This window comes from Comamonas sp. 23, assembly GCF_049601575.1.
Taxonomy (GTDB): domain Bacteria; phylum Pseudomonadota; class Gammaproteobacteria; order Burkholderiales; family Burkholderiaceae_C; genus Comamonas; species Comamonas squillarum.
Window position 1 is genome coordinate 3,700,789 of record NZ_CP187127.1, and the last position, 56,051, is coordinate 3,756,839.

The following is a 56,051-nucleotide window of genomic DNA, read 5'->3' on the forward strand; positions in this document are numbered from 1 at the left end:
GCATCGAGCCGCGCATCATCAATGGCGTGACCGCCGGGCTCGCCGCGCTGACCAGCCTGGGCGCCCCCTTGACCCACCGCGACCATGCGCAGGGCGTGGTGTTCATCACGGGCCACGCCAAGCCAGGCGGACAAGGCCCCGATTGGGCGCAACTGGCGCGCACGGCGCACGATGCACGCCTGACCCTGGTGATCTACATGGGTGTGGCCAGTGCCGAGGCGATCAGCCAGGGCCTGGGCAGCGGCTTGCCTGCCGATACGCCGGTGGCCATCGTGCAGCATGCCAGCCTGCCCCAGCAGCGCCATGCAATCACCGACCTGGCACATTTGCCCGCCACGATGGCCCGCGACAAGCTGGCCAGTCCCAGCATCATCGTCGTGGGCGATGTGGTGCAGTGCGTGGCACTGGCGGCCCAGGCAAGCCGTACCATCGGTCCAGCAGGCCACCGAGATTTCTCCGAGATTTGCGGATACGATAGCCATTCGAGCGTGGAAGACAGGGCATCCATAGCGTAAAGTAATTGATCTTTACATATGCACAGATTGTTTCTCCACGTCCCAACCATAAGACGAGGAGCACCTAGCATATGCAAAGACAACGTACCTGGCGCCTGTGCGCCGCGGCCCTGGCGATCACCGCACTGACCGCCTGCAAGACCGAATTGGGCCCGGGCGACGGTGGTGGCACCAACCCCAATCCCAAGCCCTATCCCACGCTCGACGGCAATGCACCGCAAAGCTTTTCCCTCAGCAGCATCGACGGCAAGGCCGCCAATACCACCGAGAGCTTTGATGCCGCCGTCGCCCAGGATGCCAACTTCATCGCTGTCGACCTGGTGATGAGCAAGGACGGCGAATTGGTCGCCCTGGCCTCGCCCGACATCACTGATATCACCGACGTCTCCAGCCGCAGCGTCTATGCCAACCGCAAGACCTTGCGCCTGATCGATGGGCAGTCGCGCCAAGGCTGGTTTGCCTCTGACTTCACCCTGGTGGAGCTGCAAAGCCTGCGCGCCAAACTGCCCGCATCCACCACGCCACCGGTCGGCGCCAACAATGGCCGGATCCTGTCTCTCAATGATGTGATCGCCTACGCCAAGCGCCAGCGCAAGACGGTCGGCCTCTATCTGCAGACCTTGAACCCCACCTACCACAGCCAGCTGGGCCTGGCGATGGAAGACAAGCTGCTGGCGGCCTTCACCGCCGCGGGCTACACTCAGGAAACGGCACCGGTGATCGTGCGCTCGTTGGAAGTCGCCCACCTCAAGACCTTGCGCGCCAAAACCCAGGTTCGGCTGGTGCAGATGATCAATGGCAATCCGGAGCTTGCAGCTGACGGCAGCATCCTTCTGTCAGCACCCAATGCACAGCCCTATGACTTCACGATGGCCGGCGTCTCGACCACCTATGCCCAGATGGTGACTGCCGACGGCCTGGCCCAGATCAAGACCTATGCCAACGGCATCTCGCCGTGGAAGCCTTACGTCATCTCCGCCCGCTACCTGGACAAGAATGGCGATGGCCAGCCCGATGACCTGAATAACGACGGAAAGTGGGACTACCGCGACCGCGAAATGATGCCGCCTACCAACCTGGTCACGCTGGCGCACGCGGCCAAGCTCTTTGTCCACCCCTGGGCCTACCGCAACGACGCCACCCTGCTGGCCAGCGACTTCAAGGGCAAGGTGGCGGCCGAGTACAAGCTGTTCTATGAAGTGGGCGTGGATGGCGTGTTCAGCGACAGCCCCAGCGACGCCAACAAGGCACGCTAAGCGGCGCAGCCGGCGCGGATCAAGACCTGACAGGACCTGATCCAGCCGATGCAGGCAGTCCCTCAGTGGCGCTGCCCACCAGGAAAGAGAAAAAGGCAAGGTTCAACCCTTGCCTTTTTCCATGGAACCGTTGCGTATCGCCCAGCAAAACCGGGCCCAACGCCTCGCAGCGATACGGGCCGAGGGGCCAGGCGTCAGCCGGTCTGGCGCGTTGTCTGCGCAAAACGGCGTGCCAGCTCCTTGCGCAGTTCCTTGCGCGTCAGCGCTGCGTCCCAGCGGCGCTTCTCATCATCGGTCTCCGGCTGCAACGGCGGCACGGGCACCGGCTTGCGCTGGTCGTCCACCGCCACCATCGTGAAAAAGCAGCTGTTGACATGGCGCACGCTGCGCTCACGGATGTTCTCGGCCACCACCTTGATGCCGATCTCCATCGACGAGGTTCCGGTGTAGTTGACGCTAGCGTAGAACGACACCAGCTCGCCCACATGGATGGGCTCCAAAAACATCACCTGGTCCACGCTCAAGGTCACCACATAGCGCCCCGCATAGCGGCTTGCGCAGGAGTAGGCCACGTTGTCGAGCTCGCGCAAAATGGCGCCGCCGTGCACATTGCCTGAGAAATTTGCCATGTCCGGAGACATCAGCACCGTCATCGTGAGTTGGTGGTGAGGTAAACGCATGGGGACGATTGTAGGCAGCGCAGCAGACAGCGGAATGCAGCGGTTGCAAACCCCTGAGCCCACTCGGAAATGCGGCGCACCCGGTCTGCCATCGCGATGCAAGCTGCATACCGGGCTGGACCTCGCGCATGCCAACGCCAGCCCAGCGCGCCGCACTCATCCGGCATAGGCATTGCGCGGTTGCTCAGAGCCATGCTTTACAAAGACCTTGTAGCAGCCAATGAGGACGTAATCGCCAGAGTAGAGCACCTTGCGGCGCATGCGCATGCCATTGACGAAGATGCCGTTCATGCTGTGGTGGTCCTCTACCGACAGCACGCCCGCGCGGTAGTAGAAGGCGCCGTGGTCGCGGCTGACCGCAGGGTTGTCCAGGCAGATGGCATTGCCAGCGCCTCGGCCAAAGGTCGTGTAACCGCTTTTCAGAATCAGCGAATGAAGCACCACCCTGTGCGTGATGAAAACAAGGACTTCGGGCAACATATTCCACCTCCTCCGTCCGACCGGATCACCGGTCGGCACCGCAATCCCAGCATGCAGCTAGAACAAATTATCAATCGATTTATAAGAATAGATTGATAATAAATTACAACCCAGATGGATAGCACGAAGCGCTAGGGAATATCCGGAGTTATCAATTTTCTCTATCGCCTGGCAAGACGTACTTTTTGCAGCCAAGAAGGCATGGCACGAGCAGCCAGCACGACACACCTGCTGACATAAAACGCGCCTTGATGGCTGGGATGCGGCCGCTGCGACCGGCTAGGTGGCGGCAGCACTCAGGCGTGAGTCGCCAGAACCGGTAGCGACGAAGATGAGGCGATGCTGCGCATGCTTGGCGCCGCCATGTCATTTGTCGATGGCAGCTTTGGCAAGCGCACCGGGCGCTGAACATCGAACACACACAGCAAAATGCGCCAGAGAATAGACATCAGTGCGTCTATCCATTTGGAGTGCGCTGTCCATCCCAGGGAGCTCCGCATGCCCCTAACTCGACCGCTGATGACGCATATGCCTGCTGATCGCCCTTCACCTCCCTCAGGCCGTTTTTCCTTTTTGATATGTCGAACACGCAGTGGAACGTCACCCCGCCACCGTAAAATCTTCAGGTTAAACGCGGCGCATCTCGTGGCGATCACAACCCATTCAGAAAAAGGGGCAGGATGACATGGCATTGATTAACTGTAACGAATGCGGCAAGTAGATTAGCGACCAGGCGTCTAGCTGTCCTCATTGCGGAGCGCCCGTGGCAGGCAATCCAGCAGCGCCATCAGTAGCAGCACCATCAGTAGCCGCCACATCCTTGGCTGCAGAGACGGTCAAAAATCCGTCGACGTTCAAGTACATCCTCTACGGAACATTCGTTGTCGTTGTCGCAATCAGTTGCATGAGTGGGGGCAAAACGAGCAATACCCCGCGTGAGTTCAACGCAAACGAAGCCATATTCTTGTGCCAACACGCGATAAAGCAGGTGTCCAGGGATCCAGAGAAAGCCGAGGTTCCATTGGTGTCCAACGTTGGCTCTGGTGATGAATATGTGTTTGTGTGGGGGCCGCAAACAAAGCTCACGCGCTTACGCAATGGACTTGGGCTTGAGGTTGGCGTACCAGCCGTATGCAAGGTCAGCCACACCAAAAAGAATATGACCTCCCTCTCAGTCGATGGCAAAACGATCTTCTGACGTGCAAATCTCCAAGTGAACCGCCTCCGGGCGGTTTTTTGTTGGTCGGGGCATCCCTGTTCATGGCCCGCACAGTTCAGCTGGCGCTCCATGTCTACCGGTTGAAGTGTTTGTGGCTGGTCGAAAACCCCAGCCCGCATCGGTGCTGCGCATGGCGCCTATCCTGCAGGCCTTTTAGCCCGCGCGCCGCCATAGCAGCTTCGCCCAGCCTTGGCCTTCCAGGCCTTCCTGAACGTCGGGGAAGATCCGTTTGTCCTGACCCACCCCGCCAGAGATGCCCTACTGAGCAGCTCACGGCTGGCACCTGGCCGAACGCAGCAAACAGAAGGGGCATTCCGTGGAATGCATTTCTATCGTCCTATTCCAAGTGAGCACGGGAGCCTGGAACAGGCCAAACTCGAACGCTTTATGGCCCAAAACTGCAACTTTCCAGCAGCGGAAGCAAGGCGCGAGCAGAAATTGAAAAACCCTTGCAGGTTATTCACTTGCAAGGGTTTCAATTTGGGGTGGCTGATGGGGCTCGAACCCACGACAACAGGAATCACAATCCTGGACTCTACCAACTGAGCTACAGCCACCGTGTTGGGGAAGACATGATTATAGCCAGAAATTTGGCCCCTCTCATGAAATCTCCGTTTTTATGAAATTTTTGTTTCCGCGGGGCGTGGCACCTTGATCTGTACCTTGAAACGCTCCTTGAGCATTTCGTAGTACGCCAGGGTCTCGGCATTGGCCTGGTAACGCTCAAACTCCTGCTTTTGGCGCAGGCGCAGCTCGGCAGAGTCTTCGCCGCGCGGTACGACCTTGTTTACGCGCACAACGGTGTAGCCATCGTTGCCCAGGTCCACACCGACCCAGGATGCGGCGTCGCCGATCTTGGCATGCATGGCGGCATTGAGGACGGCTGGCACCTGGCCCTTGGCATCCTGGCGCGACACGACGATGGGGGACGCCAGCTTGGCGCCCGCAGCATCGGCCTTCCAGGCTTCGAGCTTGGCTTGTGCATCCTGGCGCGCGAGCTCGGCAGACTTCTGGGCCACAAAGAGGTCATGGGCCTTGGCCTTGACTTCTTCAAACGGCAGGATGCGGGCATCGAAGTGCTCCACCACACGGCCCGAGGCCAGGGTGCTGGGGGCCACTTCAATGGCTTCGGTGTTGCGCTTGTTCTGCAACGCATCACTGGAGAACAGCGCTTCCAGGAAGGTCGGGTTGGCCAAGGCGCCGGTCGCGCCTGGCGCAGCCGTGCGGGTGACATGCTCGGCTTTCTGGATCTTCAGGCCCAGCTTTTCAGCCACGGGCTGCAGGCTGTCGGACTGCTCGAACACCATGTTGGAGAAGGTCTCGGCCACTTCGGCGTACTTGCGCTGCACCTGCTGGGCCAGCACTTCGGTCTCGATCTTGGCGCGCAGCTCTTCAAAGCTGGGCGTGCGAGGCGTCTTCACTTCACCCATCTTGATGATGTGGAAGCCGTACTCGGTGCTCACCAGGTCGCTGATATCACCCGACTTCAGCGCAAAGGCGGCGTCTTCAAACGGCTTGACCATATCGCCAGGCTTGACCCAGCCCAGATCGCCGCCGCTGTCACGCGAGCCGGTGTCTTGCGAGTTCTTCTTGGCCAGATCGGCAAACTGCGCAGGATTGGCCTTGGCCTGGGCGAGCAGCTCCTCGGCGCGTTGCTTGGCCTTGTCACGGTCCGCTGCCGACATCGAAGCGGGCGCATCAATCAGGATGTGGCTGATGCGGCGCTGCTCCTTGTCCATGAAGCGGCTCAGGTTCTCCTTGTAGTAGGTGCGCAGGTCGTCTTCGCTGGGCTTGATCATGCCCTTGACGGCTTCGGCGTTCAGCACCACGTACTCGATCGTGGACTGCTCCTTCTGACGGAACAGCTCCTGGTTGCTCTTGTAGAACGCTTCCACATCGGCATCCGTGGTCTTGACCTGGGACGCATAGTCCTTGGCGGCGAACTGGGCCAGCTGGATCTCACGCTGCTGGTAGAGCGCATCGACCGCCAGCTTGGTCTGCTCGTCGGTCGCAAAGGCCGTGTTGGACACACCGCCCAGCACCTGGCGCGCAGCGATATCGCGGCGCATGCCCGCTTCAAAGCCTTCGGGCGTCATGCCTTGCGCACCCACCAGCGCGCGGTAGGCATCCACGTCGAGCGAGCCATCGGGCTTTTTCAGCGCGGCGATCTGCGGAATCTCCTGCAGCGCGCGCACCAGCGAGGCATTGTCCACCGTCAGGTGCATTTTTTGCACCGCGGCATCGATCACCTGGTCACGCACCATGCGCTCCAAGGTCAGATAGCGGGCCTCGGGGCCATCCATCCACTTGGCGTCCATGTTGGGGTCTTGCTGGCGCATGCGGTCCGAGGCAACACGGTGTGCATTGTCCCAGTCCATCTGCGTAATGTCTTTGCCATTGACTTTGGCGACCACCGGGCTCTTTTCGGTGAAGTAGTTCTGGTTCACTCCCACCAAAACAAAAGACAGAATGATCAGCAAGAACAGCGGATACATCAGCACCTTGGAGTACTTGCGGATGGTTTCAAACATCGTCTAACTTTCCTGAGGACAAAAAAAAAGGCGAACCCTCATTCGCGCCTTTATTCGGTTTTCACTAGGTGGCGCGGGCTTGCTGCCTGGTCCGAAGCGCCTACCCATGGCTTGCAATGGATGATTTCTCATTGCAAATCAATCAGATACAGCCTCAACCAACGGAGACAACCCACCCCCTGTCAAATAGGGCGTGCAACATGCGTCTTGGCAACGCACGAACGTCGAAACAGCAAGTGTACAGCGAAAGAGTTTTTGATCCCTATGAGGGCCAGGGGCGCGTTAGGGAATACGGGATTTTTGACGGTTCAGAGGGCCGAAATGGCATCGATGCGGCCGCCCCCTCACTGCCGTGCCATCGTCAGGCGCAGGATGCCGGTTCATCAGCCACACCGCAGCCAGGCCAGCCATCCTAGGCGTTTGAGGGCAACACCAGCAACGCACCAGAACCACATTCCTTGGCTTGCTATCCATCCATATGAGATGCGAGACCTAGAAACTTCCGCGCGGCTCGGAGAAGCCTGGAGGGACCGCACCAATGCATCCGTTTTGCCCGAATGATGCCAATGGCATTATCGCCAACAAGGCAGCGATTGCCCCATGCATGTGGGCAGGCTTATTCCACCGCCCCTTTAACCCAAGTCGGCCAAGCCTTATCGGTGCCATGCATGCAGACCTGCACCGTTTCAAGGAATCGCACGGGTGGCAAATGGCGTTTTTGGGTCGGCTGAGGCGCCCTTTGCGTCCATTTCAGTTAGCGAATGGACAAAGAAAAAACCCCTTAGATCACTCTAAGGGGTTTATTTTCTTGGTTAATGTGGTGGGTGCTGACGGGGTCGAACCGCCGACCTACGCCTTGTAAGGGCGCCGCTCTACCAACTGAGCTAAGCACCCCACCTGATAACCGAAATTAGTTCAGCGCATCTTTCAATGCCTTGCCTGGACGGAACTTAGGCACCTTGGCTGCCTTGATCTTGATCGCAGCGCCGGTACGTGGGTTACGGCCGGTACGAGCAGCGCGCTTACCAACGGCAAAGGTACCAAAACCTACCAGAGAGACTGTACCACCTTTTTTCAAGGTCTTCTTCACTGCATCAATGGTGGACTCCAGCGCACGAGCGGCAGCAGCCTTGGAGATATCAGCATTGTTAGCAATGTGCTCAATGAGTTCAGTTTTATTCACAAGCAGCCTCTATTAATCAAGAGAGTTAAGGAAGTGTATGTTTCATCCCATTATGAGCAGTTTGTACGCCGTACAACTGTCACAGATTCAAAAACAACACCACTGGCACGAAATTTTCATCTCGACCCCAGCGCCTCTGGAATGAGATGAATTCTAGACGGAATTTCTGGGGGCTCAGGCAAAAAATCACTTTTTTTCGCTGACCAGCACCCGCTTTGCCTTGCAAAAGCCAAGCATCACGGGCCCTGTAGCCTGAATTCCTTGTACAGGCGAGATGCAGTCTACGCCCAAACCTGTGGCGCTCGACTAAGAATCAACCCTAGCCCGGATCTCGGGCAAGGCCTTTTGCAGGTAATAAATCATGGACCAGACCGTGAGCACGGCAGCGCCCCAGATCAGCCAGGTTCCCCAGACACCGGTATCGATGCCGGCCACCTTGCCGTCGTAGAGCAAAAAGGGAATGGCCACCATCTGCACGGTGGTCTTGAGCTTGCCCACCATGTGTACGGCCACGCTCTTGCTCGCGCCAATGCGGGCCATCCATTCGCGCAGCGCCGAGATGGCGATCTCGCGGCCAATGATGATCAGCGCGACAAAGACATCGGCGCGCTGCAGGTAGACCAGGATCAGCAGCGAGGCGCAGACCAGGAACTTGTCGGCGACGGGATCGAGGAAGGCGCCAAAGGAAGAGGTCTGGTTGAGCTTGCGCGCCAGAAAGCCATCGAGCCAATCGGTGAAGGCGAACACCACGAACATGACGGTGGCCCACAGGTTTTTGGTGGCCATATCAAGAGGCGAGTAGTACACGCCGATGATGAGCGGGATCGCGACGATGCGCGTCCAGGTCATGATGGTGGGGATCGTAAAGAACATGCGGCTATTGTGGCACGCAACGGTGCAAATTCAGTGAACCGCACTATTGCCTGTGTGACCGTTGCTGCACGGCCCGTGCCACCCCGTCAATGCAAGGCCTTGTAGATGTCCTCTGCCAAGGCAGCCGAGATGCCATCGACCGTCATCAGGTCATCGACCCCCGCCTCCTCGACCCCGCGCACACCACCAAAGCGCTGCAGCAGGCGCGCGCGCTTCTTGGGGCCCACGCCGGGGATGTCTTCGAGCCGGCTGCCGCCTACCCGCACCTTGGCGCGCGCCGCGCGCATGCCAGTGATGGCAAAGCGGTGCGCCTCGTCGCGGATCTGCGCCACCAGCATCAACGCGGCCGAGTCGCGGCCCAGGTAGACCTTGTCGCGCCCATCGCAGAACACCAGCTCTTCCAGCCCGACCTTGCGGCCCTCGCCTTTTTCGACACCGACGATGCGCGAGAGGTCCAGACCCAACTCGGTAAAGACCTCGCGTGCCACACCGACCTGGCCCTTGCCGCCATCGATCAGCACGATGTCTGGCAAGCGGGCCGCGCCCTTGCCCAGCTCGGCGCCACCGGCATCGCGCTGGGCCTCGGCCACCTTGCTGTAGCGGCGCGTGAGCACCTGGCGCATGGCGGCATAGTCGTCGCCGCCGGTGATGCCGTCGATCTTGTAGCGCCGGTACTCGCTGCTTTGCATCTTGTGGTGGTGGAACACCACGCAAGAGGCCTGGGTGTTCTCACCCGAGGTGTGCGAGATGTCAAAGCACTCGATGGTCAGCTGGTCGATATCGTCCTGGGGCAAATCCAGTGCCTCGACCAAAGCGCGCGTGCGCGCCTGCTGCGAGCCCTCTTCGGCCAGCAGGCGGGCCAGTTGCAGCTGGGCATTCTTTTGCGCCATCTCCAGCCAGACGCGGCGCTCCTCACGCGGCTGCGACACCGCCGCAATGCGCGTGCCGGTCTGCTGCGACAAGGCCTCCAGCAGCGCGGGCTCCAGCGCCACGCTGACCACCAGCACCGGGGGCGGCGCCACCTGCAGATAGTGCTGGGCCACAAAGGCCTCCAGCACGCGCTGCTCCACCGTTTTGGCGGGCCGCACCACGCCGGGCTGGGCACCACCGGGCTGGGCCCCACCGGGCTGGGCCTCATCAGGCTGGGCGCCCGCCTGGTCTGCGGCTACTTCGGCTTCTTCGGCCTCTTCCATGCTGGCAATGGCGGCGCTGTCTTCCACATGCACGGGGAAATACGCGCGGTCACCCAGATGCCGGCCACCGCGCACCATGGCCAGGTTGACGCAGGCCTTGCCGCCCTGCACCTGCACGGCAAGCATGTCCACATCGCGGTCGTCGATGGTCTCGATGCTCTGCTGGTGCAGCATGCTGGCCAGCGCCTTGATCTGGTTGCGGATGTCGGCCGCCTGCTCAAACTCCAGCTTGTCTGAGTGTGCCAACATGCGCGCCTCCAGCGTCTTGAGCAGCGTGTCGGTCTCGCCGCGCAGCATGGCTTCGGCATGGGCCACATCGGCGGCGTAGTCCTCGGGGCTGATGTGGTCCACGCAGGGGGCGCTGCAGCGCTTGATTTGGTAGAGCAGACAAGGCCGGGTGCGGTTGCTGAAAATGCTGTCCTCGCAGGTGCGCAGGCGAAACACCTTTTGCAGCAGCAAGATGGTTTCCTTGACCGCCCAGGCATTGGGGTAAGGGCCGAAATAGCGCTGGCGCTTGTCGGTCGCGCCCCGGTAATAGGCCACGCGCGGGTAGCACTGGCTGGGGGGCGTGCGCATGTCGCCATCGTGGATGGCCATGCCGGTGATCTTCAGGTACGGATAGCTCTTGTCATCCCGAAAAAGAATGTTGTATTTCGGGTGCTGGGTCTTGATGAGGTTGTTTTCCAGCAGCAGCGCTTCGGCTTCGGAGCGCACCACCGTGGTCTCCATGCGCACGATCTTGCCCACCATGTGGCCGATGCGGGTGCCGCCATGGTCCTTCTGGAAATAGCTCGAGACCCGGCGCTTGAGGTTGATGGCCTTGCCCACATACAGCAGCGCATCGCTGGCATCGAAATAGCGGTAGACGCCAGGCATGGCTGGCAAACCAGCGACCTGGGCAAGAAGTTCGGGAGAGTGCACGTGGGTGGGCATGGCGCTATTGTCTTATGCGTTCGCCCCGCCCGCAGCGAAACAGCCCATCACCCGTGCACGCTCACTGCACAATGCCGCGCTCACGCAGCGCCGCAATCTGCGCGCCGCTCAGGCCCAGGCCCTGCAGCACCGCATCGGTGTCATCGCCCAGGTGCGGCGCGCTGCTGCGGATCGTGCCCGGCGTAGCGGACAGCTTGGGCACAATGCCCGGCACCTCCAGCGTATGGCCGTCGCGCGTGGTTTGCGGCAGGATCATCTGGCGCGCGCGGTAGTGCGGGTCTTCGCTGATGTCCTTGGCGGTATAGACCTTGCCGGCTGGCACCCTGGCAGCAGCCAGCGCATCCATCACCTGCGCGATGGCGCGCGGCTGCGTCCAGGCGCTGATGGCGGCATCGATCTCTTCAATGCGCGCCACACGGCCCGCATTGCTGGCCAGGTCCGGTGCCTGGCCCAGGTCCGGCCGGCCAATGGTGTCCATCAGCCGTTTGAAGATGCTGTCGCCATTGCCGGCCACCAGCACCCAGCCATCCTGGCAGGCATAGGCGTTCGATGGCGCAATGCCGGGCAAGGCGCTGCCCGCCGCCTCGCGCACCGTGCCAAAGGCGCTGTATTCGGGGATCAGGCTTTCCATCACATTGAAGACCGCCTCGTGCAAGGCCACATCGATCACCTGGCCGCTGCCGCCATTCACCTTGCGGTGGTAGAGCGCCATCATCACGCCGATCACGCCATGCAGCGCCGCCAAGGTATCGCCGATCGACACCCCCACGCGCACCGGCACCCGCCCGGGCTCGGCCGTCAGGTGGCGCAAGCCACCCATGGCCTCGCCAATCACGCCAAAGCCGGGCAGATCGCGGTAGGGGCCGGTCTGCCCATAGCCAGAGATGCGTAGCATCACCAGGCCCGGGTTGATCGCATGCAGCTCCTCGGGCGACATGCCCCAGCCCTCCAGGGTGCCGGGGCGAAAGTTCTCCACCAGCACATCGGCCTCGGCAATCAGCTGGCGGGCAATGTCCTGCGCTTCCTTCTGGCGCAAATCCAGCGCCAGCGATTGCTTGTTGCGCGACTGCACCTGCCACCACACCGATGTGCCATCCTGCAGCAGCCGCCAGTTGCGCAGCGGGTCGCCCGCGCCGGTGGCCTCGATCTTCACGACCTCGGCACCAAACTCGCCCAAGGTCTTGCCGCAGAACGGCCCGGCAATCAGCTGGCCCATCTCGACCACCTTGACGCCTTGCAAAGCCATCGGCCCGGGGGTTGCAGTGTGGGGGTTCATGTCTGTCTCCATGCTTGATCAACTGAAGGCTATTGTGGCCCAGGAGGCAGCGCCAGTCAGTGAAGCCCGGGACTGCACTATCATCGCGCGGGTGATGACCCTCTCCCCTGCTTCCACCCCCACCGCCACATCCTCCACCGTATCCCCTGCCTCCACGCAGCGCAGCCCAGCGCCGCTGTGGGATATTTTTTGCCAGGTGATCGACAACTTTGGCGATATCGGCGTGTGCTGGCGCCTGGCCGCCGACCTGGCCCAGCGTGGCTGCCAGGTGCGGCTGTGGGTGGACGATGGCAGCGCCCTGGCCTGGATGGCGCCGCAGGGCGCGCCTGGCGTGACGGTGCAGCCCTGGCCCGATGCAGCGCCGGCCAGTGGCGTCGGTGATGTGGTGGTCGAGGCCTTTGGCTGCGAGATTCCGCCTGCCTTCCAGCAGGCGCTGGCCGCGCGTGCGCAATCCCCAACGCAGAAAGCCAGCGTCTGGATCAACCTGGAATACCTGTCTGCCGAAGACTATGTGGAGCGCTGCCACCGCCTGCCCTCGCGCCTGATGAGCGGCCCCGCGGCAGGCCTTACGCGCTGGTTCTTCTACCCCGGCTTCAGCACCGGCACCGGTGGCCTGCTGCGCGAAGCCGATCTGCCCGGGCGCCTGGCGGACTTTGACCGCAGCGCCTGGCGCGCCCGGCATGGCCTGCAAGATGGCGACCTGGTGTTTTCGCTGTTCTGCTATGAGCCCCCGGCCTTTTTGCCCGCCTTTGCCAGCGCTGGCACGGCCACGCAGTGGCTGGTCACCCCGGGCCGCGCGGCGGCGCTGGTGCAGCAGCGGCTGCCCCAGCCCCTGCCCAGCCAGGTTCAGCTGCTGCCGCCCTGCAGCCAGCCGGAATTCGACGAGATGCTCTGGTCCTGCGACCTCAACTTTGTGCGCGGCGAAGACTCACTGGTACGGGCGCTGTGGGCCGGCCAGCCTTTTGTCTGGCAGATCTACCCGCAGGATGACAACGCCCACCATGCCAAGCTGGAGGCTTTTCTGGACTGGCTGGACGCGCCGGGCAGCCTGCGCCAAGCCCATGCGGCCTGGAATGGCATCCCAGGGGCTGGCGGCAGCGTCCCTGCATGGCCCGCCATCACGCCAGCGCTGCTGGCGCAATGGGCCCATTGCGTGCAGGCAGCGCGCAACACTCTGCACAGGCAGCCCAGCCTTGCCGAGCAGCTGATGGCATTTGCGGGCGAAAAATGTTAGAATTGCAGTCTTTGCGCTTATCCGCGCACCCAGCGCCTGCAGGCAGCCGGGTTTGATGGATGCGCACAACGCCGCGGAACATGCTACGGCGCAGCACAGCCCGTCCAACGACACTTGCGCGCCGCCCGTAGTAGTTTGAGCGGCCCCAACACAGGCACTTACTGCTATGAAAATCGCTCAAGAAATCCGCGCTGGCAACGTGATCATGTTCGGCAAAGACCCGATGATCGTTCTGAAGACCGAATACGCACGTGGCGGCCGTGGCGCTGCAACCGTGCGCATGAAGCTCAAGAGCCTGATCGGCAACTTCGGCACGGAAAACGTGTTCAAGGCCGACGACAAGATCGACAACGTGATCCTGGAAAAGAAGGATTGCACGTACTCCTATTTCGCCGACCCCATGTACGTCTGGATGGACCCTGAGTTCAACCAGTACGAAGTGGAAGCCGAAAACATGGCTGACGCACTGAACTACCTGGAAGACGGCATGACCGCTGAAGTGGTGTTCTATGACGGCAAGGCCATCTCGGTCGAGCTGCCCACCACCATCGTGCGCGAAATCACCTGGACCGAGCCTGCTGTCAAGGGCGATACCTCCGGCAAGGTTCTCAAGCCTGCCAAGATCGCTACCGGTTTTGAAATCGCTGTGCCGCTGTTCGTGAGCCAGGAAGACAAGATCGAAATCGACACCCGCACTGCTGAATACCGCAAGCGCGTGTAATGACTGGGCCACAAGGCTCCAGCCAGAACAACCTCCATGCCCCGCGCTGGAGGTTTTTTTTTCGACCTCCGCGCCACCGCCTCACCGCGCTAACAGCAGCTGCCACAGGCCATCTGCCGCTGTGCGCATCCAGATACATATTTTTACCCATTAAAAATAGCCAAATATTTTTGCCCCGGTAAAATGACCTACTCATTAAGAGAACAACGAACAAGTGGCCATGACTACCGAGACATTGACCAGCCGGCTGACCATCTTCCAGGGTCACCAGCGCCTGCTGCAAGCCGACCGCCTGACGGTGCTGCGCTATCTGCAAAACCATGACGAACTCCACCCCGGCGGCAGCCTCACCCCCTTGTGGGTGTTTGATGACCTCTCCGGACTGCGCCTGGATCTGAACTGGCGCTCGGAGCTGGCCCCGGCAGCGCAGCCCGCTGCCCAGCTGGACGACGACGCAGCCCCAGCACCCGCAGCACCTGTTGAAGCAGCAGCCCACAGCCGCTCTGCACGTGCCGTTGGCCGCCCCAAGCTGGGCGTGGTCTCGCGCGAGGTAACCTTGCTGCCCCGCCATTGGGACTGGCTCAACCGCCAGCCCGGCGGCGCCTCAGCGGCCTTGCGCCGCCTGATCGATGACGCCCGCAATGCCCATGCGCAGCAGGATTCGCAGCGCGCAGCGACCGAGGCCACCTACCAGTTCATGCAGGCCATGGCGGGGGATCTGCCCGGCTTTGATGAGGCCTGCCGCGCGCTGTTTGCCCACAAGCAATCGGCGTTCTTGCTGCAGACCCAGGCCTGGCCCGATGATGTACAAGCTTATCTGCACCAGCTCAGCCGCCCCATCTGGCCGGTGTAAGCACCCTACCCGCAGCACCCTGACCCCACACCCTCCCATGTCTTCGTCCATACCCGCACCCCAGGCGGCGCCCTCCGCCCCGCCTGTTCGCCCCCTGTGGCAAGTCTTCATGGTGTTTCTGGGCCCCATGCTGCTGTCCAATATCCTGCAGTCCCTCTCGGGCACGCTCAACAGCATGTTCCTGGGCCAGATGATGGGGGTCAAGGCGCTCGCTGCTGTTGCGGCGTTCTTTCCCGTCATGTTTGTCTTTATCGCCTTTGTCATTGGTCTGGGGGCTGGTGCGTCGGTGCTCATCGGCCAGGCCTGGGGCGCCGGGCAACCTGACAAGGTACGCGCCATTGCCGGCACCACCTTGCTCGCCGGGCTGGCCATGGGCGCGGCCGTGGCGCTGTTTGGCGGCCTGTTTACCCAGCCCATCATGCGCATGCTGGGCACGCCGGCCGATATTCTGGAGCAGGCCACCATTTACTCGCGCATCGTGCTGCTGGGCATGCCAGGGCTGTTCATCTTTTTGCTGTTCACCTCACTGCTGCGCGGCGTGGGCGACACGCTCACGCCGATGTGGTCGCTGATCGTGTCCACCGGCATCGGCCTGGTCAGCACGCCGGCGCTGATTGCCGGCTGGGGTGGCCTGCCGCGCCTGGGCGTGGCCAGCGCCGGGGTATCGATGATTCTGGGCTTTAGCGTGGCCCTGGTCTGGCTGGCCATACAGCTGCGCCGCAAGCGCAGTGTGCTGGCCCCCAACCGCGCACTGCTGCGCGCCATGCGCCTGGACTGGACCTTGTTGCGCGCCGTGCTGCGTGTGGGTATCCCTACTGGCGTGCTGATGATCGCCACCTCGCTGGCCGGCCTCGTCGTGCTATCGCTGATCAATGGCTTTGGCTCGGATGCCACAGCCGCCTACGGCGCCGTCAACCAGATCAATGCCTTTGCCCAGTTCCCACTGATCTCTGTGGCCATCACTGCGTCCATCCTGGCGGCCCAATCGATTGGCGCCGGCCGCAGCGAGCGCCTGCCCGCCATTGCGCGTACTGCGATGCAGATCAACATGGCCATCGGTGGCGCCACGGCCTTGCTGGGCAGCATTTTTGCCCGGCCCTTGCTGTCCATCTTCATCACCGATCAAGAGGTGCTGCACGTGGCCGTGGAGCTGCTGCGCATTGTGCTGTGGAGTGGCCTGCTGTTTGGCGCCTTTGCCTCGCTGGCAGCACTGATGCGTGCCAGCGGCGATGTCCTGGTGCCCACGTTGATCACCATCGGCGTGATCGCCACCTTGGAGCTGCCACTGGCCTGGCTGTTCAGCCGCCACTTTGGTCTGGTGGGCATCTGGATGGCCTTCCCCGTCTCCTACGGCCTGACGTTGGCGCTGCAGACCTGGTACTACCAGGCGATCTGGAAGAAGCGCCCGATCCGCAAGATGGTGTGAAGCCCCTTGCAGGCGTGGCGCCCCAGGTGACAAGTCTGCCAAAAGCTGAAATCATGGCCCGTTGCATCCCGCCTGCCCGATACACCCTTTAGCCTGATATGCCCAATCCCCAGAACTACCGCGTGCCCGTCAAGGGCGCAGTCCATCTGGCCGACTACGACCCGGCCGCCACACCGTTTGCGCATGGCAGCATCAAGGCCCAGGAAAAAGACCTCAAGATGCTCAACAAGCAGCTGGCCCAGCTGATGCGGCCGCTGCAGGGCGAGAACAAGCGCTCGGTGCTGCTGGTGCTGCAGGGCATGGACACCAGCGGCAAGGATGGCACCGTGCGCGGCGTCTTCAAGACCACCGGCCCGCAGGGCCTGCGCATGGCCACCTTCAAAAGTCCGAGCAAGGAAGAGCTCTCGCACGACTACCTCTGGCGCTGCCATGCCGTGGCGCCGGCCAAAGGCGAGATCGGCATCTGGAACCGCAGCCACTACGAAGATGTGCTGGTGCCCCTGGTCAACGGCTGGATCACGCGCCAGGTCGCCAAGCAGCGCTATGCGCAGATCAACGACTTCGAGCGCCTGCTGGCCGAGAACGGCACCACCGTCCTCAAGTGCATGCTGCACATCAGCAAGGACGAGCAGCGCATCCGGCTGCAAGAGCGCATCGATGTGCCGGAAAAGCGCTGGAAGTTCAGCCTCGATGACCTGGCCGTGCGCAAGCAGTGGGATGCCTACCAGCAGGCCTATGAGGACCTGCTCGAAGCCACCTCCACCGCCCATGCGCCCTGGTATGTGGTGCCCGCCGACAACAAGCTGCACCGCAACCTGATGGTCAACACCTTGCTCAACCACTGCCTGCTGGATATGCAGCCACAGTACCCGGTGGACTATCCGGAGCTCGTTGGTCTGCAGGTGGAATAAGCACAAGCTCCCAACGCGCAACGACCAAACAAAAGGGGCCTGCTGCAACAGCAAGGCCCCTTGCTTTGTATGCGATCCAGTGTTTAAACCGGCACACCCACCAGGTCATGGCCCTGGCTGCGCACAATGCGCACCTTGATCAGCTCGCCGACCTTGTAGGTCTTGCTGAGCTTCTCGGGCGGCAGCAGGTGCACAACGCCATCGATCTCGGGCGCATCGGCGTAGGTGCGGGCAATACCGCCCTTCTTGCCCAGGCCGATGGCCTTGTCCACCAGCACCTGCATGGTCTGGCCCACACGGCGCTCCAGGCGCTTGGCGGAGACCTCTTCGGCCACTTCCATAAAGCGGGCGCGGCGCGCCTCGCGCACCTCAGCGGGCAGCATGCCGGGCAGCTCGTTGGCAGTCGCGCCCTCGACCGGGCTATAGGCAAAGCAGCCTGCGCGGTCAATCTCGGCCTCGCGGATAAAGTCCAGCAGGTGCTCGAACTCTTCCTCGGTCTCGCCAGGGAAGCCGGCAATAAAGGTCGAGCGGATCACCAGCTCAGGGCAGATCGCGCGCCATTCGCGGATGCGCTCCAGATTGCGCTCACCGCTGGCCGGGCGCTTCATGCGCTTGAGCACATCGGGGTGGCTGTGCTGCAGCGGCACATCCAGGTACGGCAGCACCAGGCCCTGGGCCATCAGCGGCAAAATCGCGTCCACCGTCGGGTAGGGGTACACATAGTGCAAGCGCACCCAGGCGCCATGCGGCTTGGCCAGCTCGCCCAGCGCTTCGACCAGCTCCAGCATGCGGGTCTTGACCGGCTTGCCGTCCCAAAAACCGGTGCGGTACTTCACATCCACGCCATAGGCGGAGGTGTCCTGGCTGATCACCAGCAGCTCCTTGACGCCACCGGCAAACAGCGCCTTGGCTTCCTTGAGCACATCACCAATCGGGCGGCTGACCAGGTCCCCGCGCATCGAGGGGATGATGCAGAAGGTGCAGCGGTGGTTGCAGCCTTCGGAGATCTTCAGGTAGGCATAGTGCTTGGGCGTGAGCTTGATGCCCGCCTCGCCAAAGCTGCCGGGCACCAGGTCAATGAAGGGATCATGCGGCTTGGGCAGGTTGGTGTGGACCGCATCCATCACCTCTTGCGTCGCGTGGGGGCCCGTGACCGCCAGCACGCTGGGGTGCATCTGCTTGACCAGGTTGCCGCCGCCGTCACCCATCTTGGCGCCCAGGCAACCGGTGACGATCACCTTGCCGTTCTCGGCCAGCGCCTCACCAATCGTGTCCAGGCTCTCGCGCACGGCATCGTCAATAAAGCCGCAGGTGTTGACGATCACCAGATCGGCACCTTCAAAGGTCTTGGAGGTCTGGTAGCCCTCGGCGCTCAACTGCGTCAGGATCAGCTCGCTGTCGGTCAGGGCTTTGGGGCAGCCCAAACTGACGAACCCCACCTTGGGGGTTCGGTTGGCGTCGAGCGTCGCAGTGGCAGCGTGGGTATCGGTATTCATTTTTCTTGCAGGGGAACCTGGCAACTAATCTGGGCGGTATTTTAAAGCAGGCGCCCTGACAGGCTCCGTCCCTGGGGTATAGACCCGCAGGCGGGAGCCTGGAGAACGTGCATTCAGGTGGGAGATAGGCGGAAAAGCGTGGGGAAGGCTGCAGCGCCAGCGCCGAAAACAACACAACCTGGCCACACCGGGCCAGCTTGTGTTGCGGAGACTGCCAAGGCCGCCAACGCCGCCTCAGGGCTGCTTAATGCGCAGCGCATGGGCTTCCGTCTCGGTTGGCAGCTCCCAGCGGTTCAGCAGCGACTGCAGCGCCTTGTTGGACAGGGTCGAGTCCCGGCGGCTGTTACGCCGCAGCAGCTCGGCACGTGGCTGCTCCAGGTAGACCAATTCCACTTCGGCACCGTAGGCAAACAGCAGATCAAGCGTGCGCGTTCGCATCTGCAGGCTCAGATGCGTGGCGCTCCAGACAAAAGGCGCCTTCTTGCGCAGCAGTTCCCGGGCCTTGTCATGGGCAAAGTGCGCAGCGGCGCCCTCGTTCTCGCCATGCTTCAGGTCCAGCGCTTCTCTTGCATCATCGAAAGACACCACCGGCAAGCCGCGCCGGTGCTGCGCCAGCCAGCTGTCCTTTCCCGACGCGGGCAGGCCACACATCACGGTCACGCGCGATCCAGGTTCCTGAAAAAGCGCATAGTCCGGGTGGACGTCATCGCCCCGGAAGTAGCTCAGCCTGGTGTGGGCATCCGCAAAGTGCCGAGGACTCCCGTAGCAGCCCTCTTCCCGCGCCAGTTCCCGAAAGAGTTCGATGTTGTCCAGCACCGCCTGCTGGTCCACACAGACACGACCGCGCATATCCGCTTCGGCCAAAGCGGCCAAGTGGACAAGATTCACCTGCCAGGACCCCTCTCGCACAATGCGCTCGGGCGTCTTGCCAGAACGAGACCCAGCCAACGCGAAAAATGGCACTTGGTGGACTGCAATCAGGCGGCAGACCGCTTCCCACAGGTCCAGTGGCGCACCCGCGTCCCAGAGCAGCACACGGGCCTCCACGGCACCCTTGCGGGAATGGCCAGGCTGGCCGATGGCCCCAGTCTGTGGGTCGATGACCGTGGTCCGGTATTTGGCCACATCATGCAGCAAGGCCGCGAGGAACAAGACCATGCGGTCATGCGGGCTCGCCTGCAGGTAGTCCGGCAGCGCCAGCAGCTCCTGCACCACCATTTGGGTGTGCGTCCAGACATCACCCTCGGCGTGAAATCGGGGGTCCTGCACCGTCGTTTTGGCCCGCTCCAGTACGGGGAAGGCCGCAAGACAGGCCTCAAAATCCGGGGCGGCGCCCGGCGCGGGCACCAGGCCCGCAATCGTTGACCAGTTCATACACAGTCCTTTCCGGGAGAGCTTCTTCCCAATACTCGGCGGGCACCATCCGGCCCAGCTGCCCGGTTGCTTCGCGCCAAAGCTTTCAATGCATCCAGCGAGCGAATGGTGTGCAGGGACAAGTCTTCCCAGCTCACCGAAGGCTGCGGCGCATAGAGGTCCACACCTGGCGCCAGGCCATTGGCAATCATTGGCCGCTGGCTGTGGTGTGAGCCACTGTCCAAAATTGTCTGGAGAAAGTCTTGCCGGACCAGCTTGTAGCGCGCCACCACCTGGCCGTCCGCTTCCACCTTCAGATACAGGCCTTCTGCGAGGTCCGAGTTATTCGTCTGTTGCCAGCACAGCTGGGGCGGTAGGCCCTCTCGTTGGACTGTGAGGTCAAACGACTGGCGCCAGGCGCGGCTCTTGGCCAGGGACGGCTGCACCAGCGCCCACAGCAAGGCGGGGTCTGTCGGCATCAGCCCCTCATACAGAACCGGCACGGACAGCACCGGTGAGCCCTGCAGCAAGGCATGGCGGCGCGGGGTCGATAGAAACTGACCCGTCTCCCGGTCCAACATGTCGAACTCATGAAAGTGGTGCGGCAACTGGTCGTAGAAAACCGAGTGCTTGGCATAGGTCCACTCGCCATAGACGACAAAGCGGTCCTCCAAGCGTTCGAGCAAGGCCGCTTCGTGGGCAGCGGCCCAGACTTTGAATAGATTGAACTGGCGCTCACTGCCGCCGCCCACCAGGTAGTGGCCTCGGGATTGCAGTAGCTGGTCGCCGGCGCCGCTAAAGGAAATGCCGGCGTTGGCGCCGTCGAGTTTTTCCTCGATGACGACGTGTTGGCCAGCCAGGGCTTTGAGGGGCACCTGGTCACTGGCATCGTCGCCCGCTTGCAAGCGCGATCCTTCCAGGTGAGGCGTGCGCGGGTATTTGAATATCGAAAGCGTGTGGGGATTCATGTTCGTTGCAGCGAGAAGCGTCTCGCTGTCCGGCAGGACAGGGAAAGCCAACGAACGTGAGGCGCAGGTCGACCGCTCTTACCCAAAAAAGGAAAGAGGTCGTCGCGCAGGGGAAGCGGGGGATTCAGCGCTCCCGCCGCCTCATGGCAGGCGTAGGGAGCTCGGAGCCAGTACCGCAGCCAGCTGTGGCGCAGACTTGCGCCGCACGAGGCTGCAAATGCAGTCGTCGGCGATTAGCGGGTGACGAACAGGCGGGACATGAAAGGCTCCGAAAAGGCAAAAATTGAAGGATTGGAAGTTATAGCATATGCAGTCGCTGCGTTCAAGAACGCAGCATCGACATCGCCCGTTTGCTCATGCCGCACGTGGCATGCACGCGTCAGACAGCGGGCGCGCAACATGGCTTGGCCCCTCCAGCTAGCGCCAAGCCATTCCCTGCATCAAGGCCGCTTGACGCCAAAAGCCGTCAGCATCTGCTCGGTCTGCTTTTGCATCTGCTCCTGCATCTGCTGGAAGAACTGCTGCGACTGCGCCTGGTAGTTGCTCGCATCGGGCATGCCTGGCACGCCGGGCATCGGCATACCCAGAAAATTGCGCCACATCTCGGGCGTCGCGCCCTTCATCTGGTCGGCAAAGCGGCCTTGCATCTCCGTGAACAGCTGCACATTGCGCTCCAGGTAGGAGCCCATAAAGCCCTGCATCGCATGGCCGTAAAAGCGGATGATGTTGACCAGCATGGCCTCGGTGAACATCGGCGCGCCGCCGGCTTCCTCATCCAGAATGATCTGCAGCAGAATGCTGCGCGTCAGGTCCTCGCCGGTCTTGGCGTCCTTCACAACGATGGGCTCGTTTTGCATGACCAGGGCCTTGACCTCGGCCAGGGTGATGTAGGCAGAGGTCTGGGTGTCGTACAGACGGCGGTTGGGGTATTTCTTGACGACGCGCTCGGACGCGGTGGCTGTTCCTGGGGTGTTTTCCGGCACGCGGATCTCCTGTGTCTCTCGCCAACGGCTGGCGTTATGGGAATACCGTCCATCCTAGTCTCTGGGACGGCGGTTTTTACCTCTAAGGCAATTTTTAGATTGTAGTGATGCCTGGGGCCTGTTGCGCTGCAGCACTTACCCTTAGGCCACTAGGCGGCCCGGCCTTTGAGCCAACTGGCAAAGGCCTGCAGCGCGGGCTGGGCAGGCAGGGGCTCGGTGGCCAGCGGGGTCATCCAGTAATAGGCGCGGCTGCCGGTCAAAGGCTGCTCACAGGCGACCACGAGCTCGCCCCGGGCGAGCTCATCCTCGATCAGCATTGGCGGGATCAGCGCCACGCCCATACCGGCCGCAGCAGCGACGGCCAGCATCGAGAACAGCTCATAGCGCGGGCCATCGAGCGCATGAGGCGCCTGCACGCCAGCGGCATCAAACCATTTGCGCCAGCCGTCCGGCCGGGTGCTTTGCTGCAGCAGCGGCAGCTGGGCCAGCACTTGGGGCGATACCGTCAGGTAGGCACGGCCGCGCCCGCGCTGGGTGGCGCCCTCGAGCAGGCGCGGGCTGCAGACCGGCACGATCAGCTCGTCCATCAGCCAAGCGGCCTGCGTGCCCGGCCACTGGCGCGCCTGCTCGGCCGTGCCGGCATAGATGGCGGCATCGACCTGGCGCTCGGCAAAGGCAAAGGGCCGGGTCTGCACATCGATATGCACCACAACGCCCGGGTGCTGCTGCAGGAACTGCGGCAGGCGCGGCAGCAGCCAGCGGGTGGCAAAGGTGGGCACGGCCGCAATGCTGATCGCGCCGCCCGCGCCCTGGTGGGCCATGATATCCAGCGTGCCGCGCTCGATGCCCTGCAACCACTGCGCCACCTGCTGGCTGTACTGGTGGCCTGCGGCCGTCAGCACCATGCCATGGCGCGAGCGCTTGAACAGCTGCACGCCCAGTTGCTCTTCAAGTGCAATGATCTGGCGCGAGACGGCGCTTTGCGTCAGCGCCAGCTCCTGGGCAGCGCGGGTGTAGCTCTCGTGGCGGGCAGCCGCCTCAAAGCAGGCCAGCGCCTGGGTCGAAGGAATCATTCGGCGCATATCTTGTCTCCTGTGTGACGCATGCAATCACTCCTTTTTTCTCTGCGACTGCACTGCGACGGCATGTGTATAAATGCGTAATGCGCATATCTGGATGATAAACAATCGTTTGCCCCTGCGCTGCGGCAGGCCTACCATGGCGGCTGTTTTGGCAGGCCGGCGCTTCTGCGCCCGGCCTGCCTTCCGATGAGCGAATACAGATCCAAGGAGCAAGACATGGCGCAATTCACCTGGGAAGACCCCTTCCACCTCGACGAGCAACTCACCGAAGACGAGCGCATGATCCGCGACGCAGCCCGCGCCTACTGCCGCGACAAGCTCGCACCGCGTGTGCAGGAGATGTTCCGCAAGGAATCGGTGGACACCAGCATCTTCCGTGAGATGGGCGAGCTGGGCCTGCTGGGCCCCACGATCCCCACCGAATACGGTGGCGCTGGCCTCAACTACGTGAGCTACGGCCTGGTGGCGCGCGAGATCGAGTACATCGACTCGGGCTACCGCTCGATGGCCTCGGTGCAGTCCTCCTTGGTGATGGTGCCGATCAACGAATTCGGCACCGAAGCGCAAAAGCAGAAGTACCTGCCCAAGCTGGCATCGGGCGAGTTCATCGGCTGCTTTGGCCTGACCGAGCCCGACCACGGCTCCGACCCTGGCAGCATGGCCACCCGCGCCTACAAGGTGGATGGCGGCTACAAGCTCAAGGGCAGCAAGATGTGGATCACCAACAGCCCCATCGCCGATGTGTTTGTGGTCTGGGCCAAGGAAGTCTCCGAAGGCGGCGCCGTCGGCCAGATCCGCGGCTTTGTGCTGGAAAAGGGCATGAAGGGCCTGTCGGCTCCCGCGATCCACGGCAAGGTGGGCCTGCGCGCTTCGATCACCGGCGAGATCGTCATGGACGATGTGTTTGTACCCGAAGAAAACGCCTTCCCCGAAGTGCGCGGCCTGAAGGGCCCCTTCACCTGCCTGAACAGCGCCCGCTTTGGCATTGCCTGGGGTGCGATGGGTGCGGCCGAGTTCTGCTGGCACACCGCCCGCCAGTACACGATGGACCGCAAGCAGTTTGGCCGCCCACTGGCCGCCAACCAGCTGATCCAGAAAAAGCTGGCCGACATGCAGACCGAAATCACGCTGGGCCTGCAAGCGGCGCTGCGCGTGGGTCGCATGAAGGACGAGCACCAGAACGTGATCGAGATCACCTCGCTGATCAAGCGCAACAACTGCGGCAAGTCGCTGGACATTGCCCGCCTGGCCCGCGACATGATGGGCGGCAACGGCATCAGCGACGAGTTCGGTGTGGCGCGCCACCTGGTGAACCTGGAAGTGGTCAACACCTACGAAGGCACGCACGATGTGCACGCGCTGATCCTGGGCCGCGCCCAGACCGGCATCGCTGCGTTCGCCAACTAAGCACCGCCTGAGCCCCATCGCATGCAGCAGCTGCTGCATGCCCACCCACAACCCACTTCACTGCAGGCGCTGCGTGGGTGGGTTGTGCTGTTTTGTGATCGCTTAACCACCCCCTTGCCGGATGCGAATGGCGCCGCCCTGAGGCCGCACGTACCATCGGCGAGTTTTGCAGAAATTTCTTGCTGCAGCGCCTGTTGCACATGCATGGGCAGGTATCAAATTTGGAGACACCATGACCGCAAGCATCGCGCCGCTGGACGGCATCAAAGTTCTGGATCTGTCGCGGGTGCTGGCCGGCCCCTGGTGCGCACAGATGCTGGGTGACCTGGGCGCCGAGGTGATCAAGGTCGAGCGCCCCGAGGCTGGCGACGACACGCGCCACTGGGGCCCTCCCTACCTGCACACCGATGACGGCGCCAAGACCGAGCAGGCCAGCTACTACACCTGCTGCAACCGCAACAAGCGCAGCATCACCATCGACATGGCCTCGCCCCAGGGCCAGGCGCTGATCATCGAGCTGGCCAAGGATGCCGACATCCTCGTCGAGAACTTCAAGGTGGGCGGCCTCAAGGGCTATGGCCTGGACTATGAAAGCCTGCGCAAGATCAACCCGCGCCTCATTTACTGCTCGGTCACCGGCTTTGGCCAGACCGGCCCCTACGCGCCCCGCGCCGGCTACGACCTGATGGTGCAGGCGATGAGCGGCATGATGAGCATCACCGGCCACCCCGATGGCGAGCCCGGTGGCGGCCCGCTCAAGGTGGGCGTTGCGGTCACTGATGTGTTCACCGGCATTTATTCCTGCTGCTCGATCCTGGCCGCGCTGCAGGCGCGCCACCAGACCGGCGAGGGCCAGCACATCGACATGGCCTTGCTGGATGTGGGCATGGCCGTGCTGGCCAACCAGGCGGTGGGCTATTTGAATGCAGACGATATTCCGCAGCGCGCAGGCAATATCCACCCCAGCGTCGGCCCCTACCAGGACTTTCCCAGCAAGGACGGCAATGTGCTGCTGGCCATTGGCAACGACGGCCAGTTCGCCCGCTTTTGCGCCGCGACCGGCAACGAGGCCTGGGCGCAGGACCCGCGCTTTACCCGCAACTCGGGCCGCATCATCCACCGCAAGGATTTGCAGGAGTTGATGTACCCGCTGATGAAGACCCGCACCACCGCCGAATGGATTGCGCTGCTCGAAGACAAGGCCGTCCCCTGCGGCCCCATCAACAACATCGCCCAGGCCTTTGAGGATGAGCAGGTGATTGCACGCGGCCTGCATGTGCAGATCCCGCGCGACGCTGGCGACCAGATCGGCAGCATCAGCACCGTCGCCAGCCCCATGCGGCTGACTGCTACGCCGCCGGTGGTGCGCCGCCCGCCCCCCGCGATGGGCCAGCATACCGACGAGATCCTGGCCGAGCTGGGCCGCTCGCCCGCGCAGATTGCGCAGCTGCACAGCGAAGGCGTGGTCTGAGGCGGGGCGCTATCGCCATGTACCCAGGGCCGCTGTTGCGGCCCTTTTGGTTATTGGCGTAGCGCTCAGTCAAACAGCCCCAGGCTGCTGCCATCGCCCAGCGCTGCGCCCTCCCACTCCAGCAGTTGCAGCTTGGTGCGCGTGCCGCCATTGGCCGAGAAGCCGCCGCCCGCGCCTTGCGCCGCCAGGATGCGGTGGCAGGGCACCACCGGCGCAAAAGGGTTGGCGCCCAATGCCTGGCCCACGGCACGCGCCAAGCCCTTGCCACCCAGGTCCTGCGCCAGGTCGCCATAGCTGCGCGTCTGGCCCGGCTCAATGGCCAGTGCCAGCTGGTAGACCGCCCGCGAAAAATCCGGCACGCCATGCCAGTCCAGCACCACATCATCGAGCAGCGGCAGGCCGCTGCGCGCAGACCAGCGGTTCAGGGTCAGCAGGCTGCGCAAATCACCCAGCACCGGGGCGGGTGCATCGGGCCAGGGCGCACTGTCATCCGGGTCGGAGCCACCCTCGCGCCCAGCCAATAGCCACTGCACGCCGGCCACCGCCTGCAAGGCCTGCGCACTCAAATCACCCGGCACCTGGACCTGCGGCCACAGGCCCTCTCGGCGCTGGCGTGCGTGCTCGAGCAGGCGCATCTGGGTGGCTTCCAGGCTGGGCTCGGGCAGCCGCAGCGCCACCACGGCCTGCGCACCCCAGGCAATGCCGCAAACACCCAGCCGGGTGCGGAACAAGGCATGGCCGGTCTGTGCAGGGTCCCAGCCTTCGCGGGGCACAGTAGGAGAGGATACGGGGGCGGTATGCATGCCTGCATCTTGCCCCAGTTTGCGCAGCCCCCACCAGTCCCAGTGCCGCAGTGCCACTGTCAGTCTTTGCCGGCCAGGCGGCACCGGCCCACAGGCTGACAGCACAATCGGCCAGGTGTTCCACAATAAGAAGCGCCCCATGACCGACACCCTGCACGCCCAGCACACCGCCATCCTGCGCGAGGTGCTAGCCAGCGCCCACCGCAACCGCCATCTGCAAAAAGGCCGCCCCTTTGCCGCAGCGATTGCCGATGATGCGGGCAGCATCCTGGGCCGGGGCGTGAACACCATCAGCCAGACGCAGGACATGACGGGCCACGCCGAGATGGAAGCCATCCGCGACTGCTGCCACCAGCGCCAGCTGCCGCACCTGCAGGGGCTGACGGTCTATGCCTCCGGCCACCCCTGCCCCATGTGCCTGGCCGCAATCGTGGCGGGCCAGGCCAAGCAGGTGTTTTTTGCGTTTGACAATGCCGATGCGGCGCCTTACGGGCTGTCGAGCGAAGGCGTCTACCAGCGCCTGGGCTTGCAGCTGCAACCGCCGCCGCTGCCCATCCAGCGGCTGGATCTGGGCATCAGCGCAGCGCAGCTCTATGGCGATGCGCCCTGGCCCAGCGCAGACTAAAAATCACAGCAAACCGCCTTCGCGCTTTGCGTTGGCTTTACGTCTGCCCTTTATGATCGGGCAGTTTTTTTGGCGGCCATGCCGCCCTTCTTGCCGCTTGCATGACCCCGCTCCCTACCCAGCCCCCTGCCGTTGACCGCCAAGCCCTGCGCTGGATTGCAGCGCTGTTTGTGCTGGTCATGGCCAGCCGCCTGCTGGCCTCGCACGGGGTGTCCTGGGACCAGAACGAGCAGCTGGTCTGGTCGCAGCAACTGGCACTGGGCTACGGGCCCCAGCCGCCGCTCTACACCTGGCTGCAATGGGCCCTGGTGGGGGTGCTCGGCCCCAGCACCGTCGCCGTGGTGCTGCTCAAAAACAGCCTGATTGCGCTGAGCTTTGTCTTTATGCTGCTGGCCGCGCGCGAGGTGCTGCCTGCCCGCCAGGCCTGGCCGGCCGCTGCCGGCATGGCCTGGCTTCCCGGCATTGCCTGGCAGTTGCTGCGCGACCAGACCCACACGGTGATGCTGACCTGCGCGATCTGCGCGACCTGGTGGTTGCTGCTGCGCCAGCTGCGCCAGCCGCGACCGCTGGGCTTTGTCTACCTGGGCCTGGTCGTGGCCTGGGGCATGCTCTCCAAATACAGCTACCTGCTGGTGGCCGTGACCTTGCTGCTGGCCTGCCTGAGCTTGGGCAGCACGCGCCGTGCGCTGCTCTCGCGCGGCTGGTGGCTCACGCCGCTGATCAGCATCGCGCTGGTGGCCCCGCATGCCTGGTGGGTGCTGGAGCATTGGCAAGCGGCCAGCGGCGCCACGCTGGACAAGCTGCACCCGGCAGAAACCAGCTCCTACCTCAGCGGCCTGGCCCAGGGCCTGCGCGATCTGCTGGCCTTTTTGCTGCTGGCCGTGCTGCCCTGGCTGCTGATGGCACGCTGGACCAGTGGGCGCTTCTGGCAACAGCCCGCTGCGGCCAACGGCGCCATCCATACCAGTCTCACGCCTGACTGGCTGGTGCCGCTGCTGGGCCGCTATATGGCGCTGGTGGCGGGGTCGCTCGCGCTGATGGCGCTGGCCGGCGCGGCCAAGTTCGATGGCCGCTGGATCCAGCCGCTGCTGCTGATTTTTCCGCTCTATATGCTGGCCCGCTGCCCGGCGCTTGCCGCATCGGACAAAAGCCGCCAGCGCTACCTGCTGGCCTGCCTGGGCATGCTGGTGCTGGTGTGGTCGCTGGCCTTGCTGGCGCCGCTGCGCGATGCCAAGCGCGGCAAGGGTGACCGCCTCAATTGGCAGCTGGACCTGATCGCCCAGACCTTGCGCCAGGCAGGCTACCAGGGCCAAGGCATGGTGCTCGCCGAGCACCACACCACTGGCGGCGTGATGCGCATTCTGTTTCCGCAGGCCCAGATCGTGGTCTGCGATGCGGACGAGCCGGGCTTTCATAAGGATTGCGCCTGGCAGGCCGCCGAAAGCGCGCGCCGCCAGCAGCTGCCCTGGCTGCAAATCTCCACCGAGGACCCGGCGCCCGATGCCTGGTGGTGGGCGGCCTGGCCGGTCGATGCGATGCTGCAGGTGCAGGAGACCGAGCTGCCCTACCGCTGGACCGACCCGGCACGTGCGCAGATGCAGATGAACTTTGTGGTGTCTCCAGCGGGCAGATAAACACTGCCCGGCGCCACTAAGATGCGGTCATCTCCCTCGCCGCCGAGACAATGACCGCCATCTCCGACACCGCCGCCATCGCCCAAGAACACTGGATCGGCCTGCCCCAGCAGGGCCGGCTGTATGCCAAAACCTGGACCCCGAGCACCGCACATAAAGCGCCGCTGGTGCTGATGCATGACTCACTGGGGTCGGTCGCGCTATGGCGCGATTTTCCGGCGCAGCTGGCCCAGGCCACGGGCCGGCAGGTGATCGCCTATGACCGCCTGGGCTTTGGCCAGTCCGACGCGCGCGGCGACACGCTGGCACCACAGTTTGTCGGCGAAGAAGCGGAGATTTACTTTCCCATTGTGCGCCAGCATCTGGGGCTCACGCGCTTTGCCTTGTTTGGCCACAGCGTGGGCGGCGGCATGGGCATCGCCATTGCGGCTGGCGCGGGCCAGGACTGCACGGCGCTGGTCACCATCGCCGCCCAGGCCTTTGTCGAAGACCGCACGCGGGCGGGCATTGTCGAGGCCCGTGCGCTGTTCCAGGACGCGGCGCAATTGGAGCGCCTGGCCAGGTACCACGGCAGCAAGGCGCGCTGGGTGGTGGATGCCTGGACGGAAACCTGGCTCAGCCCCGCGTTTAGCGGTTGGAGCGTGGACGCCTGGCTGCCCCGCCTGCAATGCCCCCTGCTCGCCATCCATGGCGAGCTCGATGAATACGGCAGCACCGCGCACCCTGAACGCATTGCCCGCCAGGCGGGGGCTGGCGGCCAGACCGCCATCATCGCCGGCGCCCACCATGTGCCGCATCGCGAAATGGCCGAGCAGGTGCTCGGCCGGGTGCAGACATTTCTGGCGCAGGCGGACTGAGTCCCCGGTCTGCGCCAGCAGGCCTGTTCTTTTAATAGGCGACCGTAAAGCGCGCCTTGCTGTGCAGATGCTGCTCCAGCGCATCGACCAGGGCCACGGCCAAATCCGCTGCCGAGATATCGCCAGGGCTGCCATCGGCCTGCCACAGCGGCTCATCCTTGCCGGTGCGGTATTGGCCGGTGCGGCCCTGGCTTTGTGCAGCCGATCCGCCATGGAAGCCCACGGGCGGGCTCAGCACGGTCCAGTCCAGGGCTGTCTCTTTTTGCAGCGCGGTATACATGTCGCGGGCCGCACTGGCACCAGGCTTGATCGCAGCGGGGAACTCGGGCGAATCCACCAACTGCTGGCCGTTCACATACAGGCTGCCCGCACCGCCCACCACCAGGTAGCGGGCCACGCCAGCTGCGCGGGTGCCGGCCTCGATGGCGCGCGAGCCCTGGAGGAAATCCTCGTAGATATTCGGGTTGGTCCAGCCTGCGTTGTAGGCCGACAGTACCGCGTCGCTGCCCGTAGCGGCCTTTTGCACCACGGCCGCATCCATCACATCGCCCTGCAGCACCTGCAGGTGCGGGCGGGGCGCCAGCTTGGCGGGGTCGCGCACCAGGGCCACCACGTCGTGGCCGCGTTGCAGCAATTCTTCGAGCAATGCGGCGCCTACAAAACCGGTCGATCCAATCAGGGTGACTTTCATCGTATTTCCTTTGCATGAACATCGGCGGGCAGCCTTTGCGCCACGCCATGACCACACTGTAGGGCTGGGGAGCTGATTTGATAATCCCTCTATTTGAAGCAATTCTTTGAAGCTGTGCTTCATAATCAGCCGATGGAAGACCTCAAGCGCATGGCTATTTTTGCCACCGTGGTCGAGCAAGGCTCGATGACGGCTGCTGCACGCATTTTGGGCATGAGTGCTTCGGCCGTCAGCCAGCAGGTGCGGCAGCTGGAAGCCCAGGCAGGCCTGCCGCTGATGCACCGCACGACGCGCAGGCTCAGCCTGACCGACGCCGGGCAGCGCTTTTATGCGCAGTGCGCAGTGATGCTGCAGGCCGTACGCCAGGCCCGCGCCGAGCTCGATGCCGAGCGCGACGAACCCGTGGGCGAGCTGCGCATTGCCGCCGTGCTGGGCCTGGCCGCACCGCTGGGCCGGGCGCTGGCTCCGTTGCTGCATGCCCATCCGCAGCTGCGCCTGCAACTGCTGCTCGATGATTCGCACAGCGATCTGGTCGCAGAGCGGGTGGACATCGCCATTCGCCTGGGCGAGCTGCCCGACTCCCACTGGGTCGCGCGCACGCTGGGCACCCTGCCCTGGTGGATATGCGCCGCCCCGGCGCTGGCGCAAGGCAGGCCTTGGCCGAGCAACCCGCAGGCCCTGCAAGCCTGGCCCTGGATGGCGCGCAATATCGGCACAACCAACAACAACAGCACCAGCGCCAGCACCAGCGCCAGCGCCAGCGCCAGCGCCAGCATGCAGCTGCAGCACCGCCACAGCGGCGAGCTGGTGGTGCTGCACACCACGCCACGCATCATCAGCAACCAGCAGTACGCGCTGCAGCAGCTGTGCCGCGAGGGGCTGGGTCTCGCCCGCCTGTTCTCGCTCGAGGTGGCCGACCAGGTGCACAGCGGTCAGCTGCTGCGCCTGCTGCCCGACTGGGATTGCGGCAGCCTGCGCATCTCTGCGCTGACCCCCGAGCGCCAGGCGCTGCCTGCGCGGGTGCGGCTAGCGCTGGCCGCGCTGCAAGCCCACTTTGCGCCGCTGGCACTGTCCTGAAGCGCCTTGCCTGGCCGCCCTAAGCGGACGCTTGCACCTTCACTGTTGCCTAAAAAGAACGTGAGGGGCAGCGGTGGTTTTGGCAAATACGCAAGAATCCACCTTTGGTGGTCGGTGTACTGCCTTGAACCCTATCGCTGCGCACAACACGCGCGGCCTATTAAACCGCCGTGTATCCGGACGGCGGTGGCTTTGAGAACGTGTTTATGATCTCTACGCAGCCGCGTTGGAGTGCAATCGGGATGAGTTCGAAGGGCTGGTTCGCAGCTTGCACTGGGGTGCAAGCAAGAGCCAGCGCGCAGAAATTGCCCGATTTCACTCCAACCCTTCGGGACAGTGGCTTTGCGGGCGCCCGGCTAGGGCCGCCCGGGCAGGGGCGGTCTACGTCGTTGCAAATCCTCGCAATAGCATGGCTATTGCTGCGGTGTTGCGCCTCGCATCCCATCCCGCAAAACCACTGTCGCGGCGCGAGGAGATCCTAAACACGTTCTTAAAACGGAAGCTCTATGACCCACTCTACCGCTCGCCGCTCGGCGCTGCGTGGCCTGTCGCTGGCCGCGCTGACCCTCTCCATGGCAACTTTCAGCGCCCATGCAGACACCCCTGCGGTGCTGCGCGTATCGGCCATCCCAGACGAAGCGCCGACGGAGCTGCAGCGCAAGTTCAAGCCGCTGGGCGAGTACCTGTCGCAGGCCACGGGCATGCAGGTGGTGTTCACGCCGGTGTCCGACTATGCGGCCGTGGTCGAATCCCTGGCCACCAAGAAGCTGGACCTGGCCTGGCTGGGCGGCTTTACCTATGTGCAGGCCAAGATCCGCACCAACGGCACGGCGATCCCGATCGTGCAGCGCGCCGAAGACGCAGTCTTCACCAGCAAGTTCATCACCGCCGACCCCAGCATCCAGACGCTGGCTGACTTGAAGGGAAAGACCTTTGCATTTGGCGCGCCCTCGTCCACCTCGGGCAGCCTGATGCCACGCTACTTTCTGCTGCAAGACGGCCTGAACCCGGAAAAGGATTTCAAGACCGTGGCTTACTCGGGCGCGCATGATGCGACCGTGGCCTTTGTGGCGGCCGGCAAGGCAGAGGCCGGTGTGCTCAACACTTCGGTCTGGGACAAGCTGGTCGAGACCAAGAAGGTCGACACCAGCAAGGTGCGCGTGTTTGCCACCACCCCCACCTACTTTGACTACAACTGGACCGTGCGCGGCGACCTGGACCCAGCCATCACCAAGAAGCTGACCGATGCCTTCCTGGCGCTGGACCCAGCCAAGCCCGAGCACAAGGCCATCATGGATTTGCAGCGCGCCTCCAAGTTCATCCCGACCAAGCCCGAGAACTATGCCGGCACCGAAGCGGCCGCCAAGTCCGCCGGTCTGCTCAAGTAAGTGACCGCCTGGCATGGGCGCTGGTGCAGTGCCCATGCCGCCTCTGCGGCGTTTTTCCAGCATTTGATCCATGAGCTTTGTGCTTGACGATGTGGGCCTGACCCACACCAATGGTTTTGTCGCGCTCTCGGGCATCGGCCTGTCTGCGGCCCAGGGCGAGAGCATTGCGCTGATCGGCCCGTCCGGCGCGGGCAAGACCTCGCTCTTGACGGTGATCGGCACGGCCCACCTGCCCAGCAGCGGCCGCATGCAGGTGCTGGGCCAGGCCTTGCCCAGCGCGCCTGCCAGCCCCACGGCGCGCCAGCTCAAGGCGCTGCGCAGCCTCATCGGCACCGTGCACCAGAGCGCCCCGATTGCGCTGCGCCAGCGCGTGGTCACCGCCGTGCTCGCCGGCCGCCTGGGCCAGTGGCCGCTGTGGAAGGCGCTGGCGTCGCTCGCTTACCCGCAAGACATGGCCGGTGCCCGCGAGGCACTGGCCCGCGTGCAGCTGGAGGACAAGCTCTTTGCGCGCTGCGACCAGCTCTCGGGCGGCCAGCTCCAGCGCGTGGGCATTGCCCGCGTGCTCTACCAGCAGGCCCGGTTGATCCTGGCCGATGAGCCGGTCTCGGCGCTCGACCCCGCGCTGTCGCTCGCCACCGTGCAGCTGCTGGTGCAAGAGGCCGCCGCGCGCCAGGCCACCTTGGTGGCCAGCCTGCATGCGGTGGACCTGGCGCTGGGCTGCTTTGCACGCATTGTCGGTATCCGCGATGGCCGGATTGCCTTTGACCTGCCCGCCGCGCAGGTGAGCCAGGCACAACTCCAGGCCTTGTACGCCCATGCCGATGGCAGTGCGGCTGCGCAACCCACCTTGGGCAGCATGGCCACTGCCGCGCCGCAGGTGGCAGCCAGCCCGGCGGCTGACGTGATCACATGCCGCTGATGCCAGCTGCTGCCACCCACACGCACCGCCGCGACCCGGCAGCGCGTGGGCGCCTTATCGCGCTGCTGCTGGCGCTGCTGGTGCTGTGGCCCATGCTGCAGACCTCGGGCTTTTCACTGGCGCCGTTTTTTGACAGCAACAACCTCAAAGTGGTCGGCGGCTTTCTGGCCCAGTTTCTGCCGCCCGAAACCCGCCCGGAGTTTCTAGGCTACCTGGGCCAGGCCAGCTTGGAGACGCTGGCCATTGCCACCGCCGGCATGGCGCTGGCGCTGGTTTTGGCGCTGCCGCTGTCCTATCTGGCGAGCGGCGCTGCAAGAGAGAAAGTCAGCCTCAACCCCATCACCCGCAGCGTACTGACCATTTTGCGCGGTGTGCCCGAGCTGGTCTGGGCGCTGGTGTTTGTGCGGGTGTTTGGCCTGGGCCCCGCCGCTGGCGTGCTGGCCCTGGTCCTGACCTATGGCGGCATGCTGGCCAAGGTCTATGCCGAGATTCTCGAATCGGCCGACCCGGCGCCAGCCCGCGCACTGCGCGCGAGCGGCGCAGGCCGCTTGCAGGCCTTGCTCTACGGCGCGCTGCCGCAAGCGGCGCGCGAGCTGACCTCGTACAGCGTCTACCGCTGGGAATGCGCAATCCGCGCCTCGGTCGTCATGGGCTTTGTGGGTGCCGGTGGCCTGGGCCAGCTGATGGACCAGGCGATGAAGATGCTCAATGGCGGCGAGGTCGCCAGCATCTTGCTGGCCTTTATGCTGCTGGTGGCGCTGGCCGATTTGCTGTCCTGGTGGCTGCGCCGCGCGCTCGATACGCCGCCGGCAGCCCGTGCGCTGCCCTTTGGCTGGCGCAGTGCGGCGCTGCTGCTGCTCGGCGCTGCTGGTCTGTGGGCTAGCTTCTGGCTGCTCAACATCGATTGGTCTGCGCTCTTCAGCCGGGATGCTGTGCAGTCGATGGGCAGCTTTGTGGCCGGCTTTTTCTCGCCCGACCTGAGCGCCGCCTGGCTGCGCAAGGTGGCCCAGGGCGTGTGGGAGACCTTGGCGATCTCCGTCATCGGCAGCCTGCTGGCGGCAATGGCCGGGCTGCTGCTGGCCTTGCCGCGCTGGCGCACGCCCTGGAACGCGCTGCTCAACCTGCTGCGCTCGGTGCCCGAGCTGGTCTGGGCTACGATCACCGTGCTGGCCGTGGGCCTGGGCCCGTTTGCGGGCGCCTTGGCGCTGGCCTTGCACACGGCCGGGGTGCTGGGCCGGCTCTATGCCGAGGCCTTGCAGAACACACCTGCAGCCCCGGCCCGGGCGCTGCGCCTGGCCGGCAGCAGCCGCCTGCTGGCCTTTTGCTATGGCACGCTGCCAGCGGCCGCGCCGCAGCTGCTGGCCTACACCCTGTACCGCTGGGAGATGAACATCCGCATGGCGGCCATCCTTGGCTTTGTCGGCGCTGGCGGCCTGGGCCAGCTGCTGTATTTCGAACTCTCGCTGTTCCACTATGCGCAGGCCAGCACCGTCATCATCGCCATGCTGCTTTTGAGCATGGCGGTGGACTGGAGCAGTGCTGCACTGCGCCGCGCAATGCGCTAACCACGATCCTGGATGTCTCCCTCCACCCGCAAAATCTGGCAGCTGCTGATCCGCAGACTGCATCTGTATATCGGCCTGCTGATCGCACCGTTCATCGTCGTGGCCGCCGCGACCGGCCTGCTATATGCACTGACGCCCCAACTGGAAAACCAGCTCTACCGCAGCGCGCTGGAGGCCGAATCGGTACCTGGCGCCCAGGCGCAGCTGCTGTCCGCTCAGGTGCAAGCCGCCTTACAGTCCTTGCCCACTCCGGCAGCCGTGGTCGCTGTGCGCCCGGCGCCCGATGCGCGTAGCAGCACCCGCGTGATGGTGGCCGATGCGGCGCTGGGCCCCTCCGAGTACCGCAGCCTCTTTGTCAATCCCTATACCCTGGCGCTGCAAGGCGACCTGACGGTCTATGGCACCAGCGGCGTGCTGCCGCTGCGCAAGCAGCTCGATCTGCTGCACCGCCAGTTGCTGATGGGCGAATGGGGCCGCACCTACAGTGAGCTGGCAGCATCCTGGCTGTGGGTGGCTGCGCTGGGCGGTGTGGCACTGTGGTGGCTGTCGCGCCCGCAGCGGGCCGGCGCCCAGGTGACTCATCCTCCGCTGCGCCGCTGGCACCATGGGCTGGGCCTGTGGCTGCTGGTGGGCCTGCTGTTCCTGTCGGCCACGGGACTGACCTGGTCGCGCTGGGCCGGCGGCCATTTTGGCCAGGCGCTGCAGCAGATGGGCTGGCAAACGCCACGCCTGAACACCAGCTTGGACACAGCAAACCATGGCACGCATGCGCACCAGCACGCGGCCGACCCGCATGCGGACCATGCCGAGCACCAGGCCGCCCCGATGGCGCCAGCCGATAGGCTGCCTATGCCCGAAGACTTTGGTACCGCCTTGGCGCTCGCCCGCCAGCACGGCCTGGCATCGGCCAAGCTGGAGATCCGGCCCCCGGCCGCCGCCAACAAGGCCTGGACGGTGACCGAAATCAACCGCTCCTGGCCCACCGAAGTGGATGCGCTGGCGATCGACCTGGCGAACGGCCAGGTGCTGGACCACAAGCGCTTTAGCGACTACCCACTCGCCTCCAAGCTGACACGCTGGGGCATTGACCTGCACATGGGCAGCTGGGGTGTTTTGAACCAGGCGGTGCTGGTGCTGCTGGGCGCCGGCATTGTCGCAATGGCAGTGACTGGCTGGCTGCAATGGCGCAAGCGCCCGGGCCGCAGCCGCGAGTGGCTGCATGGCCAGCTGACCTTGGTCCACCAATGGCGCCAGTTGCCGCGTGTTTCAGCGTTGGCTCTGTTGCTGCTGGCAGTCGCCTTGGGCTGGCTGCTGCCGGTGCTGGGCTGCAGCCTGTTGGCACTGCTGGCGCTGGATGCCTGGATCTACCTGCGCCGATCGCCCCAAGCCGCAAAACGGTAAGCCCAAAAAAATGCCCGGCACACAGGTGGTGCCGGGCAGGTGGATGGTGCTAGGGACGCTCCTTCGCTGGCCAGTTAGTGCGGCACAATGCGCGCCTCCGCCCCTGCGGGGGCAAAGCTGCTGCGCCACTTCCAGCCGGCAAAGGCACACCACAGCACCCCCAGCACGGCAATGCTGCCGCCCACGGGGCCCAGGTAGTGCAGTCCGGCATGCATGCCCACCTGGCTGCCCAGCAAGGCGCCCGCGCCAATGCCGATATTGAAAATGCCCGAGAACAGCGACATGCCCACATCGGTGGCGTCCGAGGCCAGGCGCAGCACCTTGGCCTGCAGCGGCAGCACCATGCACAGCATGACGACACCCCACACGGCGCAGACCAGGTAGAGCGCAGGCGGCCAGCGCGTGCTGGGCAGCAAAAGCCACAGGCAGGCTGTCAGCACCGCCATCGCACCGAGCAAAAAGCCGCGCGGCCAGCGCATGCCAAAGCTGCTGAACAGGATGCTGCCCACGATGCCCATGCCGCCGTACAGCAGCAGCACCCAGGTGGTGACCTGGTTGTTGAGCCCCGCCTCACGCTGGATCAGCGGCTCGATATAGCTGTAGACGGTGAACTGGGCCGTCACCATCAGGATCAGCAAGGCATAGGTGGCCGACAGCGCCGGGCGCTTGAACAGCACCGGAATGCTGCGCAGCGAGCCGGCATTCTCGCTGGGCAGCAGCGGCAGCATGCGCCACAGCACCAGCATGACGGCCAGCGCCAGCACGCCGATGATGCCAAAGGTCGTGCGCCAGCCCAGCGCCTCACCCACCATGCGGCCCAAAGGCACGCCCAGCACCATCGCCAAGGTAGTGCCGGTGGCCAGCAGGCCCAGTGCCTGCGGGCGCTTGTCCTGCGGCGCAATGCGCACGGCCAGCGATGCGGTGATCGACCAGAACACGGCATGCGCCAGCGCAATGCCCATGCGGCTGATCAGCAAGGTGGCATAGTTCCAGGCCACGGCCGACAGGCCATGGCTCAGGATGAAGAGCGCAAACACGCCCATCAGCAGCTTGCGGCGCTCGACATTCTTGGTCATCAGCATGCAGGGCAGCGACGTCAATGCCACGATCCAGGCATAGATGGTCAGCATCAGGCCCACCTGCTCGGTGCCCATGCCAAAGCTGCCACCAATGTCGCTGAGCAGGCCCACCGGCACAAACTCGGTGGTGTTGAAAACAAAGGCGCCCATGGCCAGGGCAATCACGCCCAGCCAGGCCTGGCGGCGGGTCAAAGATGCGGAATCAGTCATAGCAATAAAAAAGCCGCAACTCCAAAGCGGAGAGCGGCTCGCCAGTGTGCCAAAAAATATTTAGCTGCCCAAGAAACTCAGGGAAAACCCTTTAGTGCAGGTTGTGGGCGCCTGTCAGGCTGCCAGGATTTGCGGTTGCAGCTGTTGCAATTGCTGCGCTTCCAGCTTGCGGTGCAGTTGCACGGTGGCCGCGCAGGCGCGGGCCAGCTCGGCGCCCTTTTTCACAAAATGCTGGTGGAAGAAGTCATGGTGCTCCTGCGAGTCATGGAAGTCGCGCGGCGTCAGCACGGCCGAGAACACCGGCACGCCAGTATCCAGCTGCACGCGCATCAGGCCATCGATCACGGCCGTGGTCACAAACTCATGGCGGTAGATGCCGCCGTTGACCACCAGGCCGCAGGCCATCAGACCGGCGTACTGGCCGCTTTGGGCCAGTCGCTTGAGCAGCAGCGGGATCTCGAAGGCACCGGGCACATCGTAGAGGTCGATCTGGTCGGCGGGCCAGCCTTGCTGGGCCAACTCGGCGAGGGCGGCATCGCGCGCCTGGTGCACGATGTCCGAATGCCATTGCGCGCTGACAATCGCCAGACGTGCGGCCTTGGTGATGGAGTGGGAAATGCTGGAATGCTGATTCATGGTTTTGCTGTCCTTCAATGACCTGAATCAGGGCGCGCGCAAGCCCATGGCAGCACTGCGCGCACCGGCGCAGGGCAGCTATCAGCTTTGCGCGATTCTCTTTCATCCGGACTGTGACCGTCGGCTCTGGCATCGCACCAGATCTGCTGACCTTGCCCGGCCGTAGGCCTTGCAAGCGCTCGCGGGCTCCTGGCTCCTCAAAGCCAGATACCGCCGGTGGGGAATTGCACCCCGCCCTGAGAATAACGCTGAGCCGCTGCCGGCAAGGCCCTGAATGGACCCAGCCTGCTGCAGCTCGCCGGCCGATTGTAGAGGGGCTGCGATACAAACACCGTCACCCAGGTTTTTGATGCGCAGGTAACTTGTTATGCGTCTAGTATTACCGCTTTAGCCTGCCCGCCTCCACTAAGGCGCCAGCGCTCTACACTGCGGTACCTACGCGCCCCTCATCCCCCATCCCCACCATGGCCCCGCTGAACTTCGTGCTCTCTCACATCCCCAGCCCACAAGGCCCCATCTTGCTGCTCTGCGACGAGCAGCAGCGCCTGCGGGCGCTGGACTGGCAGGGCTATGAAGCGCGCATGGCGCTGCTGATGCGCCGCCAGTACCCGCGCGATGCCGTGCAGATGCACAGCAGCGCGGCAGCGCCAGCGCCGGTGGCAGATGCCCTGGCCGCGTATTTTGATGGCGAGCTGCGGGCGCTCGATCGCCTGGCGTTGGCACTGGGCGGCACCGATTTCCAACGCCAGGTCTGGACGGCATTGCGCGCCATCCCGGCGGGCAGCACACGCAGCTATGCCAGCCTGGCCACGCAGATCGGGCGGCCGGCCGCAGTGCGGGCGCTGGGCATGGCCAATGGCGCCAATCCCATCAGCATCGTGCTGCCCTGCCACCGGGTGATCGGCAGCGATGCGTCGCTCACCGGCTACGCAGGCGGCCTGGCGCGCAAGCAGTGGCTGCTGGCGCATGAAGCGAGGCACAGCAAAAAGCCCGCCTAGGCGGGCTCGGGGGCTTGGGATCGGCACCCTTGCAGGTGCCCAGAGCCAGCGGCAGCTTACTCGCCGATAGGCGTCTTCTTGCCGTCGATGTAGTGGCTCAGCGTGTACAGAGGCACCTTCAGCTCGCCGTTTTCCTGGAAGGCAATCTTCGCGGTCACGCCGTTGTACTCGGACTTGCGCAGCTCGGGCAGGTACTTCTTGGGATCGGTGGAATCGGCACGCTTCATCGCGTCAACGATCAGCATGGTCGCGTCGTAGAAGTAAGGGCTGTAGACCTGGAACACGCCAGGGTTCTTGGCGTCGTAGCGCTTCTTCCATTCGGTGCCGCCAGGCATCTTGGCCAGCGATGCACCGCCGTCGGCGCAGACCACATTGCCCAAGGTCTTGGTGCCCGTAGCCAGCTTGGCCAGCTCGGCCGTGCAGATGCCGTCGCCGCCGAAGAACTTCACATTGGTCATGCCCAGCTGCACCATCTGGCGCAGCATGGGGCCCGCTTGCGCATCCATGCCGCCGTAGAAGATCGCATCGGGCTTCTTGGCCTTGATGGAGGTCAGGATGGCCATGAAGTCGGTGGCCTTGTCGTTGGTAAACTCCGACGCCACGATGTTCACGCCCTTGGCGCCCGCATCCTTCTTGAACACATTGGCCAGGCCTTGGCCGTAGGCGGTGCGGTCATCGATCACGGCCACGTTCTTGAGCTTCAAGGTATCGGCCGCATAGCCAGCCAGCGCAGCGCCCAGCGCGTTGTCGTTGGCAATGATGCGGAAGACGCCGGGGTAGCCGGGGCGGGTCAACTCAGGGTTGGTGGCCGCGCCGGTGATGAAAGGCACACCGCAGTCATTGAAGATCTTGGACGAGGGAATCGCCACACCCGAGTTCAGAATACCGGCGACCGCGGCGACCTTGTCATCGCAAAGCTTTTGCGCAGCGGCCGTGCCTTGTTTGGGGTCCGCCGCATCGTCTTCGGCCACCACTTCGAACTTGATCTTCTTGCCCCCGATGGTCACACCCTGGGTGTTGAGGTCTTCCACGGCAAAGCGCACGCCCGTGACGTTGTCCTTGCCATAGTGCGCCTGAGGTCCGGACAGCGGACTCATCGTACCGATCTTCACCACCTCCTGTGCGTTGGCAGCTACCGCCACACCTGCCACCAGCATGGCCACTGCGGCCTTGATACTTTTATCCATTGCGTCGTACTCCATCAAAAGCGTCTGTTAAGCGCCACCGGTACCGGCGTGTGCCGCCTCGCCCACTTGTAATGGGGGCAGCACACCTAGTACATCATCGAACTCGATAGCGTGAGTGAGATTTTTTATCTACCTGGGCCTACGACGGTATTAGGACAAGTCCTGTAAAAATAGCGACACAGTGGGTTTGAAATCGCATATAAGCGCCAGCATGCAACACATTCCAGCGATTGCTGCATTGCATCAATCGACAGGCTGTGGCCGGTAATGAACCAAATTTCTCGATACTGACTCTTAAGAAGATAGCCCTGGTGTTCAGGGATGTCTCCTGCATGCGACGCCAGCGTGTCTGTAAAGATTGGAAAAACAACGCAGGACTGTGATGCAGCCGTCAACCCCCGAGGCCGGAAAAACGTCTTTACCTACATGGGCCCAAGTCTCCGGTATTGAGGGTGTAACGGTTAGCATTGGGAATCGCGATTGCTGGCCTTATGGCATCAACGCTAGTCCATGCCACCACACAACCAGAAAGGCTCAGATATGAACCATCGTCACTTGCTCAGCATTGCCACCATCGCGCTAGGCGCGCTGGTTACCACCGGCTGCGTTGCCACCGGCAGCGACGGCTACTACAGCGATGCAGGCTATGGCAGCTATGGCGGCGGTTACGGCTATGGTTACCAGCAGCCCTCGCAAACCATCTATGTGCAGGATCGCTACAACGACGACCGCTACTACCGCGAGCGTGACCGTGATCGCGACCGTGCGGCCCGCGAGCGTGAAGCGCGTGAACGCGAGCGTGATCGGGACCGTGACCGCCAGGCGCGTGAACGCGACCGCGACCAGCGCGCCCGTGACGAAGACCGCCGCCGCGCGCTGGAGCGCCAGGCACAAGACCGTGAACGCCAAAACCGTGAGCGTGACCGCAACCGCTTTGGCGAGAGCCGCCACCAGCAGGAATGCGCCGCGGCTGCACGCCAGAATGCAGCGGGCAGCGACAATGTGCTGACCCCCAGCCGCCCCTGCCGCTGATACCGCTGACCGGCCCACGTGCTGAGCGCGCGGGCCCATCCAACAAGGAGTTTCCACCATGCGTACCATTCGTCTCGGCACGATGGCCATCGCCGCGGCCAGCGCCCTGCTCTTGGGCGGCTGCGTGGTCGCACCCGCAGACGGCGTGTACTACGGCGATGCCTACTCGACCTATTCCACCCCGACCTATGGCTACGGCTATGGGGGTTACGGTTACGGCTACAGCAGCTACCCCTACTACGGCAGCAGCTCTTTGGTGATCCAAAGCTCGCCAACCTATGTGTATGGTGGTGGCCGGCCTTACTACCGGCCCGGCGGCGGCTACTACCGCCCCGGCAGTGGCTATGACCGCCCAGGGCATGGCGGCAGCAGCCGCCCACCCTCACGCCCGCAGCAGCTCGCGCCCGGCACCGGCTCCAACTTTGGCCGGCCCTACGGCTCTGGCCCCCGCCCTGCAGCGCCCGCCTCGCGCCCCAACGGCGGCCGGTTTGGCGGGCAGTTTCAGCGCTAACCGCGGCGCCTAGACCCTGTGCAACGACGGGCCCTTCCGATGCGCCATACGCCACAACCCCGGCAGCCCCGCTTCCGCCTCGGCGCATGGCTGGGCCTGTGGTGCGCCTGCGCACTGGCCGCGCCGATCGCCCAGGCGCAGGTTACCCGCTGCGTGGACCCGGGCACGGGCAAGGTGACCTATACCGATGGCGCCTGCGCCAGCGGCGCGCGTGCGACCGAGATCGAGCGGCGCAAAACCGACGAGGAGCTTGCCCAGGACCGTGCCCGCGAGCAGGAAGCGCTGCAGGCCAAGGCCGAGCGGCGCGAGCAGGAGCTGGCCCAGCGCAGGCTGCAGGCCGATGAACGCGCTGACGATTTGGCGCAACGGGCTGCCAACCGCCCCTCGCGCAGCAACCCCGCACAGTCCGCCGCCTGCCAGCAATCGCGGGAGCGCTACAGCGCTGCCTCCGACGCCGCGGCTGACAAGGCCATGGGCAGCAGTGCGCAGCTCGAAGCGGCCAAGCGCCAGATGGAACTCGACTGCCTGGGCCCCGAGGCCTACAGCCGGCTCGAAGCGAGCCGTCCCGCTCCCAGCGCCGTGCTGCCCGCCGATCCCTACTGGGACCGCTACCCCTATGGCCGCCCGCCGCCCCGCCCTCCGGTGGTAACCCCTCCAGCCCCGGCACCCAGCATCACCCGCTGCGATGTGTTCAAGTGCGTGGATGCCCAGGGCTACTCACACCCCCGGGGCCAGATTGGCGAGACCGTGCGGCCCCCCAGCCCCAGTGCCAACCCGCGCAGCTGCCGCAGCCAGGGCGGCACCGCGCCCTGCTAGTTGCCCTCTGGTAGCGGCTGCAAAAGCGCCCGCATTCTGCCTGTGTTCAGGCGTCTGGGCCTTGAGCTGCGCCAGGCCCCACCAGATACACCGCCGCCTGCAAGCCGTGGTGCACCGTCTGGTAGCGCAACACCACACCCAACTCATGCCGCATGCGGCTATTGCTCAGGCGACGCGACTCGCGCATAAAGCTCAGCAAGGTGGGGCTCAGTTGCTGCTCGGCCTCGGCCAGGCTGATGCGCGCGGGGTGCGGCAGGCGCCACAGATCAGCAGCCAGGTCAAAATAATCGCCCATCGGCATCGCAGAGTCATCGGCCACATTGGTGATGCGCTGGGGCCGGCCTCGCCACAGCGCCCGCTCGACGGCACGCGCCAGATCATCGGCGTGGATATGACTGGTGTAGACATCGTCCTCACGCCGCAGCAGCGGCGTGCCGCGCTGCAGCCGCCCCAGCGGGGTTCCGCCCTCGCGGTCGCCGGCATAGATACCGGGGATGCGCAGCACATGCACCGCCGCGCCACTGGCCCCAAAGCGCAACGCCCATGCACGCAGCTGGCGCTCGGCATCGACCCGGCGCAGCGCCCGGGCGGTGCTGGCACGCAGCGGATGGGTCTCCGTGACCCAGGCCCCATCCCAGTTGCCATAGACACCGCTGGTGGAGCCATAGACCAGCTGCGGCGCCTGGCCCGCACGGCCCACCAGCGCGCGCAGCAGGTGGCAGGTGCGCAGATCACGCGAAGCCGCCGCTGGCGCAGCTCCAGCAGCGGGCTGGGCAGGTGGCGCCAGGTGCACCACGCGCTGGGCCAGGCCCGCCAGCCGGCGCAGGCTGCGAAGGTCATCGAGGTTGCCCAGCAAAGGGGTAGCGCCCAGGGCGCGCAGACTCTCAAAGCGCTGCGGCGATGAGCTCAGCGCCCGCACCAGCGGGCCGCGCGCCGCCCGTGCATCCTGGCCCGGGCGCTGCCACAGCCGCAGCAGCCGCTGGCCGACATCGCCACAACCCACGATCAACACCCGCTGGCGCCGAAAACGCGCCGGCAAGGCCTGGCCTGCTGCGATGGCGCAGCGCTGTCGGGGCCCGCTTCGCGGGCTTTGGTTTAAAGGCACAATAAGCTTTCGTGGTTCAAATGGGCGGGGGCGCACACTGCAGTCTAGCGTCTCAAGCTGCTTGCAAACGGCTGCCCACCCCCCACTTATGCAAGCCCAGGCGCCGATGAGCGCCATTGTTTTGTGTCGATAAGGAATTTTGGTGCAATGAGTTCTTCGTCCAGCGCGTTTCACATCTCGGTCCTGCCCAGCGGACGCGCCTTTGCCACCCAGGCCTCGGAGGCCATCCTCACCGCTGCAATCCGCAGCGGCGTGGGCCTGCCCTATGGCTGCAAGGATGGCGCCTGCAGCTCCTGCAAATGCAAGAAGCTCAGTGGCACGGTCGTGCATGGTCCGCACAGCGAACGCGCGCTGAGCCCCCAGGAAGAGGCCGACGGCATGATCCTGCCGTGCTGCGCCGTGCCCACCAGTGATGTGGTGATCGAGTCGCGCCATGTCACCGATGAAAGCGCCTTTCCTATCAAGAAAATGCCGGTGCGCGTACAGACCATCGAGCGCCTCTCGCCCGATGTGGTCAAGCTGCGCCTGCAGCTGCCGGCCGCTGACAGCTTTCGCTACCACGCGGGCCAGTACATCGAGTTTTTGCTCGCCGGCGGTGTGCGCCGGGCGTATTCGATAGCCGTCGCGCCGCACCACCAGGAGACCGCGCCCGGCTTGGAGTTGCATATCCGCCACACGCCAGGCGGTCTTTTTACCGACCATGTGTTTGGCGCGATGAAGGAGCGCGAGATCCTGCGCATTGAAGGCCCGTTTGGCAGCTTCTATCTGCACGAGGGCGACAAGCCCATGGTCTTTCTGGCCTCGGGCACCGGCTTTGCGCCGATCAAGGCACTCGTCGAACATCTGCAGCACCACGACATCCAGCGCCCGGTGGTGGTGTACTGGGGCGGCCGGCGCCCGCAAGACCTGTACATGCACGACTGGATGCTGGCGCGCAGCGCTGAGATGCCCCAGCTGCGCTATGTGCCGGTGGTCTCCAACGCCCTGGCCGAAGACGGCTGGCAAGGCCGCAGCGGCTTTGTGCACCAGGCGGTGCTCGATGATTTTGCCGATCTGTCGGGCCACGAGGTCTATGCCTGCGGCGCGCCGATCGTGGTGGATTCGGCCCGTGCCAGCTTTACCAGCCAGCGCGGCCTGCCCGAAGACGCTTTCTTTGCCGATGCCTTTGTGACCGAAGCGGACAAGCAAAACCAGATCGTCTGAACAGCTGCGCCGCACAATGCCTGACATGGCGCAATCGCGCCCCTGTCCGACTGCCGCGTCACAGCAGCTACACGGCCCAGCCGCTACACTAGAAAGTTTGGAGCCGCGAACACATCCCTTGGTGGGTGGTTGCCCCGTCTTGGCCTACCTTTGTACGGCCCAGGGCTGGGTGCCCAGCCTCCAACGCAAACCTTTGGTTGACTGGGCTGTGCTGGCGGCACTCAGGGGGTAGTACCTGCACACCGCAGGCGCTGCGTCGTTATTCACTCTCCTCAAGAAGACACACAAGCATGCAACGCAGAAATATCCTGTTGTCCACCGTTTTGGCTGCCACCGCCTTTGCAGCACCGGCCGCATTAGCGGCCGATCCGGTGATCCGCCTGGTCGTGCCCTACGCGCCCGGTGGCCCACTGGATGTCACCTCGCGCATTCTGGCCGAACGTGTCCGCGACCAGCTGGGCACCGTGGTGATCGACAACAAGGCAGGCGCTGGCGGCAACATCGGCGCCGACATCGTCGCCAAGGCCGCGCCAGACGGCCTGACCATCGGCCTGTCGGCCACCGCCACGCACGCGGTCAATCCCTGGCTCTACACCAAGATGCCTTTCAACGCCGCCACGGACTTCAGCGCCATCACCCAGATGGTGCGTGTGCCCAACGTGCTGGTGATGAACACCGAGCGCGCCAAGTCGCTGCACATCAGCAATGTGCAGGACCTGATCGCCTACGCCAAGAAGAACCCGGGCAAGCTCAATTTCGGCAGCGGCGGCAATGGCAGCTCCGGCCACCTGGCCGGCGAGATGATGAAGCGCCAGGCCGGCATTTTTGCCGTGCACGTGCCCTACCGTGGTGCCAATCCGGCCCAGCTCGCGCTGCTGTCGGGCGAGGTGGATTTCAACATCGACAACCTGGCGGCCGCCTCGGCCAACATCCACAGCGGCAAGCTCACGGCTCTGGCTGTCACCAGCCTGCATGCCAGCCCCATGCTGCCAGGCGTGCCACCGCTGGCCGACACGCTCAAGGGTTTCGAGATCGACACCTGGTGGGGCCTGGTGGCACCGGCCAACACCCCGCCTGATGTGATCAACCGCCTCAACAAGGCCTTCACCGATGCGCTGAAGGACCCGAGCACCAAGACCCGCTTTGCCAGCCTGATGGCCGAGCCCGTGCCCACCACGCCGGCCGAGTTTGACAAGTTCATGGCCTCCGAGCGCAACAAGTACGAATCGGTGGTCAAACTCTCTGGCGCCAAGGTCGACTAAGCGCCGCGCAGCGCATCCCTAGCTGTGAACTGTCAAGAGGTTGTTTGCAGATTTGAGCCTGGCCATCGGGGTAATTCGACCAATGCCGCTGTGAGGCCTGTGCCAGTTGTAGTAATGCTGCCAGCGATGTAAGGCTTGTGCTCGCTCAGCTGAATTCTGGTATGTCCAACCATAGGCCCACTCGCGCAGCGCCGATTGGATGAATCGCTCGGCCTTGCCGTTGGTCTGTGGCCGGTACGGCCTGGTGAACTTGTGCTGCACGCCCAAGGCGTTGCAGGCCGCAGCGAACTCCCTTGAGCGGAATGCCGCACCGTTGTCGGTCAGCAGGCGTTTGATGCTCACTCCAAGCCCCGCGTAGTACGCCACGGCGTTGCGCAGAAAGGCGACGGCTTGCGGCGTTTTCTCGTCCGGATGCATAGCGGTAAAGGCAATGCGTGCGTGGTCGTCAATGGCCACGAACAGTGTCTCCCATCCCGCACCATCGACCGAATCGCGCCGATTGCCTGTGACGCGGTGGCTGGGCCGAACGATGCGCCCGAGCTTCTTGGTATCGATGTGCAGCATGTCTCCAGGCGCATCGTGCTCATAGCGAACCACGGGCTCGGACGGCTGCAGATCGCTGAGTCGAGACAGGCCCGCACGGGCCAATACCCGGCTCACGGTGGACGCCGAGACGCCTGCGTAGCTGGCAATGCGCGACTGCAGCATGCGGCGTTTGCGTAGCTCAACAATGAGTAAGGCCTTGGACTCGCAGATGGCTTTGGGAGAGCAAATGGGCCTGGAGGAAGCATCGGCCAGGGCTGCTTCGCCGCCCGAGAGGTAGCGGCCCAGCCACTTGCGAGCGGTCTGTGCGGTGACGCCTTGAAGGGCTCCGGCCTGAGAGGCATCCAGGCCTTGCAAGGTCATCTGTTTGACCATCTCCAGTCTCCGGGCAAAGGTAAGTCGGGCATGCTTATGAGTGTTCATCCGGTTGGCTGTCCTGAGTGGGTTGGGTGTTTGGCGACTTCCAGTCTCTCAAATCCAACCCGGATGAACACCGGATACAACCTATTGAACCTTCACACCTAGCGCCCAGCAAAAAGCCCCGCCAGCGAAGCTGCTGCGGGGCTTTGTTCTTGTGGGGTGGAGTCTCTTTCTCGCTCGCTCAGCGCCACCAGTCCGGCCCCTGGCTGCGCTGCACGCCCTGCGCCAAAAGCGGCTGCAGCTGCGCATCGCTGACCCAGGCCGGCTGCAGCTCTTGCAGCGGCGCCAGCACAAAGGCCCGTTGCCACATGCGCGGATGGGGCAGCTCCAGATCGGGCATCGCGATCGAGGTGTCAATGTCCGCATACAGCAGCACATCCAGGTCCAGGGTACGCGGGGCATTGCGGTAGGGGCGCTCGCGGCCGGCGGCCAGCTCCAGCTGCTGGAGCAGCAGCAAAAGCTGGTGCGCTGACAGCGCTGTGCGCAACTCTGCGACCGCGTTCAGGTAATCGGGCCCTGAGGAATCCACTGGCCGGCTGGCATAGAGCGACGAGACCGCCTGCACCGCCACGCCCGTGCTGCGGGCCAACTGCTGCAAGGCCTGCGCCATCGCAGCACCCCGGTCGCCCAAATTGGCACCCAGGCCTATCCAGGCGCGCAAGGTCTGCCCGACGGGCGGTGCGGCATCACCATTGGCCAGGCGCTCGGCCTGGCCCGGCACGTCAGTCACCATGGCCGGCGGCATCGGCGCCGTTGCCGCCAGCTGCAGCAGCGCCGGCATCCGCGCCACCGGGTTTGCGGCGGCGGCGGCGGCGCTTTTTGGCTGGCGCATCGGCGCTGCCTGCGCTGTCGCTGTCCATGGCCTGCTGGGCCACCTGGTCCAGGCTGGAATCCTCTTGCGCCTCAGAGGCCGCAGTCGGCTTTCTCGGTGCACGCTTGGGTTTGGCCGCGCCCGTCTTGGGCTTGGCGCGCTGCTCTTCGCGCACCTGGGCGATCAGGTCTTCGCGGCGGGCCTCATCGGCCTGCTGGAACTCCTGCCACCAGTTGGCCAGCGCTTCGTCGACCTCGCTGACATCGGCGCGCAAACGCAGAAAATCGAAGCCGGCACGGAAACGCGCCTGCGCAATCATGCCAAACGGCGTGCTGCCGGTGCGCTTTTCAAAGCGCGGCTGCATCACCCAGATCTCGCGCATGTCGGCGGCGAGCTTGCCCCGGCCGGAGACATCGCCAATGCGGTGGTGGAAGACATCGTCGATCGCATCCTGCAGCGCCGGGTGCGGGTGCTCGCCCTTGAGCATGCGCTTGTCCCAGCCGGCCTTGACGTCCTGCCACAGCACGCAGGCGAGCAGGAAGCTCGGCGCCACGCTCTTGCCTTCGGCCACGCGGCGGTCGGTGTCCATCAGCGCGGCCTGCACGAAAGGCAGGTCGGCGCGGTCCACCACGACATCCAAGAGCGGGTAGATGCCCTTGGCCAGGCCCAGCAGGCGCAGCTGCTCGATCGAGGCCAGCGAATGGCCCGTCTGCAACAGCTTGAGCATCTCGTCAAACATGCGGCTTTGCGGCACTTCCTGCAGCAGCTGCGCGCATTCGACCAGCGGCTTGGCGGTCTTGGGGTCGAGCGTGAAGCCCTTCTTGCTGAGCTTGGCGGCAAAGCGCACGGCGCGGATGATGCGCACCGGGTCTTCGCGGTAGCGGGTGGCCGGGTCGCCAATCATGCGCAGCACATGCTTTTGCGAGTCGCGGATGCCCTTGTGGTAGTCCACCACGATCTGGGTCTGCGGGTCGTAGTACATGGCGTTGACGGTGAAGTCGCGCCGCGCCGCATCCTCGTTCTGGGGGCCCCAGACGTTATCGCGCAGCACGCGGCCGCTTTCGTCGACCGCCAGCTTCATGCCGGCCAGCGCCGCCTTGCTGGTTTTCTCATTGCCCTGCACCTGCTCGGCCTTGGAGCTGTCCAGAAAGGCGCGGAAGGTGGTCACTTCGATGACCTCGTTCTCGCGGCCACGGCCATAGACCACGTGCACGATGCGAAAACGCCGGCCGATGATGAAGGCGCGGCGAAACAGGCTCTTGACCTGCTCGGGCGTGGCATTGGTCGCCACGTCAAAATCCTTGGGGCGCAGGCCCAGCACCAGATCGCGCACCGCGCCGCCGACGATATAGGCCTCAAAGCCCGCTTCCTTCAAGGTGCTGCACACGTCCAGCGCCCGGCGGTCCACCAGCTTGGGGTCGATGTTGTGCACATCAACGCCCACTTCCTCGCGCTTGCCAAAGGGGTTCTTGGTCTTGCTGGCGGCCGTTGCCTTGCCCAGCAATTTATCGATGATGGTCTTGATCATGCGTGAGGCTCCAGCAGGTCCAGGATGCGCCAGCCGCGTTCGGCGGCGAGTTGGCGCAGGCGCGCGTCGGGGTTGGTCGCCACGGCAGTATCCACCTTTTCCAACAGCGGCACGTCGTTCATCGAGTCGCTGTAGAAGATGCTGTCTACGCTGTCCCAGCTCAGGCCGCGCTCGGCCATCCAGGCTTCCATGCGGGTGACCTTGCCGGCGCGCATCGTCGGCACACCGTCGATCTCGCCGGTGATCCAGCCAGAAGCGTCGCGCGCCAGGTTGACGGCCAGCAGATGGTCGACGCCCAAGGCCTGGGCAATCGGGCGGGTCACGAATTCATTGGTGGCGGTGACGATCACGAGGGTGTCGCCCGCATCGCGGTGCTGCTGCAGCAGCGCCAGCGCTGCCGGCTGGATATGCGGCGTGATCACTTCCTGCATGAAGGCGCGGTGCGCTTCATCGGCGGCCTCAGGGCCGAGCTTGCGAATGGCCTCGGTGGCAAAACGCACATAGGCATGGATATCGAGCGTGCCTTTTTGGTAATCGGCAAAAAAGGCCGCATTGCGGCTGCCAAACTCCTGCTTGTCGCACCAGCCCTTGCGCAAGGTGAACTCCCCCCATTCGTAATCCGAATCGAGCGGCAGCAAAGTGTGGTCCAGGTCAAAAAGCGCAAGCCTTGTGCTTGTGCCAGCAGAGTTATTCATTCAAAAAATCTCGGTTGTAGCTGCAAGACCATTTACTCCGTCTCCAGCATGTCCTTGAGCAAGGGGATCGTCAGGCCCCGTTTGTTGCGCAAGGCAAAATTGTCCAGGTGGTCCAACAGTTGCATCAGGCTGCCCAAATCGCGTGAGAAGCGTTTGAGCATGTAATCCATCACATCGTCGGTCAATACCAGGCCACGTCGTTTGGCTTCATCCTTGAGCACATCCCTGCGCTGCGCTTCGCTCAGCAGGTGCAGCTGGTAGATCTCGCCCCAGCCCAGCCGGGTGCGCAAGTCGTCACGCAGTTTCAGGTCGGACGGCGGCACATCGCCAGCGGCCAGCACCCAACGCCGCGCACCGGTGGCCGGGCTGGTAGCGTTGACGAACCAGTTGAAGGCCGCCGCCTGCTGCACCGGGTTGTAGAACTGCACCTCGTCGAGGATCACGGCCGACCAGCGCTCGTTGAAAGCGCTGGGAAAGCGGGTGCTCGCATCGAGCCAGCCCACCGGCGCGCCCTGCTCACGCAAGGCTTCGGCCACCGCGCGCAACACATAGGTCTTGCCGCAGCCCATCTCGCCCCACAGGTAAGTGGGCACCGTTGAGCGCGGCGCGTCCCAGGCTTCATTGACCTGGGCATGCAAATGCGCAAGCGCTGCCTGGTTGGAGCCCGCAAAAAACCGGTTCAGGCTTGGCGCTGGCGCCAAACCCAGATCCAATGCCATTTGCTTCATGCGCCAACTCCTATCCGCGCCCAAGCCCGCCGTGCAACATGCACTGCGTTGTGGGTCATCAGATAAAAGGAAATCTCACGCATGGCTGCGTTCAATGAAAGAAAGCGTTCAGTGTGGTTGGCGCGATGCGCGCCAACTTGGGGCGCCCCTGCTCGGTTATGCAGTGGCCAGGGCCCTACATGCAAACCCGTTGATTTTAGTCGGTAGTCACGGCTGTGTGACACAAAAGGCCCCTCTGCCCCATTTATGCATGAAATCGGCCACAAAGCAGGCCGCCCCTGCGCGCTTTGGCGGTAACAGTGCACACCGGACGGGCATTCTGCCCCCTCGGGTATGGCTTGCGACATAAAATCGGCGTTTCTGGCCCCCGTTGGGTCAGCTTGTCAGCTTTATTGCCTTTGTAGTCCCTCATGAGCTCTTCCAATTCCTCCACCCCCCTTTCGTACAAAGACGCTGGCGTTGATATTGACGCTGGCGACGCGCTGGTCGAGCGCATCAAGCCCCTGGCCAAGAAAACCATGCGCGAAGGCGTGATGGCGGGTATCGGTGGTTTTGGCGCGCTGTTTGAAGTGCCCAAGCGCTACAAGGAGCCGGTGCTGGTGTCCGGCACCGACGGCGTGGGCACCAAGCTGCGCCTGGCCTTTGAATGGAATATGCATGACACCGTGGGCATCGACCTGGTGGCCATGAGCGTCAACGACGTGCTGGTGCAAGGCGCCGAGCCCCTGTTCTTCCTCGACTACTTTGCCTGCGGCAAGCTCGATGTGGACACGGCAGCGGCCGTGGTGGGCGGTATCGCCAAGGGCTGCGAGCTGTCGGGCTGCGCGCTGATCGGTGGTGAAACCGCCGAGATGCCCGGCATGTACCCGGACGGCGAATACGATCTGGCCGGTTTTGCCGTCGGCGCGGTCGAGAAAAGCAAGATCCTGACCGGCCAGAATGTGCAAGCCGGCGACGTGGTGCTGGGCCTGGCCTCGCATGGCGTGCATTCGAACGGCTTCTCGCTGGTGCGCAAGTGCATCGAGCGCGCACAAAGCCAAGGCGGCCTGCCCGAGACGCTGGACGGCAAGCCCTTCAAGAACGCCATCATGGAGCCCACGCGCCTCTACGTGCTCAATGTGCTCAAGGTGCTGGCCGCGCAGCCCATCAAGGCGCTGGCGCACATCACCGGCGGCGGCCTGCTGGAGAACATTCCCCGCGTGCTGCCCGAAGGCCTGGGCGCGCAGCTGGTCAAGGGCAGCTGGCCCCAGACCGAGCTGTTTGCCTGGCTGCAAAAGACCGCCGGCATCGATGACATCGAGATGAACCGTACCTTCAACAACGGCATCGGCATGGTGGTGGTCGTTCCCGCAGAAAGCGAGCAGGCCGTCAAGGACGCCTTCTCCGCCCTTGGTGAACAAGTGTGGACGATTGGCAGCATCGGCCCCCGTGGCGCTGAGGCTGCGGTCACGGTGCGCTAAGCTTCCCCGGCAGGGCAGGCGCACCAAGCCGTCTGCCCTGCGCGCAGCAAGGGCCAGATTCTGGCCTTCCGACTCGCTCAGATGGATGGCCTACCATGCAACCGGATTCCGCAAAGTCCCCGTCCAACAGCCCCGCACCCGGCCAGCCGGCCAGCGGCGCTGGGGACCAGCCGCATGTTTGGCGGCCGCCTCCTGCGCATTGGGGCGTCAGGGTGGCCTCCTATGTGCTGATGGCTGCGGCCTTGCTGCTGATCATGCTCAATGGCCTGCTCGTGGGCCTCTTGGCCGCCTGCGCCGGCTACACCTTCACCTTGTTTCTGGTGCACAAGATCCGAGAGTTGAGCCGCCTGCCCACCTCGCTGAACACGCCCCCTCCCCTGTGGATGGAATACTTGGCCGTCACCATCGTGCTGGTGGTGCCGGTGGTGCTGGTCACGCTGGGCCTGATCCACTCCCAAGGCTATCTGCTCAACGCACCGCAGCAGTACCGCGAGATGCTGGTCTCGATGGCCAAGACCTTGCTGGACCTGCGCAGCAAGCTGCCGCCCGAGCTGGCCAATGTGCTGCCCGATGGGGTACAGGACCTGCAGCAGCGCGCTGCCGAATACCTGGGCACCAAGGCAGGTGCCATTGCCAATATGGGCCGGCTCTGGCTCACCGGCCTGCTCTATGTGTTTGTGGGCCTGTTGATTGGCGCGCTGGCCGCCGTGCGCCACAGCCGCCATTCCCACGCGCCACTGGCCTACCAGCTGCAGCTGCGCGTGCAGCGCTTTGGCGATGCATTCCGCCAGATTGTCGCAGCCCAGTTCTGGATCGCCCTCTTCAACACGGTGCTGACCGCCATCTTCCTGCTGGGCATTCTGCCGCTGATCAATATGCGCCTGCCCTATAGCGGCGCGCTCATCATGCTGACCTTTTTTGGTGGCCTGATCCCCATCGTCGGCAACTTGGTCTGCAATGCCGTCATCACCACCGTGGGCCTGTCAGTCTCGCCGCTGACCGCCGTCGCCTGCCTGGCTTTCCTGGTGCTGATCCACAAGGCCGAGTACCTGATCAATGCCAAGGTCGTCGGCGCCAAGACGCATATGGGCGTCTGGGAGTTGCTGTCGGTGATGTTTGTTGCCGAGGCCATTTTTGGCCCTGCCGGGCTCGTGGCGGCGCCACTCTTTTACGCCTATCTGAAAAAAGAGCTGTTTGCGGCGCGGCTGATCTAACACCCGCCTCTGTGGCGTTGCACCTTTGAACGGGGTGCGGATGCCTACCCACGCTCTCTTCGCCACAAGCACCGCGCCGGGCACCTTCAAGCCCCCCATGCGCAAGAGATGCTGCTGGACGACGGTATCTCCTCAACACGGCTTCGCCGCCTGCAGGCGCCCCCCATGTGACCAGCAGCTGGATCGGCCAACTTTCCCTACGGCCATGCCGTCGATAACCGATGGGCGCTCTGCCAGTATCGGCACAACACAGGCGTAAAAAAACCTCGGTGATAAAACCGAGGCTCTTTGTGTTGAATGATCCGAAATCTTAATTAGAGCCGTAACACAACCCTTGATACGTCGTTGCCTCGCCGGCCGCGCCCTGCCTTGTCGTACTACTGTACTGCCTGCGGCAGGACGCCTAGTCGGGGACGCCTAGTCGGGGACGCCTAGTCGGGGACGCCTAGTCGGGGACGCATAGTCTCAACCGCAAACCTTCGGTTTGCTGGGTCGTGTTGCCGGCTCTTAATAGACTTCCGGAACATACATGGAAGCGGGCACGGGCAGGCGGCTGTAGTCCGGATGGCGGATCCGGTCGGGCAGCACGACATTCTCATGGTCCACATCGGTGTAGGGCACCTGGGCCAGGAAGTGCGCGATGCAGTTGAGGCGCGCTTTTTTCTTGTCATCGGCATGCACCAGCCACCAGGGTGCCTCAGGAATGTGGGTGCGCTCCAGCATCACTTCCTTGGCCTTGGTGTATTCCTCCCAGCGGACGCGGCTTTGCAGGTCCATCGGCGAGAGCTTCCACTGCTTGAGGGGGTCATGGATACGCCCCAGGAAGCGCAGGTGCTGCTCTTCGTCACTGATCGAGAACCAGTATTTGACCAGCAAGATCCCCGAGCGCACGAGCATCTTTTCAAACTCAGGCACGGTGCGGAAGAACTCTTCGTACTGGTCGTTGGTGCAAAAGCCCATGACCTTTTCGACACCAGCGCGGTTGTACCAGCTGCGGTCAAACAGCACGATCTCGCCAGCGGCGGGCAGGTGTGCCACATAGCGCTGGAAGTACCACTGCGTGCGCTCGCGGTCGTTGGGGGCCGGCAAGGCTGCCACGCGCACCACGCGGGGGTTGAGGCGCTGGGTGATGCGCTTGATCACACCGCCCTTGCCTGCGGCATCGCGCCCCTCGAACAGCACCACCACCTTCTGGCCGGTGTGCTGCACCCAATCCTGCAGCTTGACCAGCTCGCCCTGCAGCCTCAAGAGCTCGCGGAAGTACTGGTAGTCATGCTCCGTCATCCCTGCGGCGAACGGCGCGCCCAGCATTCCGTCTTCCATCTCGAGCTCCAGAGACTCGTCGTAATCATCCATCACATCACGCGCAATCTTGTGCATGACGTCTTCTGGTGAAATTCCCAATCGATCTTTCATAGTGGCGCATCCCTAGTGCCGCTATCTTGCCGAAATTGTGTGACGACAGAATGACAAGGAAATGTCAAAACTACGCCATACGTTACATTCGTTGCAAATCTAACAAAGCCGCACGTATATAGGCCGCATCTTCTGGATTGCCGGTCTGGTTCAGGTAGGTTTGCAGATCTTCCCGGGCCCGGTCATGCACGCC

At 63.8% G+C, this 56,051-nt stretch carries 51 protein-coding genes, 2 tRNA genes and 1 riboswitch (2 of these 54 only partly in view); of the genes, 26 read left to right on the plus strand and 27 right to left on the minus strand.

The window, feature by feature from the left end; genetic code table 11:
• Both cobA and ACPEE1_RS16810 read left to right on the plus strand, forming a co-directional pair.
• Nucleotides 1–515 carry the 3' portion of a uroporphyrinogen-III C-methyltransferase gene (gene cobA, locus ACPEE1_RS16805; RefSeq protein ID WP_116927297.1) on the plus strand. The gene continues 382 nt to the left of window position 1, outside the view, so 515 of the gene's 897 nt are visible here — the last part of the coding sequence; the start codon falls outside the window, past its left edge; it ends in the stop codon at nt 513–515.
• A gap of 71 nt (nt 516–586) precedes the next feature.
• Nucleotides 587–1,771, plus strand: a complete 1,185-nt coding sequence (locus tag ACPEE1_RS16810) for a glycerophosphodiester phosphodiesterase family protein (RefSeq protein WP_260719143.1) — start codon at nt 587–589, stop codon at nt 1,769–1,771.
• A gap of 194 nt (nt 1,772–1,965) precedes the next feature.
• On the opposite strand, the gene ACPEE1_RS16815 is transcribed toward ACPEE1_RS16810, so the two are convergent.
• Together ACPEE1_RS16815 and ACPEE1_RS16820 are read right to left on the minus strand one after the other, a co-directional pair.
• A complete protein-coding gene (locus ACPEE1_RS16815; RefSeq protein WP_116927295.1) occupies nt 1,966–2,451 on the minus strand; it encodes an acyl-CoA thioesterase in 486 nt (161 codons plus the stop codon).
• Between the two features lie 156 nt (nt 2,452–2,607).
• Nucleotides 2,608–2,931 (minus strand): FHA domain-containing protein, encoded by a 324-nt coding sequence (locus tag ACPEE1_RS16820; RefSeq protein ID WP_116927294.1) that lies wholly within the window; start codon nt 2,929–2,931, stop codon nt 2,608–2,610.
• Nucleotides 2,932–3,694: 763 nt separating this feature from the next.
• Here ACPEE1_RS16820 and ACPEE1_RS16825 point away from each other — a divergent pair.
• Nucleotides 3,695–4,129: a hypothetical protein gene (locus tag ACPEE1_RS16825; protein ID WP_232539565.1), complete on the plus strand. Its 435-nt coding sequence runs from the start codon at nt 3,695–3,697 to the stop codon at nt 4,127–4,129.
• Nucleotides 4,130–4,631: 502 nt separating this feature from the next.
• Here the strand turns inward: ACPEE1_RS16825 and ACPEE1_RS16830 are convergent.
• From ACPEE1_RS16830 to ACPEE1_RS16860, 7 genes are all read right to left on the minus strand, one after another.
• Nucleotides 4,632–4,707 (minus strand) — tRNA-His (locus ACPEE1_RS16830).
• A 60-nt stretch (nt 4,708–4,767) separates the two neighbouring features.
• Nucleotides 4,768–6,681 (minus strand): SurA N-terminal domain-containing protein, encoded by a 1,914-nt coding sequence (locus tag ACPEE1_RS16835; RefSeq protein WP_423934005.1) that lies wholly within the window; start codon nt 6,679–6,681, stop codon nt 4,768–4,770.
• Between the two features lie 818 nt (nt 6,682–7,499).
• A tRNA-Val gene (locus ACPEE1_RS16840) sits at nt 7,500–7,575 on the minus strand.
• A 16-nt stretch (nt 7,576–7,591) separates the two neighbouring features.
• On the minus strand, nt 7,592–7,864 hold the full coding sequence (locus ACPEE1_RS16845) for an HU family DNA-binding protein (RefSeq protein WP_021026954.1): 273 nt from the start codon (nt 7,862–7,864) through the stop codon (nt 7,592–7,594).
• 306 nt (nt 7,865–8,170) lie between these two features.
• Complete coding sequence (gene pgsA, locus ACPEE1_RS16850) at nt 8,171–8,737, minus strand: CDP-diacylglycerol--glycerol-3-phosphate 3-phosphatidyltransferase (protein WP_116927291.1); 567 nt, start codon at nt 8,735–8,737, stop codon at nt 8,171–8,173.
• Nucleotides 8,738–8,823: 86 nt separating this feature from the next.
• Complete coding sequence (gene uvrC / locus ACPEE1_RS16855) at nt 8,824–10,863, minus strand: excinuclease ABC subunit UvrC (protein WP_260719086.1); 2,040 nt, start codon at nt 10,861–10,863, stop codon at nt 8,824–8,826.
• A gap of 61 nt (nt 10,864–10,924) precedes the next feature.
• Nucleotides 10,925–12,139, minus strand: coding sequence for a CaiB/BaiF CoA transferase family protein (locus ACPEE1_RS16860; protein WP_207788099.1), 1,215 nt, complete (start codon nt 12,137–12,139; stop codon nt 10,925–10,927).
• 94 nt (nt 12,140–12,233) lie between these two features.
• Here ACPEE1_RS16860 and earP point away from each other — a divergent pair, with 94 nt between their 5' ends.
• From earP to ACPEE1_RS16885, 5 genes are all read left to right on the plus strand, one after another.
• Entirely contained in the window at nt 12,234–13,373 is a 1,140-nt protein-coding gene (earP, locus tag ACPEE1_RS16865) for an elongation factor P maturation arginine rhamnosyltransferase EarP (protein WP_116927322.1), read from the plus strand.
• Nucleotides 13,374–13,539: 166 nt separating this feature from the next.
• Nucleotides 13,540–14,094 carry an elongation factor P gene (efp, locus tag ACPEE1_RS16870; RefSeq protein WP_021026959.1) on the plus strand — a complete coding sequence of 185 codons (555 nt, stop codon included), beginning with the start codon at nt 13,540–13,542 and terminating at the stop codon, nt 14,092–14,094.
• A gap of 220 nt (nt 14,095–14,314) precedes the next feature.
• On the plus strand, nt 14,315–14,947 hold the full coding sequence (locus ACPEE1_RS16875; RefSeq protein WP_116927288.1) for a DUF2239 family protein: 633 nt from the start codon (nt 14,315–14,317) through the stop codon (nt 14,945–14,947).
• 37 nt (nt 14,948–14,984) lie between these two features.
• Nucleotides 14,985–16,373, plus strand: a complete 1,389-nt coding sequence (locus tag ACPEE1_RS16880; protein WP_116927287.1) for an MATE family efflux transporter — start codon at nt 14,985–14,987, stop codon at nt 16,371–16,373.
• A 98-nt stretch (nt 16,374–16,471) separates the two neighbouring features.
• Nucleotides 16,472–17,284, plus strand: a complete 813-nt coding sequence (locus ACPEE1_RS16885; RefSeq protein ID WP_182345248.1) for a PPK2 family polyphosphate kinase — start codon at nt 16,472–16,474, stop codon at nt 17,282–17,284.
• 83 nt (nt 17,285–17,367) lie between these two features.
• Here ACPEE1_RS16885 and rimO read toward each other — a convergent pair whose 3' ends face one another.
• The 5 genes from rimO to ACPEE1_RS16910 all read right to left on the minus strand — a co-directional run bounded on the left by rimO (nt 17,368) and on the right by ACPEE1_RS16910 (nt 23,166).
• Entirely contained in the window at nt 17,368–18,780 is a 1,413-nt protein-coding gene (gene rimO / locus ACPEE1_RS16890; RefSeq protein WP_021026963.1) for a 30S ribosomal protein S12 methylthiotransferase RimO, read from the minus strand.
• Nucleotides 18,781–19,014: 234 nt separating this feature from the next.
• Nucleotides 19,015–20,154, minus strand: coding sequence for an AAA family ATPase (locus ACPEE1_RS16895; RefSeq protein ID WP_423934013.1), 1,140 nt, complete (start codon nt 20,152–20,154; stop codon nt 19,015–19,017).
• Nucleotides 20,151–21,101 carry an RNA ligase family protein gene (locus ACPEE1_RS16900; protein WP_182345245.1) on the minus strand — a complete coding sequence of 317 codons (951 nt, stop codon included), beginning with the start codon at nt 21,099–21,101 and terminating at the stop codon, nt 20,151–20,153. Before ACPEE1_RS16900 ends, ACPEE1_RS16895 begins: the two co-directional genes overlap by 4 nt.
• Before the next feature lie 440 nt (nt 21,102–21,541).
• Nucleotides 21,542–22,084, minus strand: a complete 543-nt coding sequence (gene phaR / locus ACPEE1_RS16905; protein WP_423934016.1) for a polyhydroxyalkanoate synthesis repressor PhaR — start codon at nt 22,082–22,084, stop codon at nt 21,542–21,544.
• 149 nt (nt 22,085–22,233) lie between these two features.
• Nucleotides 22,234–23,166: a LysR substrate-binding domain-containing protein gene (locus ACPEE1_RS16910; RefSeq protein WP_116927284.1), complete on the minus strand. Its 933-nt coding sequence runs from the start codon at nt 23,164–23,166 to the stop codon at nt 22,234–22,236.
• A gap of 216 nt (nt 23,167–23,382) precedes the next feature.
• On the opposite strand from ACPEE1_RS16910, the gene ACPEE1_RS16915 reads away from it, so the two are divergent.
• On the plus strand, nt 23,383–24,573 hold the full coding sequence (locus ACPEE1_RS16915) for an acyl-CoA dehydrogenase (RefSeq protein WP_021026966.1): 1,191 nt from the start codon (nt 23,383–23,385) through the stop codon (nt 24,571–24,573).
• A 232-nt stretch (nt 24,574–24,805) separates the two neighbouring features.
• Nucleotides 24,806–26,044: a CaiB/BaiF CoA transferase family protein gene (locus ACPEE1_RS16920; protein ID WP_116927283.1), complete on the plus strand. Its 1,239-nt coding sequence runs from the start codon at nt 24,806–24,808 to the stop codon at nt 26,042–26,044.
• A 65-nt stretch (nt 26,045–26,109) separates the two neighbouring features.
• On the opposite strand, the gene ACPEE1_RS16925 is transcribed toward ACPEE1_RS16920, so the two are convergent.
• Nucleotides 26,110–26,847 (minus strand): methylated-DNA--[protein]-cysteine S-methyltransferase, encoded by a 738-nt coding sequence (locus ACPEE1_RS16925; RefSeq protein ID WP_182345244.1) that lies wholly within the window; start codon nt 26,845–26,847, stop codon nt 26,110–26,112.
• Between the two features lie 139 nt (nt 26,848–26,986).
• Between ACPEE1_RS16925 and ACPEE1_RS16930 the strand changes: the two genes are divergently transcribed.
• The 3 genes from ACPEE1_RS16930 (at nt 26,987) to ACPEE1_RS16940 (ending at nt 29,963) form a co-directional block, all read left to right on the plus strand.
• Nucleotides 26,987–27,472 carry a nucleoside deaminase gene (locus tag ACPEE1_RS16930; protein ID WP_116927282.1) on the plus strand — a complete coding sequence of 162 codons (486 nt, stop codon included), beginning with the start codon at nt 26,987–26,989 and terminating at the stop codon, nt 27,470–27,472.
• A 101-nt stretch (nt 27,473–27,573) separates the two neighbouring features.
• Nucleotides 27,574–29,106: a glycosyltransferase family 39 protein gene (locus tag ACPEE1_RS16935; RefSeq protein WP_423934021.1), complete on the plus strand. Its 1,533-nt coding sequence runs from the start codon at nt 27,574–27,576 to the stop codon at nt 29,104–29,106.
• Nucleotides 29,107–29,156: 50 nt separating this feature from the next.
• A complete protein-coding gene (locus ACPEE1_RS16940) occupies nt 29,157–29,963 on the plus strand; it encodes an alpha/beta fold hydrolase (protein WP_423934024.1) in 807 nt (268 codons plus the stop codon).
• A gap of 31 nt (nt 29,964–29,994) precedes the next feature.
• Here the strand turns inward: ACPEE1_RS16940 and ACPEE1_RS16945 are convergent, their stop codons facing one another.
• On the minus strand, nt 29,995–30,654 hold the full coding sequence (locus ACPEE1_RS16945) for an NAD(P)-dependent oxidoreductase (protein ID WP_423934027.1): 660 nt from the start codon (nt 30,652–30,654) through the stop codon (nt 29,995–29,997).
• Nucleotides 30,655–30,786: 132 nt separating this feature from the next.
• On the opposite strand from ACPEE1_RS16945, the gene ACPEE1_RS16950 reads away from it, so the two are divergent.
• The 5 genes from ACPEE1_RS16950 (at nt 30,787) to ACPEE1_RS16970 (ending at nt 37,004) form a co-directional block, all read left to right on the plus strand.
• Nucleotides 30,787–31,731: a LysR family transcriptional regulator gene (locus ACPEE1_RS16950; RefSeq protein ID WP_423934030.1), complete on the plus strand. Its 945-nt coding sequence runs from the start codon at nt 30,787–30,789 to the stop codon at nt 31,729–31,731.
• Nucleotides 31,732–32,237: 506 nt separating this feature from the next.
• Entirely contained in the window at nt 32,238–33,119 is an 882-nt protein-coding gene (locus ACPEE1_RS16955) for a putative selenate ABC transporter substrate-binding protein (protein WP_260719080.1), read from the plus strand.
• A 70-nt stretch (nt 33,120–33,189) separates the two neighbouring features.
• Complete coding sequence (locus ACPEE1_RS16960; RefSeq protein WP_423934033.1) at nt 33,190–34,038, plus strand: phosphonate ABC transporter ATP-binding protein; 849 nt, start codon at nt 33,190–33,192, stop codon at nt 34,036–34,038.
• Nucleotides 34,029–35,603, plus strand: coding sequence for a phosphonate ABC transporter, permease protein PhnE (gene phnE, locus ACPEE1_RS16965; protein WP_423934036.1), 1,575 nt, complete (start codon nt 34,029–34,031; stop codon nt 35,601–35,603). Before ACPEE1_RS16960 ends, phnE begins: the two co-directional genes overlap by 10 nt.
• 12 nt (nt 35,604–35,615) lie before the next feature.
• Nucleotides 35,616–37,004 carry a PepSY-associated TM helix domain-containing protein gene (locus tag ACPEE1_RS16970; protein ID WP_423934038.1) on the plus strand — a complete coding sequence of 463 codons (1,389 nt, stop codon included), beginning with the start codon at nt 35,616–35,618 and terminating at the stop codon, nt 37,002–37,004.
• A gap of 74 nt (nt 37,005–37,078) precedes the next feature.
• On the opposite strand, the gene ACPEE1_RS16975 is transcribed toward ACPEE1_RS16970, so the two are convergent.
• Together ACPEE1_RS16975 and ACPEE1_RS16980 are read right to left on the minus strand one after the other, a co-directional pair.
• Nucleotides 37,079–38,293: a sugar transporter gene (locus ACPEE1_RS16975; protein WP_116927275.1), complete on the minus strand. Its 1,215-nt coding sequence runs from the start codon at nt 38,291–38,293 to the stop codon at nt 37,079–37,081.
• 114 nt (nt 38,294–38,407) lie between these two features.
• Nucleotides 38,408–38,929, minus strand: coding sequence for a 6,7-dimethyl-8-ribityllumazine synthase (locus ACPEE1_RS16980; RefSeq protein ID WP_423934040.1), 522 nt, complete (start codon nt 38,927–38,929; stop codon nt 38,408–38,410).
• Between the two features lie 90 nt (nt 38,930–39,019).
• Nucleotides 39,020–39,177: riboswitch (FMN riboswitch) on the minus strand.
• A 216-nt stretch (nt 39,178–39,393) separates the two neighbouring features.
• Here ACPEE1_RS16980 and ACPEE1_RS16985 point away from each other — a divergent pair.
• Entirely contained in the window at nt 39,394–39,927 is a 534-nt protein-coding gene (locus ACPEE1_RS16985; protein WP_116927274.1) for a methylated-DNA--[protein]-cysteine S-methyltransferase, read from the plus strand.
• A 56-nt stretch (nt 39,928–39,983) separates the two neighbouring features.
• Here the strand turns inward: ACPEE1_RS16985 and ACPEE1_RS16990 are convergent, their stop codons facing one another.
• Complete coding sequence (locus ACPEE1_RS16990) at nt 39,984–41,114, minus strand: branched-chain amino acid ABC transporter substrate-binding protein (RefSeq protein WP_116927273.1); 1,131 nt, start codon at nt 41,112–41,114, stop codon at nt 39,984–39,986.
• Nucleotides 41,115–41,654: 540 nt separating this feature from the next.
• Here ACPEE1_RS16990 and ACPEE1_RS16995 point away from each other — a divergent pair.
• The 3 genes from ACPEE1_RS16995 to ACPEE1_RS17005 are packed head-to-tail and all read left to right on the plus strand — an operon-like array spanning nt 41,655 to nt 43,473.
• The gene (locus ACPEE1_RS16995) at nt 41,655–42,146 is read left to right on the plus strand and encodes a hypothetical protein (protein ID WP_116927272.1); all 492 of its coding nucleotides are present in this window, start codon (nt 41,655–41,657) and stop codon (nt 42,144–42,146) included.
• A gap of 58 nt (nt 42,147–42,204) precedes the next feature.
• On the plus strand, nt 42,205–42,657 hold the full coding sequence (locus tag ACPEE1_RS17000; protein WP_133248205.1) for a hypothetical protein: 453 nt from the start codon (nt 42,205–42,207) through the stop codon (nt 42,655–42,657).
• A gap of 39 nt (nt 42,658–42,696) precedes the next feature.
• Nucleotides 42,697–43,473 (plus strand): DUF4124 domain-containing protein, encoded by a 777-nt coding sequence (locus ACPEE1_RS17005; protein WP_423934046.1) that lies wholly within the window; start codon nt 42,697–42,699, stop codon nt 43,471–43,473.
• 46 nt (nt 43,474–43,519) lie between these two features.
• On the opposite strand, the gene ACPEE1_RS17010 is transcribed toward ACPEE1_RS17005, so the two are convergent.
• Entirely contained in the window at nt 43,520–44,530 is a 1,011-nt protein-coding gene (locus ACPEE1_RS17010; RefSeq protein WP_116927317.1) for an NAD-dependent epimerase/dehydratase family protein, read from the minus strand.
• Between the two features lie 195 nt (nt 44,531–44,725).
• Between ACPEE1_RS17010 and ACPEE1_RS17015 the strand changes: the two genes are divergently transcribed.
• Both ACPEE1_RS17015 and ACPEE1_RS17020 read left to right on the plus strand, forming a co-directional pair.
• Nucleotides 44,726–45,781 carry a CDP-6-deoxy-delta-3,4-glucoseen reductase gene (locus tag ACPEE1_RS17015; protein WP_423934049.1) on the plus strand — a complete coding sequence of 352 codons (1,056 nt, stop codon included), beginning with the start codon at nt 44,726–44,728 and terminating at the stop codon, nt 45,779–45,781.
• A gap of 290 nt (nt 45,782–46,071) precedes the next feature.
• Entirely contained in the window at nt 46,072–47,043 is a 972-nt protein-coding gene (locus ACPEE1_RS17020; protein ID WP_423934052.1) for a Bug family tripartite tricarboxylate transporter substrate binding protein, read from the plus strand.
• 18 nt (nt 47,044–47,061) lie between these two features.
• Here the strand turns inward: ACPEE1_RS17020 and ACPEE1_RS17025 are convergent, their stop codons facing one another.
• The 5 genes from ACPEE1_RS17025 to hda all read right to left on the minus strand — a co-directional run bounded on the left by ACPEE1_RS17025 (nt 47,062) and on the right by hda (nt 51,768).
• Nucleotides 47,062–48,009 (minus strand): IS481 family transposase, encoded by a 948-nt coding sequence (locus ACPEE1_RS17025; protein WP_423934054.1) that lies wholly within the window; start codon nt 48,007–48,009, stop codon nt 47,062–47,064.
• Nucleotides 48,010–48,187: 178 nt separating this feature from the next.
• On the minus strand, nt 48,188–48,739 hold the full coding sequence (gene folK, locus ACPEE1_RS17030; protein WP_423934056.1) for a 2-amino-4-hydroxy-6-hydroxymethyldihydropteridine diphosphokinase: 552 nt from the start codon (nt 48,737–48,739) through the stop codon (nt 48,188–48,190).
• Nucleotides 48,729–50,345 carry a polynucleotide adenylyltransferase PcnB gene (pcnB, locus tag ACPEE1_RS17035; protein ID WP_116927267.1) on the minus strand — a complete coding sequence of 539 codons (1,617 nt, stop codon included), beginning with the start codon at nt 50,343–50,345 and terminating at the stop codon, nt 48,729–48,731. Before pcnB ends, folK begins: the two co-directional genes overlap by 11 nt.
• Entirely contained in the window at nt 50,342–51,040 is a 699-nt protein-coding gene (locus tag ACPEE1_RS17040) for an HAD family hydrolase (protein ID WP_182345230.1), read from the minus strand. The genes pcnB and ACPEE1_RS17040 overlap by 4 nt, the downstream gene beginning before the upstream one ends.
• Nucleotides 51,041–51,072: 32 nt before the next feature.
• A complete protein-coding gene (gene hda, locus ACPEE1_RS17045) occupies nt 51,073–51,768 on the minus strand; it encodes a DnaA regulatory inactivator Hda (RefSeq protein WP_021025545.1) in 696 nt (231 codons plus the stop codon).
• A gap of 410 nt (nt 51,769–52,178) precedes the next feature.
• Between hda and purM the strand changes: the two genes are divergently transcribed.
• On the plus strand, nt 52,179–53,228 hold the full coding sequence (gene purM, locus ACPEE1_RS17050; RefSeq protein WP_116927265.1) for a phosphoribosylformylglycinamidine cyclo-ligase: 1,050 nt from the start codon (nt 52,179–52,181) through the stop codon (nt 53,226–53,228).
• A 95-nt stretch (nt 53,229–53,323) separates the two neighbouring features.
• On the plus strand, nt 53,324–54,442 hold the full coding sequence (locus ACPEE1_RS17055; protein ID WP_116927264.1) for an AI-2E family transporter: 1,119 nt from the start codon (nt 53,324–53,326) through the stop codon (nt 54,440–54,442).
• A 507-nt stretch (nt 54,443–54,949) separates the two neighbouring features.
• On the opposite strand, the gene ppk2 is transcribed toward ACPEE1_RS17055, so the two are convergent.
• The gene (gene ppk2, locus ACPEE1_RS17060) at nt 54,950–55,858 is read right to left on the minus strand and encodes a polyphosphate kinase 2 (RefSeq protein ID WP_021025542.1); all 909 of its coding nucleotides are present in this window, start codon (nt 55,856–55,858) and stop codon (nt 54,950–54,952) included.
• 82 nt (nt 55,859–55,940) lie between these two features.
• Nucleotides 55,941–56,051: the end of a SirB1 family protein gene (locus ACPEE1_RS17065; protein ID WP_232539562.1), read on the minus strand. It continues 810 nt past the right edge of the window; the window shows 111 of its 921 coding nt (coding positions 811–921); its start codon lies off the right edge, out of view — the gene reads right to left on this strand; its stop codon occupies nt 55,941–55,943.

Bases quoted from the DNA above. Each gene is read 5' to 3' on its own strand.
- ACPEE1_RS16810 (WP_260719143.1), top strand. From the start codon at position 587: ATGCAAAGACAACGTACCTGGCGCCTGTGCGCCGCGGCCCTGGCGATC.
- ACPEE1_RS16815 (WP_116927295.1), bottom strand. From the start codon at position 2,451: ATGCGTTTACCTCACCACCAACTCACGATGACGGTGCTGATGTCTCCG.
- ACPEE1_RS16820 (WP_116927294.1), bottom strand. From the start codon at position 2,931: ATGTTGCCCGAAGTCCTTGTTTTCATCACGCACAGGGTGGTGCTTCAT.
- ACPEE1_RS16835 (WP_423934005.1), bottom strand. From the start codon at position 6,681: ATGTTTGAAACCATCCGCAAGTACTCCAAGGTGCTGATGTATCCGCTG.
- pgsA (WP_116927291.1), bottom strand. From the start codon at position 8,737: ATGTTCTTTACGATCCCCACCATCATGACCTGGACGCGCATCGTCGCG.
- uvrC (WP_260719086.1), bottom strand. From the start codon at position 10,863: ATGCCCACCCACGTGCACTCTCCCGAACTTCTTGCCCAGGTCGCTGGT.
- ACPEE1_RS16860 (WP_207788099.1), bottom strand. From the start codon at position 12,139: ATGAACCCCCACACTGCAACCCCCGGGCCGATGGCTTTGCAAGGCGTC.
- earP (WP_116927322.1), top strand. From the start codon at position 12,234: ATGACCCTCTCCCCTGCTTCCACCCCCACCGCCACATCCTCCACCGTA.
- efp (WP_021026959.1), top strand. From the start codon at position 13,540: ATGAAAATCGCTCAAGAAATCCGCGCTGGCAACGTGATCATGTTCGGC.
- ACPEE1_RS16875 (WP_116927288.1), top strand. From the start codon at position 14,315: ATGACTACCGAGACATTGACCAGCCGGCTGACCATCTTCCAGGGTCAC.
- ACPEE1_RS16880 (WP_116927287.1), top strand. From the start codon at position 14,985: ATGTCTTCGTCCATACCCGCACCCCAGGCGGCGCCCTCCGCCCCGCCT.
- ACPEE1_RS16885 (WP_182345248.1), top strand. From the start codon at position 16,472: ATGCCCAATCCCCAGAACTACCGCGTGCCCGTCAAGGGCGCAGTCCAT.
- rimO (WP_021026963.1), bottom strand. From the start codon at position 18,780: ATGAATACCGATACCCACGCTGCCACTGCGACGCTCGACGCCAACCGA.
- ACPEE1_RS16895 (WP_423934013.1), bottom strand. From the start codon at position 20,154: ATGAACTGGTCAACGATTGCGGGCCTGGTGCCCGCGCCGGGCGCCGCC.
- ACPEE1_RS16900 (WP_182345245.1), bottom strand. From the start codon at position 21,101: ATGAATCCCCACACGCTTTCGATATTCAAATACCCGCGCACGCCTCAC.
- ACPEE1_RS16910 (WP_116927284.1), bottom strand. From the start codon at position 23,166: ATGCGCCGAATGATTCCTTCGACCCAGGCGCTGGCCTGCTTTGAGGCG.
- ACPEE1_RS16915 (WP_021026966.1), top strand. From the start codon at position 23,383: ATGGCGCAATTCACCTGGGAAGACCCCTTCCACCTCGACGAGCAACTC.
- ACPEE1_RS16920 (WP_116927283.1), top strand. From the start codon at position 24,806: ATGACCGCAAGCATCGCGCCGCTGGACGGCATCAAAGTTCTGGATCTG.
- ACPEE1_RS16925 (WP_182345244.1), bottom strand. From the start codon at position 26,847: ATGCATACCGCCCCCGTATCCTCTCCTACTGTGCCCCGCGAAGGCTGG.
- ACPEE1_RS16930 (WP_116927282.1), top strand. From the start codon at position 26,987: ATGACCGACACCCTGCACGCCCAGCACACCGCCATCCTGCGCGAGGTG.
- ACPEE1_RS16935 (WP_423934021.1), top strand. From the start codon at position 27,574: ATGACCCCGCTCCCTACCCAGCCCCCTGCCGTTGACCGCCAAGCCCTG.
- ACPEE1_RS16940 (WP_423934024.1), top strand. From the start codon at position 29,157: ATGACCGCCATCTCCGACACCGCCGCCATCGCCCAAGAACACTGGATC.
- ACPEE1_RS16945 (WP_423934027.1), bottom strand. From the start codon at position 30,654: ATGAAAGTCACCCTGATTGGATCGACCGGTTTTGTAGGCGCCGCATTG.
- ACPEE1_RS16950 (WP_423934030.1), top strand. From the start codon at position 30,787: ATGGAAGACCTCAAGCGCATGGCTATTTTTGCCACCGTGGTCGAGCAA.
- ACPEE1_RS16955 (WP_260719080.1), top strand. From the start codon at position 32,238: ATGACCCACTCTACCGCTCGCCGCTCGGCGCTGCGTGGCCTGTCGCTG.
- ACPEE1_RS16960 (WP_423934033.1), top strand. From the start codon at position 33,190: ATGAGCTTTGTGCTTGACGATGTGGGCCTGACCCACACCAATGGTTTT.
- phnE (WP_423934036.1), top strand. From the start codon at position 34,029: ATGCCGCTGATGCCAGCTGCTGCCACCCACACGCACCGCCGCGACCCG.
- ACPEE1_RS16970 (WP_423934038.1), top strand. From the start codon at position 35,616: ATGTCTCCCTCCACCCGCAAAATCTGGCAGCTGCTGATCCGCAGACTG.
- ACPEE1_RS16975 (WP_116927275.1), bottom strand. From the start codon at position 38,293: ATGACTGATTCCGCATCTTTGACCCGCCGCCAGGCCTGGCTGGGCGTG.
- ACPEE1_RS16980 (WP_423934040.1), bottom strand. From the start codon at position 38,929: ATGAATCAGCATTCCAGCATTTCCCACTCCATCACCAAGGCCGCACGT.
- ACPEE1_RS16985 (WP_116927274.1), top strand. From the start codon at position 39,394: ATGGCCCCGCTGAACTTCGTGCTCTCTCACATCCCCAGCCCACAAGGC.
- ACPEE1_RS16990 (WP_116927273.1), bottom strand. From the start codon at position 41,114: ATGGATAAAAGTATCAAGGCCGCAGTGGCCATGCTGGTGGCAGGTGTG.
- ACPEE1_RS16995 (WP_116927272.1), top strand. From the start codon at position 41,655: ATGAACCATCGTCACTTGCTCAGCATTGCCACCATCGCGCTAGGCGCG.
- ACPEE1_RS17000 (WP_133248205.1), top strand. From the start codon at position 42,205: ATGCGTACCATTCGTCTCGGCACGATGGCCATCGCCGCGGCCAGCGCC.
- ACPEE1_RS17005 (WP_423934046.1), top strand. From the start codon at position 42,697: ATGCGCCATACGCCACAACCCCGGCAGCCCCGCTTCCGCCTCGGCGCA.
- ACPEE1_RS17015 (WP_423934049.1), top strand. From the start codon at position 44,726: ATGAGTTCTTCGTCCAGCGCGTTTCACATCTCGGTCCTGCCCAGCGGA.
- ACPEE1_RS17020 (WP_423934052.1), top strand. From the start codon at position 46,072: ATGCAACGCAGAAATATCCTGTTGTCCACCGTTTTGGCTGCCACCGCC.
- ACPEE1_RS17025 (WP_423934054.1), bottom strand. From the start codon at position 48,009: ATGAACACTCATAAGCATGCCCGACTTACCTTTGCCCGGAGACTGGAG.
- folK (WP_423934056.1), bottom strand. From the start codon at position 48,739: ATGGTGACTGACGTGCCGGGCCAGGCCGAGCGCCTGGCCAATGGTGAT.
- pcnB (WP_116927267.1), bottom strand. From the start codon at position 50,345: ATGATCAAGACCATCATCGATAAATTGCTGGGCAAGGCAACGGCCGCC.
- ACPEE1_RS17040 (WP_182345230.1), bottom strand. From the start codon at position 51,040: ATGAATAACTCTGCTGGCACAAGCACAAGGCTTGCGCTTTTTGACCTG.
- hda (WP_021025545.1), bottom strand. From the start codon at position 51,768: ATGAAGCAAATGGCATTGGATCTGGGTTTGGCGCCAGCGCCAAGCCTG.
- purM (WP_116927265.1), top strand. From the start codon at position 52,179: ATGAGCTCTTCCAATTCCTCCACCCCCCTTTCGTACAAAGACGCTGGC.
- ACPEE1_RS17055 (WP_116927264.1), top strand. From the start codon at position 53,324: ATGCAACCGGATTCCGCAAAGTCCCCGTCCAACAGCCCCGCACCCGGC.
- ppk2 (WP_021025542.1), bottom strand. From the start codon at position 55,858: ATGAAAGATCGATTGGGAATTTCACCAGAAGACGTCATGCACAAGATT.